The organism is Brevibacterium sp. FME37 (assembly GCF_014897485.1).
Taxonomy (GTDB): Bacteria; Actinomycetota; Actinomycetes; order Actinomycetales; family Brevibacteriaceae; genus Brevibacterium.
Map to the genome: position 1 here is coordinate 57672 of NZ_JABUYE010000001.1, position 57671 is coordinate 115342.

Here is a 57671-nt window from a genome sequence, read left to right on the forward strand (position 1 = left end):
GCCGAGACTGTGGTGTGCTGAAAACCTGATTCCTGTGCGGCGACTGCCTGCATGAGTGCCGGATCGGCGCCGAGCTCTTCTGCGATCGAGGCAACGATGAGCCGTGCCTGTGCCGGTGCCGGGTGAGTTCTCTGGAGCAGAGTGAACTTATTGAGGCGGGCGGCGGCAAGCACATTGGGGCGGATGCCCTCGACCTGTGCGCTCGTGGCGACGCGTGGAATGTCGGTCGGAGGTTTGGGAGGCGTGCGATGCCGTCGAGCCGTAGAGTCCCGGAGCAGCAGCAGTTCACCGACCTTGAGGAACGAGTCGTCGTCCATCGAGTTTGCACGACGCAGCGTTCCCGGCGAGATCTGATGTCTGGCTGCGATTCCGGGCAGCGTCTCGCCGGGCGCAACGACATGTGAAGGGTCTGTATCGGGCAGGTCGTTCTTCTCCGGCAGGGACAGCACCTGTCCCTGATGGAGGTTCTGACGCGGCGAAATACGATTGAGCTCAGCCAAAGCAGGCACGGAGACGCCGTGTTTGCTGGCAACACCGTAGAGAGTGTCGCCTTCCCTGGTTTTATAGGTGCGACCGCCGTGCGTGACCGGAACGGTCTCGCCGTTGGTTCCAGACGTCCATTGCGGCCCCGGCGCAGTCGTCGAAGACGAAGTGGGGGAGGGGGCCGCCTCGGCGGGGGTATCGTCGGTGTCGTCATGATCCGTGGGGATGGGGTCGGTGAAACCGGGAATGGGTCCAGTGGAATTCACCTTTGAAGCAGCACGGATGTCAGGAGCGGCGGTAACGGGCACCTGGGGATTCCGTCGCATTCGTGTCATCTGTCACCTGTTGACTTCATATCGGATGGGGAAGTTTCACACTCCAGAGTATCGAGTGCCCGGCCTGCACCCGAGCATTCGGCTCCGCATGGCGGGGTGTTTCGCAAATATTGCTAGGCTTGGGGATGTGAATACGGAAGAACTCGTCCAGGATTGGGCCACATTGCCAGATATCGCCGAGTCGACGGGCCTTGGCATCATGCAGGTGCGCAGGCTGTTGGAAGACGGTGCGATCTGCGGCTATAAGCACGGCAGTCCCAAAGTGATGCAGGTGCCGTCAGCCTTCTTCGTCGACGGTTCGGTGCTCACCCCTCTGAAAGGCACAATCAGCACCTTGCGGGATGCGGGTTTCGACGATCAAGAAGCCATCGACTGGCTCTTCACCCCAGATGACTCTCTGCCCGGTCGTCCCATCGATCTGCTGCGAGCCGGCAACCGCAAAGAGGTCAGGCGCCGGGCACAAGCCCTGGCATTCTGAGCCTTCGGTCCTCTGAACATTCAGCCCTCTACACCTTCAACTGAGGTTCTCAGCTCGTCCGATAGCTGAGAGCCTCAGCAAACCCCGCGAGCTGCTTCTGGGCCGTGGGGCCGATCTTTGTCCGGGTTGAGTCAGCGTCATTACTGACCGTCGCCCAGTCCCGGGCAACAGACAGAGCTTCGTCATATTTGGTTTGGATGAAGGATTCGACTGCGTCGAGGCCCCCCGACTCGATGAGCATCGACACACATTCCCCAACCTCGGCGTCGGTGAGCTTGGGATCGCCGAGGCGCGCGGCCATGATCTGAATCTGCTCCGGACTGAGATTCTTCATGCTTTCGGCAATGAGGACTGTGCGCTTGCCCTCACGGATGTCATCGCCAGCCGGTTTCCCCGTGGCAGCCGGGTCTCCGAAGATGCCGAGCACATCGTCGCGGAGTTGGAACGCTTGGCCCAGCGGGAGCCCGAACCTGGAGATTTCGGCCATTTGCTTCTCGTCTGCGCCACCCAGTGCCGCGCCGAGGAGGAGCGGCTGTTCGACGGAATACTTCGCGGACTTGAAGCTGAGGACCTCCCACGCCCTTTCGCCGATGCGTTCGTCGTCCAACGGGACCACCTCGGCAAGGACATCGAGATACTGCCCGACCATGACATCCCGCCGGAGTGTGGCCCGCAGATCCCGTGCCGAAGGCGTGATGCCCAGAACCGTCTGGGACTTCTCGAAGAGCTCTTCGCTGAGTGCGAGGCAGATGTCACCGATGACGATGGCGGCCGCGACCCCGAAAGACTCGGCTCCGCCCTGGTAACGGCGTTCGGAGTGACTGGACTCGAATTGGCGATGCAGGGCCGGTTTGCCGCGGCGTGTATCGGAATGATCGATGACGTCGTCATGGATGAGGGCGGCCGCGTGGAGAAGTTCGAGGGACCCTGCGGCTTCGGCGACACCGTCAGCCCAGTTCCCTCGAGAATGATCGTTCCCGGTCGCCAATTGGAAACCCCACCACAGCAGGACCGGACGGATCATCTTCCCACCCCGAGTGAAGTCGAGGAGGGCCTGACCGATGTCCTGAGCATCCGGGGAGATCGAGAGGAACTCGGCCGCTTTCGATTCGAGGAAGGCTTCGATCCCGGTCGAGACATCGGCCGCAATCGACTCCGGTGAATCAAGAGCATCGACACAGCCATTACGGGGCGACGTCCCGGCGGTCTCTGCAGCTTGAGTGCCAACCGAGGACGGAGTATCGGCACTCATCATGGAACGATGTTCCCGCCGACTGTCACGATTGACTTCGCCTTCGCAGAAGGATCCTTAGCGATTGTGACGACGAGCAGACCCTCATTGTCCTTGTGCCGGAAGTTCACGACCTGGGCACTCTTCGTCTTGACCTCTTTGCCATAGGTTTCGAATCCGGCCTTCTCCAATGACTTGGAGTAGAACTTGAAGATGTCCTTCGGCTCGGCCTTGGCGCTCATGACCAGACTGACTTGTTCAAGCTTGCCTGAATCGGCTCCGTTCTCGGCCTTCGCGCGGGAGCTCGACAGCACAGTCGAGTCCGGGTAGGGCTTGAGAAATTTCGGAAGGTCTTTGGCGTCGGTGGAGGTATCCCCGGAGTCCTTGCTCGGCTGTTCGCTGTTCGCGGCCTCCGAACCTTCATTCGGTGAACCTACGGCCGACGACTGCGTCTCCTCCGGGGTGGGTGTTCCTTCAGCAGCCTCGTTGGCCGGTCCCGAGCATCCTCCGAGGAAGAGGGCGGCGGCGAGGGGCAATGTCATGACAGTGGCGCGCGATACCATGACTACAGACTACCCGGACTGAGCGACGGGAGCCGAAAGGAGCCAACGCAGACACATGGGTGCTCGATGAGTCGTAAACAGCTGGCACGGTCCGGTGGCGATCTGAGCCGCCTCGGAACGGACGATACCGGTGCCACGATGCTCCACCTCGACATGGACTCATTCTTCGTGTCGGTGGAGCTTCTGAGCCGCCCGGAGTTACTGGGCCGTCCCGTCATCGTCGGTGGTCGCAGCGGGCGGGGAGTTGTGGTCTCGGCCAGCTATGAGGCGCGCGAGTTCGGTGTCCATGCGGCTATGCCCATGAGCCGGGCGATGACCCTCTGTCCCTTCGCCGAGGTGATCCCTCCTTCTCATGGCCTGTACTCCACGTATTCTCAGAAGGTCTTCGACCTGGTGGCTGAGGTGACTCCTGACTTTCAGCAGGTCAGCGTCGATGAAGCCTATATCGATGTGTCCGGAGCGGTGCGCAGATTGGGACCTCCCGTGCTGATCACCTCCGAGCTGCGATCAAGGATCGAAGCACAGACGGGACTGAGCGCATCGGTGGGCATCGCCGGCAGCCGCGTCGTTGCGAAGCTCGCGTCCACCCGCGCCAAGCCGCACGGGCAGCTGCTCGTCCCGCTGTCGGCAACTCGGGCGTTCCTCGATCCCATGCCGATCGAAGCGCTTCCGGGTGTGGGGGAGAAGACGAAGGATGGGTTCTACAAGTACGGCATTCGTCTGATCGGGGACTTGGCGGCGGTCGACGAAGCCTGGGCCGGTCGGGTCTTCGGCGCCCACGGTCATCATCTGTGGCGCAGCGCCCACGGGCTGGACACACATGGAATGGACCGGCAGGTCAAAGACCGGTCGATCAGTGCTGAGCACACCTTCAACGAAGACGTCTGGGATCTGAGTCAGCTTGAGCATGAGCTGCTGCGCTTGGCGGACAAGGTTGCGCACAGGATTCGAGCCGATGGCAAGGTCGCCACGACGCTGGGGATGAAGTACCGGCTCGCTGACTTCACGACACTGTCACGATCGATCACCCTCGATGCTCCGACCGACCTCGCCCGAGAGATCTATGAGGCGCTGCGGCCGGCCATGAGGAGCTTGCGCGAGCAGAAACCCAAGGGTGTGCGCCTGCTGGGTGTCCGCGCTGCCGGCCTGATGGACTTTGCGGTCAGCGGCAGGCAGGCGAGATTGGATGAGGCCGAACACTCGGGCAGGGAAGCTGAGGTTGCACTCGACGATGTGCGGAAGAAATTCGGAACCGCCGCGATCTCTCAGGCGTCTCTCCTCAAAGCGCGTCCTGACCACGAAAATACGGGCCCTGACCACGTTTAGGCTGTGAGGTGTCCCATAGTCTGAGGACGTAGTGAGAATCCGGGCTATGGGAGGGCCTCAAGATGTTTTTTCGGTGTTCAGAGACTATGATTGAGTCATCAGGCCAGAGTAAGGAAACGGGGGTTCGAGATGCCACTCTCCGATCACGAACAGCAGCTGCTCGATCAGTTGGAGAAGCAGCTGCGCAGTGAAGACCCACGTTTCGCACGCAATATTTCAGAAACCCAGGCAGCAGCCAATGGGCCAGGGTTCTCCGCGAAGCGATTCGTGGTGGGTATTCTGCTCACGCTGGTCGGCATCGCCGTGACGATCTTCGCCATCTATATGGTGGCGACCAGCACATGGTGGATCGCCCTCGGCGTTGTCGGATTCGGTTTTATGGTTGCCGGCATGTACTGGGCTTTCAGTCGCCCGCACCAGATCGGCGACAAGACGAAGTCCGCTCAGCCTTCGAACGGTCCTAAGACTGAAGCGAAGGGTCCGTCCGGTTTCATGGACCGGATCGAAGACCGGTGGGAGAAGCGCCAGCGCGGAGAATGATCCGCGCGGCGCTCAGGTGAGCCGCTCAGGTCTGTCCTTAACCAGGAGACCTGAAGCTCGCTCACCTTCGCATGCAGATGCCCTCCGATCTACCGCTGGGCACTCAGTCGCACACGAAATAAGCGTCCTCTTCGCAGAGGGCGCTTATTTCGTGTCCACTTACGCAATATCGCATCGACATACGCTCGACATGCGCAGACGCTCACGCATGCACCCCACAGCGTCAACGGGTCGCAAGCACGCCTCGGCCTCAACAGGACCGTGCCTGCCTACGTAGGCCGGCCACGCACCTCTCTCGGCGTAAGCAGTCGCTAGAGAATAGGTGCTGGAGCACAAATGTCTGCATCCCTTGGGGTCGGTCTCCCGATGATCTGTTGCACGCACCTGCAGAGGACAGTCCAGATGCCGCCTAATTGGGCTGGCCTTGAATGAACGCTGCCCCGGACGCGAATGGCATCCGGGGCAGCGACAGAGACGGCGCTATCAGCGTGGCGGGTTGAAGATACTGGCCGGCCAGATTCTGGCGGTAATCCGGCTCCCGGGAGAAGCGTTGTCCGCGAGATCTGTCCTGACCTCGTCGACGAGGGCACTGACCTCAGCTGGCGAGATGCTCCTCTTACTCGAACCGTAGCGTTGCGCTTCAAGGGCACCGACGAAAGCCGACAGAGCAGTGTCACGGTCAACACTGCCTGTTCCCGAAGGCGGAGCGGGACTGCGCAGGGCGGTGAAACCATCGGTGGAATCGCCTCGAGCGGCAGCCGCTGACGAGCCAAGTTCCCCGGAAGCATCGCCAGATTCATCGGGCCCGCGACTGGCTCTGCTGGCCAATACGAGTTCGTTGAATCGCAGTGTCCGACTGGGGTCGAGGCTCTGACCGTAATCGGTCGACAGTGCCCGCACCTCTGTCCAGACCTTTTCAAGCTGTTCAGGGTCCCTGGTGCGTCGGTGACGCAGGATGAGCCTCCACAGAGCGGGAATCGCTGCAAGCAGCAGGATCACCAGTAGGATCAGGCCTGCCCACAGGTACGTTCCGAGGTTCGCGTCGGCTGGTTCTGCTGCCGCACTCGTCTCAGTATCGGAACTCTCAGACTCAGCAGGCTCGGACTCCTCCGATCCGTCAGTGGGCTCTTCCGACGGTGATGAAGTCTCTTCGGAATCCTTCTCGGAGTCCTCTCCGGTGCTGCCGCTGGCCACCGTCCATTTCGGTGGGTCGCCAGCGGGACCGCCTGGAGTGGGCTCGAAGCGGACCCAGCCGGCTCCCTCGAAATACAGTTCCGGCCAGGCATGCGAATCCTGCATGGTGACCTCGTAGCCCTTGTCCTTCTCAGTGCCCTCGCCGAAGCCGACTCCGATACGGGCCGGAATCCCCATCGTCCGAGCCATGATCGTCATCGCCGATGAGAACTGAACACAGTAGCCCTTCTTATCGACGAGGAAGTCAGAGATCGCATCTCCGCTGGCTTTTTCGGGAGCATCCAGCGAATACTCGAAGTCACCGCCGCGGAAATATGCCTGGAGCAGTACGGCTGCTTCCCACTGGTTGTTCGCGTCCGCTGTGACCTTCTCCGCAGTCTCCTTCACGCTGCCAGGCAAGCTGTCCGGGACTTCGAGTTCCGTCTCGAAATCACCGGAGTTCACCGGTGCTGCGCTCCGCAGATCCTTCACGTCAGGATTGATGGAGAGATAATCCATCGAATAGTCCTGCCCACCGGACTTCTCACCATTGCCGACGACGGTCAAAGACTTCTCGTCATAGATCCAGCGCCGATCCAAACCGGTCGGCTGCTGCGGTGCGTACGGGGTCGGAAGGTATTGCTGATCGAATTTGTCAGTGACGGTGACGTCGATGCGCTCTTCGCTGTAGTTCTTCTCCCGCGGGAGTCCCTGAGGCCAGGGCAATCCCTCGTCCGCGATCGCGAATGGGTCGAGGGGGAACGGTGTCGGAGCCCATGATTGGCCGTCGAAGGAGTTGATCGAGGTCAGCCTGATCGGCTGCCCTTCGGACTCTGTGGTGGTGTAGTCGAAGAGGGGCGAATCGTCACGGTCACCGAGATCGGCACGCAGGTCGAGGAACGGGTTCGTGACAGTCAGGTCGCCCTTATCGTTTGCCGCACGGTCCGGCAGCGTCGGAACCTCAGGCAGCAGCACCGGAGCTCCGATGCCGATTGCGACCGCCACGGCACCGGCCACGGTCGCGGTCACGCCGCCGCGCCACTTCGCTGACGGGAAATATGGGCTGAGGATGAGGATGAGGAAGGCTGCCAGGATGGCGACGACGTGCCACCACTGCACCTGGACGGGAGCGAAGAAGACCGGGATCATCCACAGCACCAAGAGCAGAACACCGCTGACTTTGGGGGCTCTGAGGTCGGAGACGAGCCCGTCGATGAGGATGGTGATCAACGTGAACGCGATCGTCAGCATCGTGGTGAAGCCAGGTGTGCTGGGAGCTGGGGGAGTCGTTGCGTAGAGATCGCTGACTCCCGAGGACAGGAGGTCGATCACGGTGGTGAACGAAGCGCCGGTGGGCACGACGCCGAGCAGCAGCGTGCTCGGCGCACACAGCAAGAGAACTGCGATCACGCCCACGACGCACTGAGCGATGACAGCAGCTCCGGTGGCCCGAAGGACCGGGACGCTGCGGAAGATTGCGCCGACGACGACGATCAGGAGGATCGAAATGAGGACGGAGGGCAGCCACGCGAAGTCGGAGAAGACGGCGGAGAGTCCGATTGCGGCCAAGACCATGGCCACGAACACGGCACCGGCCTCGAGCCATGCCGGGGAGCTCCTCTCCGGGCGGTCCTGTGTATCGGGGTTCATCGCTTCACCCGCTTCGAATCGAATGCGGTCCATGATTCGGGCAGATCCTCGCTCAGTCCCACCATCGTCAAGTCAGCGATGTCGTCGAGGCTGCGGACGGTCACCGGAACGCGTCGAGAGAACTGGGCTGCCAGCTCTTTTCCGCGAGCGGCGTCGACGGCGCAGATGACGATGTGGTTGGGGTTGTCATGAGAGGGCAGTTGCATTTTGCCGGCCTCGACGAGGGCGGTGAGCAAACGCAGTCTGTCGATATCGCGCTTTCCTTTGAACCTGATCTGATGGCCGGGGGCGACGACGAAGACCTCATAGTCTGCCCGCAGGAAAGCTGTTCCAGCGGCAGCGGCAGCGGCCAGGAGGAACTCGATCTCCAACGCGTCAGGATGGCCCTCCTCTTCGCCCTTGAGGTCGACGACGATGAGTGCGTAGAGCGTCTCTTCGTCAGCTTCGTGTCGGACCATGAGTTCACCGGACTTCGCGGTGCTTGGCCAATGGACATGTCGGAGATCGTCTCCGGGGACGTATTCACGTGTATGGAAGTCCCGAGCTGTGTGGCCGGCACGTACCTTGCCGTCGTCCAACCGGGCCGGTCTGATCGCCGAGTCGGTGGGTATCCGCGCGGGAAGGATCGGAACCGAGACCGCTACAGGGTACCCGGCGATGACCTTCTTCTTCCGCGTCACCAGGCCGAAAGGACCAGAGACGGTGATCAGCACGGTTTCAACGCCGCTGAGACCACGACGGTTGGGAGTGAACGACGTCAGGACGGTCTGAGAGGCGCCGTGAGCCAGAGGAGGAACTTCTCCGACAGTGGAGTCACCGAACCCTTCGCCGGCCACGAAGCTGATGGTCGAGGACGGAATGGCTAGGCGCCCGGTGTTCGTCACCAGGGCTTCTACCTCAACCTCTTTGCCCTCATGGGCAAGCGGGTAGCGGTCTCTGGACTGAGGCAGTGCCACCGTGGGCAGTCCCGTACGCAGGGTGATCGAGACACGGCGCGTGCCCCAGGTGATCAGCAGCGCCGAGAGGATGACCAGTGCCAGAAGCAGAATCCCAGCAGGCAACAGCCCGGGGAGCGCAAACCGATAGGCGGTGATGATCAGTGCGACTCCGGCGAGGACGAAGATGATTCCTGAGGTGCTCAGACGCATGTGGTCACTGAACCGTCGAAATGGGCACTCGGGCCAGGAGCCGGCCGATCAGTTCTGCCGCCAGCTCGGAATCGTCACCATCGCGCGGGATGATCCGGTGAGCCAGGATGTAGGGAGCAAGAGCCTGAATGTCGTCCGGGGTCACGAAGGTTCGTCCCGACAGCGCGGCGCGAGCCTTAGCTGCCCGGAGGAGGTGAACGCCACCTCGCGGGGAGCAGCCGAGGAGGATGGCCTCGTCGTTGCGGCTGGCGTGGAGGATGGAGACGATGTATTCGCGCAGCTCTCGGGTTGCACTGACATGTCGGACGATTCCCCGGGCCTGATTGATCTGCTCGAGACTGGTCACCGGAGTCGCGCTGGAGAGCGGATCGTGTTCGATCTGGTTGTCGAGCAGGTCGATCTCGTCAGCAGTGGCGGGGTAGCCCAGGGAGATGCGAGTCATGAAGCGATCTCGCTGCGCCTCCGGAAGCGCGTACGTGCCTTCCATGTCGATCGGGTTCTGAGTGGCGACGACGATGAATGGCGAGGGCATCTGGTAAGTCTCACCGTCAATGGTGGCCTGACCCTCAGCCATGCACTCAAGCATCGCGGACTGAGTCTTGGGGGAGGCGCGGTTGATCTCATCGGCGATGACGATGTTGGCGAACACCGGCCCCTGCCGGAACTCGAAGTGCCTGGTCTCCTGATTGAACAGGTTCACACCGACGACGTCGGTCGGCAGCAGGTCGGGAGTGAACTGGATGCGCCTCACCGAACCATCGACGACCTTTCCCATGGCTCGTGCCAACAGAGTCTTTCCGACTCCGGGCACGTCCTCAAGGAGAACATGGCCCCCGGCGAGGAGCGCTACGAGTGACAGCCCGACTGCCTCGTCCTTGCCCTCGAGGACGGCATTCATCGCTGTGCGTGCCCGTGTGGTCAGTTGCTGAACCCATTCGATGTGCTCGGCACCGATCACGGAATTGGTCTGAGTACCTTCTTGGCTGATCGACATGCTCCCATTGTCCCCTATCCCGTCTCCTGCATCCACATAGGCATCGCCCGACCTTTTAGGCCGTTATCGATCAGCTTCCCCGCCTGCGTCCGAGCGGCCGAGTGATTCCGGCGCCCCTCCTGCAGAACCGGGCATTCAGAACCGGGTACTTAGGGGCCGAGCAGCAACGTGCCGGCCTTGCCGTGCACGCGACCCCCACATCCGACGCCACTTTGCTCCCCACCGTCTTCCACGCAGCACTCCCCACTTCACTCCCCACTTTGCTCCACCCGCGGTCTCCACTTTCCTCCCCACTTTCCTCCCCGAGTGGCCGCACACATCGGTTTTCCGCGCGAAATCAGGGACCTGGACCCCTGTTGGGTCCTGCGGTGGTCGGGCGATCAGGGCTGCGAAGCATCGGAATACGAGCCTCACAGACCATCTTCGACGCGCCGTTCGGAAATTTTCCCCACTTTCCTCCACCTATCTGACCTGGGGTTATATAGGTCAAATAGGTGTCGGACTAGTGAAGTACTAGATTGCGTGGAGGGAAGTGGAGTACTGTGGTTCCTATCGGAGCCAATTGGGTTTCGAAAGGGGTGAGACGACATGTTCTTGGGCACTCATTTGCAGAAGCTCGACGACAAAGGTCGCCTCATCCTGCCCGCAAAGTTCCGGGAGGAGCTTTCGCCCGGTCTCGTATTGACCCGTGGACAGGAGAACTGCCTCACCCTGTTCCCCACCACGGAGTTCGAAGCCGAGCACGAGCGAATCCAGAACGCGCCGAAGACGAATAAGGAAGCTCGCGATTACCAGCGTGTCTTCCTGTCGGCGGCTTTTGCGGATCAGCCGGACAAACAGGGACGCATCACGGTCCCGAACATATTGCGGCAGTACGCATCACTTGATCGGGAAGTTGCAGTGATCGGCATGGGCAACCGCGTCGAGATCTGGGATTCGCCGACATGGGATAACTACCTGGTCGGCGCTCAGCAGGCATTCGCTGAACGTGAGAACGAGGTGATCCCCGGAGTGATCTGATTCTGCTCGGGTTTGATCCTTGCCCGCCGTGTTCGAGTTTCGGGGAACTTCCCCGTTTCCGAAGCTCGGCAGTCCTGACACACTTCCCCGGTGCCAGGGCCACGGCGGACAAGGTTCTGGCTCCAGCAGTTCACCCCCCACGACGACCACCCACGAAGGACTCACCTATGAACGATCAGCATGTACCGGTGCTCCTGGAGCGCGTGGTCGAGCTCATCGGGGTCGGAGTCCAGGCCGCCAGGGACAACGGACACCCACCGATCGTCGTGGACGGAACCCTGGGAATGGGCGGGCACTCGGAAGCCATCCTCACCGCTTTCCCCGATGTCCACCTCATCGGCGTCGATCGCGACACCCAAGCCATCGACATCGCCACGAAGCGACTCGCTCCCTACTCTGACCGCATCGACATCGTCCATGCCGTCGACGACGAGATTCCAGAGATCCTTGACGACCTCGGCGTCGATCACATCAGCGCCGTCCTGCTCGACCTCGGAGTATCGTCCCTGCAGCTCGACGAGGACGAACGAGGATTCTCCTACTCCCGGCCCGCACCCTTGGACATGAGGATGGATCGAACCCAGACCCTCACCGCCGCCGAGGTGCTGGCCACCTATTCCGAAACTGAACTGCGTCGCATCCTCCGTGAGTACGGCGAAGAGAAGATGGCGGGGCGGATCGCGAAGATCATCGTCACCGACCGTGAGGAAACCCCGTGGGAGACCTCGCAGCAGCTTGCGGCGATGTTGGGGCGGGTGCTTCCTCAGACGAAGAAGAAGTCACACCCGGCGAAGCGGACTTTCCAGGCGCTGCGCATCGAGGTCAACGATGAGCTCGGTGTGCTGCGGACGGCGCTGCCAGCGGCATTGCAGGCGCTGCACATCGGGGGAGTGGCGGTCATCGAGTCGTACCAGTCCCTCGAGGACACGATCGTGAAGAAGATCTTCCGCACCGCAACCACCACCTCGGCGCCGCCGGACATGCCGGTGGTTCCTGAGGAGCTCCAACCGTGGTTGACCGAAATCATTCGCGGGGCCGAACAGGCCGACAGTGACGAAGCAGACAACAACCCTCGCGCCAAGAGCGTGCGACTGCGTGCAGTACAGAAGATCAGGGAGGCAAGATCGTGAGGAACGCTCAAGCGGCCGTCCGCCAACCCCGCGTCACCGAACGGACGCGGCGCCTCGAAGAGTCCGTCAGCAGGCCAGGTCCACCGCGGCTCAAACTGCTGAAGTTCGAGCTGCCGAAAGCCAGGGTCCCGTTCTCGATGCTGTGTGTGGCGATCCTCGTGGCCACCCTCGTCGCAGTTCTTCTGCTCAACATCTTCATCTCCCACACCTCGTATCAGATCGACCAGCTGAACTCCGAGAAGGAACAGCTGGCCGAGCAGAAGGATCGACTGGTCGAAGACAATTCGTACCGCGAATCTCCGCAGAACATCTCGATCGCGGCCGAGGAACTCGGACTGGTCCGAGACTCCTCGCCCGAGTTCCTCGATGCGAAGACCGGGAAGATCATCGATGCGCCCCCGATCGACGTCAGCGGAGAAAAGAAGCCGACAGTTGTCCCCGGCCCGCGTGCCAATACCCGCGAAGACCTCCGTCCCAATCTACGATCGGATGAGAAGCTGCCAGTAGTCGGTGGCAGCCCCAGCAAGGACATCGCGCCACCGGCTCAGGACGCTCCGAAATAAGGCGAGTCCGACAGCCGCACGCCGACCAGCAAGGACCAAGGACAGTGCAATGGGCCCACGAGCCACTCGGGTGAAGAACAAAGGCGGACGAGGCAAGCCCAACCTGCGCATGCGGATGGCACTGATCGCTGCTCTGTCCATCCTCGTTCTCCTCGTCACCTCGGGACGACTGATCTCGATCCAGGGCATGGATTCGATGAAGCTGGCCGAGAAGGCACTGTCCAACCGTCTCGTCACCAAGACCCTTCCTGCCGCACGAGGTCAGATCCTGGCCTCGGACGGCACGGTCCTCGCTGACAGCGTCTCCAGGTATCAGGTCGTCGTAGACCAGCAGAACGTGGCCCAGTACAAAGTCGACGGAAAACTCGTCGGTGCCTGGGGAGCTGCAGAAGCCCTGGCCAAACCGCTCGACACCGACCCGGGGCTGCTGTACCCGAAGCTCGTCGGTGACAAACGCTGGAACCCTGTGGCCAAGGGGCTCACCTCCGAGACCTGGCGTGCCGTGAAGAAACTGAACATCCTCGGCATCTCCGCCGAAGAATATGCCGTACGTTCCTACCCCTCAGGCGCCGTGGCCGGGAACCTGGTGGGCTTCCTCAGCTCCGACGGCCAGCCCCAGGCGGGCCTGGAGATGGCCTACGACAAGCAGCTGAGCGGACGCGACGGTCAACAGCAGTACGAACGTGGTGCCCGGGGTGAGATCATCCCTCTCGGCGAAAACAACACACGAAATGCAGTCGATGGCGAAGGTCTGCAGACGACGATCGATCCGGCGCTGCAGTACTACGCCCAGCAGGCGGCCGAAGAACAGCGGAAGAAGCACGAGGCCGAATCGGCCTCGATCGTCATCAAGGACATCAAAACCGGCAAGGTGATCACCGCCGCAGACGCACCCAGCGTGGATCCCAACTCACCGGGCAAGGTCGGCGGCACCGACCGCGGATCGCGCATCTTCACCGACGTCTTCGAGCCCGGCTCGACCGCCAAGATGGTCACAGCTGCCGCGCTGCTCGATCAGGGACTCGTCACTCCAGAACAGGAATTCACCGTTCCGGACAAATGGAAGGCACCCAACGGAGAAGAGTTCCGGGACTCGCACCCACACCCTGATGAGAAGCTCACCTTCGCGGGGATCCTGGCCCAGTCTTCGAACACCGGAACCATTCTGGCCGGAAACAAGCTCAACGAAGAGCAGCGCTACGGCTACATGAAGAAGTTCGGCTTTGGATCGACCACGGGCATCGGCTTCCCCGCCGAGACGGCCGGCATCCTCCATCCCTACAAGGAGTGGGACGGGCGCACCAAGTACACGGTGATGTTCGGTCAGGGCGTGGCCGCGAATGCCCTTCAGACCACCGACGTCATTGCGACCATCGCCAACGGCGGAGTCCACATCCCCTCGACGCTCATCGACGGAACGGTCTCACCCTCAGGCAAGACGATCCCGAGCCCGGCTGAGGAACCTCAGCGCGTCATCAGCAAGAAAGCCGCTGACCAGACCCTGTCTATGCTCGAAGGCGTCGTCGCCGAAGGCACCGGAAAGTCGGCGCAGGTCTCCGGCTACAGGGTGGCCGGAAAGACAGGCACCGCGCAGGCGCCGGCTGCGGAAGGCGGCGGCTACGACGGCTACACTGCATCGTTCGTCGGTGTCCTTCCCGCCGAGGATCCGCAGATCGCGATCTCCGTGACGTTGCAGCGGCCCCGAAACGGCTATTACGGTGGAAGCGCCGCCGCACCAGTCTTCTCCGACGTCGCCGGCTTCACCATGCGCCACCTCAAGATCCCACCGTCGACCGCAGATCCCCAGCTACCTGCTCGAGAATGGAAATAATGCGTATCTCACAGCTGCTGCCGGCAGCACCCGGAACCATCCACGGAAATCCCGACCGCGAAGTCGGGGGAGTCTCCCATGATTCGCGCACGGTAGCGCCGGAACAGCTCTATGCCGCGCTGCCTGGAGCGAACGTCCACGGCGCGAAATTCGCCCCCGACCTCATCGCACGCGGGATCACTGCGATCCTCACCGATGCGACCGGCTGGGACATGATCACCGAAAACGTCGACCCGCAGTCCCTCGCCGAGGTGACCGGGCTGATCGTGGAGCACCCGCGGTCAGTTCTGGGCTACGTTTCGGCCGCTGTGTACGGCACCTCGGGCAGCCCTCAGCTGATCGGTGTGACCGGTACCAACGGGAAGACGACGACCACCTACCTTGTGGACGGAATGCTTGAGGCTCTCGGACATCGCACAGGTGTCATCGGCACCGTGGCGACGCTGATCGCCGGCGTGACCGAGCCGAGCGTGCGCACGACTCCGGAAGCCCCTGAGCTGCATGCCCTGTTCGCGAAGATGCGCTCCGCTGATGTCGATACCTGCGCGATGGAGGTGTCCTCACATGCGCTGAGTCAGCATCGGGTCGACGGCGCCCACTTCGTTGTCTCAGGTTTCACGAACCTCTCGCAGGACCACCTCGACTTCCACAACTCGATGGACGAATACTTCGGAGTCAAGGCCGAACTGTTCACCCGAGCCTTCTCCGACACTGCTGTCATCGTCGTGGAAGACAAGTGGGGCGAGAAGATGGTGGAGGCGGCACAGGTGCCGGTGCGCACGCTGGGACGCGACGATCGCAGTGAATGGAGGATCGAGCACACTCCAGGAGAATCCGACTTCATCCTCCACCTCGGCGGAACCGGAGAAGACGGACCTGAGGATGACGGGATCGCACTGCGATCCCCGCTGCCGGGCGATTTCAACGTCACGAACACCGCACTGGCCGCAGCCATGCTGCTGGAAGCTGGAATCTCAGCCACAGATCTCAACGCCATCGGTCGGACCTTCACCGCCTCGGTCCCCGGACGCATGGAGATCATCGACGTCAGCGGCCCACGTGCCGAGGGCCAATCGCATCCCGAGCATCTGCCGCGTGCAATCGTCGACTACTCACACACTCCCGATGCGATCGAGAAGGCACTGCAGTCGCTGCACGCCGACAGTGATGAACTCGTCATCGTCTTCGGCGCCGGCGGCGATCGTGACAGGGGAAAGCGATTCGGAATGGGTCAAGCGGCCGCTCGGGGAGCCGACGTAATCGTGCTCACCGACGACAATCCGCGCACCGAGGATCCGGAATCGATCAGAGCCGCCATCAAAGAGGGCATTGAGGCGGAGATCTCAACCGGAGGCGTACGTGTGAAGAAAGTCATTGAAGTGGCCGAACGAGGCGCCGCCATCGACGAAGCCATCGCCGCTGCCGGAGCCTCCACAACCGTGCTGATCGCAGGGAAGGGACACGAAACCGGACAGTCCGCCGGTGGGACAGTAACCGACTTCGACGACCGTTCAAGGACACGCTCGGCGCTGCGAGCGCGACTTGACGGTGTACAAACAGGTAAAGTTCACAGTTGATATGAAGCGACTGAGTGCAGCCGAAATAGCAACCGCCGTCTCCGGCGAGTTGTACGGCGTAGACCCCGAGACCAAATTGTCCGCCGGAGTGGTAACCGATTCGAGAGAAGTCGGACCCGGCGATATCTACGTTGCCCGCCGAGGTGAGTCCTTCGACGGCATCGAATTCGCAGCAGCAGCCGTGGAGGCAGGCGCAGCGCTGATTATCGGCGAATCCGTTCCCACCCTCGACGATGCGACCCTGCCGACCGTCCTCGTCTCCGATGCCACCGAAGCACTTGGCCAGCTGGCCAAGTGCAACATCGAGGCACTGCGTGAGGTCGGAGAGATCACGGTCATCGCGATCACCGGTTCGGTCGGCAAAACCACTGTGAAGGACCTCGCCGCCGATCTGCTCGCCGGTGAAGCCGAGACCGTGTGGCCGCCCAACTCCTACAACAATGAGGTCGGAGTGCCGTTGACGGCACTGCGGGCGGGGGAGTCCACCCGCTTCCTGGTCCTGGAGATGGGTGCCCGTTCCATCGGCAACCTCGCTTACCTCACCAGCCTCGTTCGCCCCGACATTGCTGTCGAACTCGCTGTCGGCACCGCTCACTCGGGCGTCTTCGGCTCGATCGAGAACACAGCACGTGCCAAGGCCGAGCTCGTCGAATCCCTCACCGCGGGATCCGTCGCGATCCTCAACGCCGACGACTCTCGAGTCGCAGGGATGCGCGAGGTGCTCTCGCCCGAGGTCGACACCCTGTGGTTCTCACAGCGGGAATCACTGCCTGAATGGGTCGCGGAGGAGGACTCCGTTGTTCGCGGAACCGGAGTCACGACCGACGCTTCCGGGCACGCAGCCTTCTCACTGGACCTGCCTGGCGAGGAGCCACAGGACGTCCGACTGGCTCTGATCGGCGAACACCATGTGGGCAATGCCCTCGCCTCCGCAGCCATCGCCCACGCCTGCGGGGTGGGAGTGAAGTCCATCGTGACCACACTCTCAACCTCCTCGGCTGCGAGCCGTTGGCGCATGGAGCTCATCGACTCCCCATCCGGCGTGACCGTGCTCAACGACGCCTATAACGCGAACCCCGAATCGATGCGCGCTTCTCTGAAGACGCTGGCATCGATGGGTCGCGGCGACGAAGACAGCCGACCACGTCGGACATTCGCCGTTCTCGGCGAAATGTTGGAGCTCGGCGACGAATCGATCTCCGCCCACTCCGACATCGGCGAACTCGTCGTGCGACTGAACATCACTCGCACCATCGTCGTCGGTGAGGGAGCAAAACCCATTTTCAACGCCGCGAACCTCGAAGGTTCATGGGGTAACGAAGCGGCTTGGGTTCCGACCGCAGCCGAAGCGAAGGACCTGCTGAGTGCGGAATTGGCACCCGGGGACATCGTCTTGTTCAAGTCCTCCAGAGATGCTGGTCTGCGCTATCTCGGAGATGAAATCGCCGGTGTCTCGGGGGCCCAATGATTGCCGTACTGCTCGCCGCCTGCCTGGCACTGATCCTGTCGCTGGTCGGCACACCGCTGTTCATCCGTGTCCTGGTCAAACGAGGCTACGGCCAGTTCGTCCGTGATGACGGACCGACGTCTCACGCCACGAAGCGCGGCACACCGACCATGGGCGGCGTCGTCATCATCGGTGCTGCCATCCTCGCCTACCTGCTCGGGCACCTGTTCACCGGTTCCGTGCCCACCGCGTCCGGTCTCCTCGTTCTCTGGCTGGCCGCAGGGCTCGGCGTGGTCGGCTTCCTCGACGACTTCATCAAGATCAGGAAGCAGCGTTCCCTCGGCCTGCGACCGGTGCCCAAGCTCCTCGGTCAGGGCTTCGTCGGGATCTCCTTCGCGGTTTTGGCACTGCAGTTCCCGAACTCCTTCGGTGAGACTCCGGCGTCGACGAAGGTGTCCTTCATCCGTGACACCAACCTCGACCTGGCCTTCGGCTCCGCAGTGCTGGGTCTCATCCTGTTCGTCATCTGGGCCAACCTCATCGTCACCGCAGTCTCCAACGCGGTGAACCTGACCGACGGACTCGACGGATTGGCCGCCGGTGCTTCTGTGGTCGTCTTCGCCGCCTATGTCGTCATCGGCACATGGCAGTCGACCCAGAACTGCAACCTGATGACAGACGCGACCAACGCCTGCTATTACATGCGCGATCCCCGTGACCTCGCAATGGTCGCAGGAGCGATGGCGGCAGCCTGCTTCGGCTTCCTCTGGTTCAACACCTCGCCCGCGAAGATCTTCATGGGCGACACCGGCTCCCTGGCCATCGGCGGCGCAATCGCCGGTCTCGCGATCATGTCCCGGACCGAGCTCCTGCTCGTCGTCCTCGGCGGTCTCTTCGTCATCATCACTCTGTCCGTGATCATCCAAGTGATTTCGTTCAAGACCACCGGCAAACGTGTCTTCCGGATGGCTCCGCTCCAACATCACTTCGAACTCAAGGGGTGGGCCGAAGTCACGATCGTAGTGCGCTTCTGGATCATCGCCGCGCTCTTCGTCGTCGCCGCAATCTGTCTCTTCTACGCCGAATGGGTGTCTCGCGTTGGCTGAGAATCCTGTGACTGACTATCCCAACGCCGAGGCGATCCCGGCAGCACTCGTGGGTCCGAGCTCGTCCTTGGACGGGCTGTCGATCCTGGTCACCGGTCTCGGTGTGACAGGGTTCCCCGCAGCGGTTCATCTCGGTGAGCGGGGTGCCGACGTGATCGTCGTCGACGGTGATGATCAGGCGGATGTCAGCGAGAAGGCTCAGATCCTCGAGGTCTTCGACGTCGACATCCGCCGCGGAGCGGAGCATGTCACGCACCTGCCCGAGCAGCCGCTCGATCTGGTTGTCACGTCTCCTGGTTGGCGTCCCGATCATTCGCTGCTCGTGGCTGCCGCCGAGGCTGGCGTACCCGTCATCGGCGAGGTCGAATTGGCATGGCGGATCCGTGGCACCAACGATGCCAAATGGCTGGCCATCACCGGCACCAATGGCAAGACGACGACCACGACGATGCTCGAATCTATGCTCCTGGCCGATGGGCTCAAGGCCAAGGCCTGCGGCAACATCGGTGCACCGCTCCTCGAAGCCGTGCTCGAACCAGGACTCGAAGTGCTGGCGATCGAACTCTCGAGCTTCCAGCTGCACTGGCAGTATTCACTGAGCGCCGATGCCGCCGCTGTGCTCAACATCGCCCCCGATCATCTGGATTGGCACGGCAGCGCCGACGCCTACGAGGCCGACAAGGCCAAGATCTATCACCAGGCCAAGACCGCGTGCATCTACAACGTCGCCGACGAGGTGACCCTGCACATGGTCGAAGAGGCTGACGTAGTCGAGGGCGCCAAGGCCATCGGCTTCACCACAGGCATCCCACGGCCGGGAGAGCTGGGTGTCGTCGAGGACATGCTGGTCGACCGTGCCTTCATTACGCAGCGTTACTCCTCGGCCGCCGAGCTCGCCTCGGTCGACGACGTGGCCGCGGCCACGGGAGTTGCTGGCCGTGCACCGGCGGACCACCAAGTCTCGAATGCACTCGCCGCCGCCGCTCTGGCCCGCAGCATCGGTGTTCCTGGTCAAGCGATCTCCCAAGGCCTGAAGAACCATTCGCTCGGTGCTCACCGCATGGTCACCGTAGCTGAAAGCAATGGTGTCAGCTGGGTTGATGATTCGAAGGCGACGAACACGCACGCGGCAAACGCCTCACTCGGCAGTTTCGACTCGATAGTCTGGATCGCCGGGGGACTGCCCAAGGGGGCAGACTTCACGTCGCTGTTCGCCGATCACGGCCACCGACTCCGAGCACTCGTACTCATCGGGGCAGACGACGCTGCCTTCCGCGAAGCCATTGCCGCGACAGTTCCAGATCTCGAAGTGATTCGGATAGAACCTGCACTCGCAGTGGATTCCGGCGTCCCTCGCCGTCGCGGTGAAGCAGTGGTCGCTGCCGCAGTCGAAGCCGCTGCAGGCATTGCCCAGGCCGGAGATACCGTACTGCTGGCACCCGCAGCAGCAAGCATGGACCAGTTCCTCAATTACAACACTCGGGGTGAACTCTTCACTCAGGCTGTCCACGCTCACCTGGGGAACTGACATGGGTCGGCAGGCAAGTGCGAAATCTCAGTCACGCCGTCGTCCCAGCTCGAGCAGGTCGGCCGAGCCGGCTGTGGCCCGGGCAGGAGACACGAAGGCCGCAGCTAAGAAGGCCGCCACAAAGCCGAACCCAACAAAGCCGACCGCAGCGAAGTCGAGTGCAACAAAACCGAACACAGCGAAGCCGAGCGCAAAGTCGCCCGCCATGAAGAAGTCGCCGACCGCCAAGAAGTCGACAACCTCACACCTTGTCGGGGCGAAGGCTGTTGCCGGTAAATCAGCCGGTTCGAAGACCGCCGCTGTTAAGAACCGGACCGCAGCGAAGAAGACCAGCAGCGCGCACAAGACCGCCAGTGCGCAGAAGACCACCGGCACGGAAACAGCCTCCGGCACTCATGATCAGCCGCGAGCAGGGAGCACCCGGGCCGCGCTGTCCTGGGCGCGTCGTGAATTCGCTCGCGTCTCTGCCTACCCGCTTACGACCTACTATCTGATTCTGGTCTCAGTCCTCGCCCTGACGTCACTTGGTCTCGTCATGGTCCTCTCCGCGTCCTCGATCACCTCCTATGACGGGGGCGAAGGATCATCTTTTGCCTACTTCAATAAGCAGGCGGGCTTCGTCACGATGGGTATCGTCCTTATGCTCGCGGCCTCGTTCTTCCCGCTGCATTGGTGGCGCAAGTTGGCATGGCCCGCGCTGCTGCTCGGCGTTTTCATGCAGGCTGCTGTGTTCCTCCCGGGTGTCGGCAAGTCGACGAAGGGCAACGCCAACTGGATCCAATTCGGAGGGTTCCAGCTCCAGCCTTCAGAGTTTCTCAAGATTGCGCTGGCCGTCTGGCTGGGTGCCGTGCTGGCCAGCAAATACGGAAAGATGACCACCTTCGGGCACGCGATGATGCCGGTCGTCCCAGGCATCATCCTCGCAGTGGGTCTCGTCGTCGGCGGCAATGACCTCGGCACGGGCCTGGTGCTCATGGCCATGGCCCTGGTCTGTCTGTTCATCGGCTTCTTCCCGTGGAAGTACTTCCTCCTGCTCTTCGGCTCTCTGGGCGGTGTCGCGCTATTCTTCGTCTTAAGCTCGCAGAACCGGCTCGCACGCATCACCTCAGCGCTCACCGGCCATGCGGACCAGACCGCGTCCGACGTCACCGGCTCGGCTTGGCAGTCCAATCATGGCCTGTTCTCCTTGGCTTCTGGAGGCTGGCTCGGTGTGGGCCTCGGTGCCAGCCGTGAGAAGTGGTCGTGGCTGCCCGAGGCCCATAACGACTTCATCTTCGCCATCATCGGCGAGGAACTCGGGCTGCTCGGGTCCTTGGCTGTGATCCTGATGTTCGTGGCTCTTGCCTGCGGAATGGTCCGAGTGATCCTGCGCTCGAAATCCAGGTTCATCCAGATCGCCACGGCCGGACTCTTCGCCTGGCTGATCGGCCAAGCAGCCATCAATATCTGTGTCGTGACCGGACTTCTGCCGGTCATCGGCCTGCCCCTGCCTTTTGTGTCCTACGGCGGCTCCTCCATCATCGCGTCACTGCTCGCGGTCGGGGTGATCCTGTCCTTCGCACGCACCGAGGACGGAGCTCCTGCTGCGATCAAGGTGCACAGGGACCGTGTGAGATCTTCGTTCGCCGTACTGGCCAGAAAGAGAAAGAAGTGAGATGACGAGCATTCTTCTTGCCGGTGGAGGCACCACCGGCCATATTTCGCCCATGTTGGCAATCGGTCGAGAGCTGCGTGCACTCCATCCTGACTGGGACGTAATCGCCCTCGGAACCGCAGACGGGCTAGAAGCCGATATCGTTCCGAAGGCCGGCTTCGAACTCCTCACCATCGATAAGGTCCCAATGCCGCGTTCGATCAGTCCCGCCGCGCTGAAGTTCCCGAAACGATTCGCCGCCAACATCTCACACGTCAAAGCGATCATCGCCGAGCGCGACGTCAAGGCCGTCGTCGGAGTCGGCGGATATGTCTGCCCACCGGCCTTCATCGCAGCCAAACAGGCGAAGATCCCTCTGCTTGTCCACGAAGCCAACGCGAAGCCCGGAATGGCGAACCGCCTCGGCGCCGTCCTGACGAAACCGGGAATGGTCGGGGTCACCTTCCCCGATACGAAGCTGCGCAACTCCGAGTTGGTCGGCATGCCGATGCCCACGGAGATCTCCTCACTCGACCGCAGCGACGCCGCCCAGCGACAGGCATGGCGACAGGACCTCGGCCTCAGCGACGACAAACCAGTCCTTGTGGTGACCGGCGGATCGTCTGGAGCACAGCGCATCAACGACGCCTTCCTCGCCGCAGCACCGCTGTGCCAGGAGAACGGGGTGCAGGTGCTGCACATCACCGGTGCCGGCAAAGATGATGCTCTGCGTGAGGCAGCGGCCCAGCTGCCCGATTACCACGTCGTCGACTACGTCGACGGAATGCACAGGGCCTATGCGGTCGCGGACCTGCTCGTGGCTCGTTCCGGGGCCGCGACCGTGTCTGAAGCCACCGTCGTCGGTGTTCCCGCCCTCTACGTTCCGCTGGCCATCGGCAACGGTGAACAGCGGCTCAACGCGGCTGGCAGCGTCAGAGCCGGAGCCTCTATGCTCGTCGACAACGCGGACTTCAACGCGTCGACCGTGACAGACAAGATCCTGCCCCTGGTGACCGACCGCGCGCGCCTGGACGCCATGAGCGCAGCAGCCCTTGATCTGCAATATCCGACCACTGCCGCCAGCACCATGGCCACCATCGTCACTCGCGCTCTGAGAGGTTGAACATGAGCACAGCTGAAATCGTCCCGGCCACAGAACTGGGTGCCGTCCACTTCATTGGAATCGGCGGTTCGGGCATGTCCGGGATTGCACGGATCATGGTCATGAACGGTGTCACCGTTTCGGGCTCGGACGCGAAGGAATCGGCAGTCGTCGATGTGCTGCGGACCCTGGGCGCCAGAGTCGAGATCGGGCACTCGGCCGACAACCTCGGCGAGGCCGACACCCTTGTCATCTCCTCAGCGATCCGCAAGGACAATCCCGAACTAGTCGAAGCCGAACGCAAGGGCCTGCGGATTCTCCACCGTTCGGGTGCGCTGGCATCGCTGATGGCCGACAAACGGGCCGTGGCCGTGGCCGGCACCCATGGCAAGACCACCACGACGTCCATGACGACCGTGGCTCTGCAGGCCTGCGGGCTGGATCCCTCATTCGTGATCGGGGGAGTGCTGTCGACGACGGGCACCAACGCCCATCTGGGCACCGGTGACGTATTCGTCGCAGAAGCGGACGAATCGGACGGTTCGTTCCTGCTCTACGAACCCACGATCGGCATCCTCACCAACGTTGAAGCGGATCACCTGGACTACTACGGGACACCGGAGAAGGTGACGGAGGCGTTCGTCGAATTCTGCGCGGGCATCGGTGCCGACGGAGGAACCGTCATCGCCTGCGCCGATGACCCAGGTTCGCTCGCTGTCGCCGAACAGGCGCGGGAGCTGGGAACCTCTGTCATCCTCTACGGAACCTCCGAATCTGCCGACATCCGCCTGCGCGAACTCCGTTCGGGACTGGTCTCCGAATTCATTCTCGACGTGCCGGGACAGGCAGAGCCGCTGCCGGTGACACTGCGCCAACCAGGCACCCACAATGCACTCAACGCGACGGCCGCGATCGCCGTCGCCCACAGCCTCGGCGCCGATGTCGCCAAGGCGGCAAGCGGCCTCGGGAACTACGGAGGCACTCGGCGTCGTTTCGAAGAACGCGGAATCGCTGCCGGAGTCCGTGTCATCGACGACTACGCTCACCACCCGACGGAGCTGCGAGCGGTGCTCAGTGCTGCTCGGGGAGTCGTCACCGAAGAGGGCCGGGTCTGGGCAATCTTCCAACCGCACCTGTACTCACGCACGATGGAGTTCCGAGCCGAATTCGGTGAGGCTCTCGGACTGGCCGATGAGGTCGTCGTCCTCGACGTGTTCCCGGCCCGGGAGGATCCGGTTCCCGGTGTCACCGGTGCGCTGATCGCCGATCGAGTCCCTCATGAGAACGTGACCTTCGTCGAATCCTTCAACGAAGCGGTGCCGTATGTCGCAGCCCGTGTGCGCCCCGGCGATCTTGTGCTCACCCTCGGAGCGGGGGATGTGACGATCCTCGGCCCTGAGCTGCTCACCGCACTGGAGGCCTGAACACTGTGGTGCCCCTTCCCGAACCGCGCACCGACGACAACTCGACCGCGGACCTCACCGGGGTCATCCGTGCGCGCAGACGACAGGTATGGCGCCGGCGCCTCCAGCTCATCGGCGCGATTGCTGGGGTTCTCGTCATCGCGGCCGTGCTCTGGTTCTCACCTCTGTTGGCGCTGGACAAGGTCAACGTCAAGGGCAGCAAGCTGGTCGACCCGGACAAGATTTCGGAATCCGTGCTCGGCTCCGACGGCGGCACACCGTTGCCTCGGGTGCGTCCCGGAGCTGTGGAGAAGGCCGTCCTCGAAGAGTTCCCTCGGGCGAAGGAAGCCTCGGTGCACTATGCGGGACCTCGCAGCCTGAACATTACGATCACCGACAGGGACCCGGTTCTGGCGATCACAACGTCAGATGGGTACCAGCTCTTCGATGATGAGGCCGTCGACCTGGGCACCGTGAAGAAGGCACCCAAAGGCGTGACCGTGCTCGAAGAGTCCGCAGGTTCTCCAGACCAGAAAACTGTGTCCGCAGTGATCCGCTTCATGGCCGGACTTCGACCTTCGCTGCGCTCCGACCTGGCCTCGATTCATGCCAAGGACGAGAAGAACCTCGCCGGGGTCATTGACACCGGCGAAGCGAAGGCGAAAGTGGCCTTCGGAGACAGCACGAGCGCAAGCTTGAAGATGCGAACCGCACTGCAGCTGGCAGCCGACGGACGCACTGAAATCGACGTCTCTGTGCCCTCGGTGCCCGTGACCAACTGAAAACCCGCGAAACGAGGCGTGTTGTCTGTCATTGCCGCCGACACACCGGGGCTGAAGTTTGGCCGATGTCGGACACTCCGGCGAGAATGGTTGCAGTGGTGTTGCCCCGGACAATAGCCTCAGGGCAAAGAAGACCGTTCGAATTTGCACGCAGATGATGCGTGGATGATGCGCCGAAAGAGGAACCGACTTGGCTGAATTCCCACAATCCGGAGCGGATATCAAAGTTGCCGGTACCGGCGGCGGCGGTGTCAACGCTGTTCAGAGGATGATCGACGTCGGACTGCGCGGCGTGGAGTTCATCGCGATCAACACCGATGCGCAGGCACTTGTGCTCTCGGACGCCGATGTGAAGCTGGAGATCGGACGCGACCAGACTCGCGGACTCGGCGCCGGTGCTGATCCGGAGATCGGCCGTAAAGCCGCAGACTCCAGCGAAGAGGCGATCCGTGACGCACTCGAGGGTGCCGACATGGTCTTCGTCACCGCTGGTGAAGGCGGAGGAACAGGCACAGGCGCAGCTCCGGTCGTGGCCCGAGTAGCACGCTCGCTGGGAGCACTGACGATCGGTGTCGTCACCCGCCCGTTCACCTTCGAGGGCCGTCGCCGTTCCGCCCAGGCTGAAGCTGGCATAGCCGCACTGCGCGAAGAGGTCGACACCCTCATCGTCATCCCCAACGATCGACTGCTCTCCATCTCAGACCGCAGCGTCTCCGTCGTCGACGCGTTCCGCTCGGCCGATGAGGTTCTGCGCTCTGGTGTCCAGGGAATCACCGACCTCATCTCGGTCCCGGGTCTGATCAACCTTGACTTCGCCGACGTGAAGTCAGTGATGCAGGATGCCGGCACCGCGCTCATGGGCATCGGAGCAGCCACCGGTGATGACCGTGCCGTCCAGGCCGCAGAGTCGGCTATTGCTTCACCTCTGCTCGAAGCCAGCATCGATGGCGCCCACGGTGTGCTCTTCTGTATCCAGGGCGGCGCCGATCTCGGTCTGTTCGAAGTCAACGAAGCGGCCCGACTGGTGCAGGAAGCTGCGCACCCCGAAGCCAACATCATCTTCGGTGCAGTCATCGACGACAACATCGGCGACGAATGCCGTGTCACCGTGATCGCAGCAGGGTTCGACAATACGGTCGCCGGCCAGGATTCGGCCCCGGCCGAGTCTGCCCCAGCCTCGATCCCGATGGCGACCAGCCCCGCCGACATCGAATCCGCACCCGCGGAAGAAGCTGAGCCTGCGGCAGCAGTCGAACCTGAACCTCGCAATGAGGAGCATCAGATTCCGACCTCACTGCCCAACGAGCGCAGCACATCGAGCCTCGACAACGACCTCGATATCCCGGATTTTCTGAAATAAGATGCTGCACTCGAGATTCGTCGTTCCCGGAAGGCAGAACGCCCATGTGGCGTTCACCGACCGGCACGGCGGCTACTCGAGGGGAGACTTGTCATCGTTCAACCTGGCACGACATGTCGGGGATGACGATGAGCTCGTCGCCGCGAACCGCGCCGCTTTGGCTCAGGTTCTCGGCCTGAGCGGAGAGCGACTGAGTTTCGTGTCCCAGGTCCACGGCACCGAAGTCCGCATCATCGAATCACCGGAGCAGCTGCGCGATGAACCCGTGAGTGCAGATGCACAGGTCACGACGTGCCGCGGGCTCGGGCTGGCCATTATGGTCGCAGACTGCACGCCGATCATGCTCGCGGACCCCGAGGCAGGCGTCATCGGCGCGATTCATGCCGGACGGCCCGGAATGGCTGCGGGCATCGTGCCGGAGACAATCGCTGCGTTGCGCAACCTGGGTGCCGCTGACATCCATGCGATCATCGGACCGTCGGTGTGCCCACGATGCTATGAAGTTCCCGCCGCGCTTCGGGAAGAAGTTGCTGCAGTCGAACCTGTGGCCGCCTCGGTGTCGGTCACCGGTACCCCGGCGATCGACGTCGCAGGGGCGGTGGCGGAGCAGCTGCGCCGTGCAGGCGTGAGCATCGACCATTTCTCTCGCACCTGCACACGCGAATCCGAGGATCTGTTCTCATACCGGAGACAACAGAGCACAGGCAGATTTGCCGGTGTGGTCTGGCTCCAGGAAGAAAACCACACGACACACCCATGAGACTCACCCGCCAGGCCGGTCTGTTGAGATAGTTTGGCGGCAGGCGAGGAAGTGCCGAAGGCCGAGGAGTGGAAAAATGTCAGCAATCAAGAAGACGCTGGAATACCTGGGTTTCGTCGAAGAAGAGGACGAGCAGCCCATCGAACGTCGTGACCGTGAGGTCATCGACACCTACGAAGAGCCCGTCGACGATTACGTCGAGGACGAGGAACGGCCTTCTGCCCAAGTCACGCCGATCCATCCGTCTCCGATTCGTCCAGTCGACTCTCCGGCCCCAGGAATCTCCATGAACCGCATCAAGACAATCCACCCCCGCAGCTATAACGACGCTATGGTGATCGGTGCCGCGTTCCGTGAGGGAATACCGGTGATCATGAACCTCTCGGAGATGGACGAGAACAACTCGAAGCGTCTCGTCGACTTCTCCGCCGGCCTGATCTTCGGCCTGCACGGTTCCATCGAACGCGTCACCAACAGAGTGTTTCTTCTCACCCCTGAGAACATCGAGGTCAGCGGAGAGAGCGAGTCAGATCCGGACTCACAGGCGAGCTTCTTCAACCAGAGCTGAGCTGCTTCGCCCCTCGACTGAGTTCATTCTTATCTCATCCTCAGCTCCGACGTATATCCTGAGTAACGACAGCTAAGCACCAAAGAAAGGCACGAGGAAACACGTGGCCATCATCTTCTACATCCTCGGCACTGCGCTCAGTCTTTACGTCTATGTTCTCCTGGCGCGAGTGGTCCTCGACCTCGTGCAGGTCTTTTCGCGCGAATGGAAGCCTTCCGGCTTCTTCCTCGTGCTGGCCGAGATCGTGTACACACTGACCGATCCGCCGCTGCGTCTGCTGCGCAAGGTGATTCCTCCCTTGCGATTGGGCCAGATCTCATTGGACCTGGGATTCATCGTGTTGCTGATCGGAATTCAGATTCTCGCATCGGTGCTGTTCAACTTCTCACGGGTGACGGCCTGAACATCAGCTCCGAAAGTTGGGCGCTCGAAGCTTAGTAGTTGAACGTTAATGTTTGTTTCTGGGCGTTTGATTGGGGTCACTTTCTCCTTAAGTCCTAAAGCGGAGCGCAGCGAACTGAGCGCAGGCGAGTGGCCGAATCGGCCATCGCTGGACATAGTTCCCACTCGATAATGAGCTTGTTGCAGATATCACAATGGCCTGCGGAGGTCATTCTCAGTTGGCCGAATCGTTCCAGATGTTGTTACGCTCGATTAGGAAGCTTCGTCATTGAATACGTGACACGGCATTTCTGCAGGACAAAACTGCAGGTGTTACGCTAATGTGACGTTGAAGCCGTCTTTATGGCGGCAGCGTAATGAATGTAGATCGACCAAAGGTGACCTCATGGCGCTCACGCCTGAAGACGTAGTAAACAAGCGGTTCCAGCATGTGAAGTTCCGCGACGGGTACGACCAGGATGAAGTCGACGATTTCCTCGATGAGGTTGTCGTAGAGATCCGCCGTCTCTATCAGGAGAACGACGAACTTCGTCAGAAGCTCTCCACCGCCGAACAGCGCGTCAAGGAACTCGACGCCGGCGGGGCATCTGCTGCCGCACCCGCTCAGGACATCGACGCCACTCAGGCTATGCCTGCTGCGGTGCCGGCGCCCTCGCAGAACGAGACCCAGGCGGCGAAGAATCAGGGGCAGTCTCCCGCTGTCCCGGAAACGACAGAGCAGCCATCGGCACCTGCCGTCAAGGAAGCAGCGCCAGCTGCACAGACGCCACCTGCGAACGAATCCGCTCCTGCCGTCAACAACGCTGCACCTGCTGCTGCAGGCTCCGGTGCCGGTCTGGGCCTCGGTTCGGCCTTGGGCAGTGGCGATAGCGACGCCCACGGGCTCATCGCTCTGGCGCAGCGCGTTCACGACGAGCACGTGGCAGAAGGCGAACGCCGCCGCGACGAGCTCATCCGAAGTGCAGAGACCGAAGCCAAGGACATCGTCGGCAAGGCCGAAACGAAGCGTGATGAGACACTGTCGACCCTGGAAACCCAGAAGTCGACCCTCGAACGCTCCATCGACCAGCTGTCGAACTTCGAGCGTCAGTACCGCACACGTCTGAAGAGCTACCTCAACGATCAGCTGCGTGACCTCGAGAACTCAACGAGTCTGGCCCCGGAGACCCTGGACGGTAACTCCTTCGGTTCGCCGTCGAATCACAAACTCTGATTCGCCACAGCAGACACCCAAGGTCCGGGAACTCCATGGAGTTCCCGGACCTTGTTCGTGTCCCCGTGAGGTGGATCATGGCTGCGGGTCCAGAGCCTTCGCGTGTCACGGCAGTGAGTTAGAATGAGCCAAATGAACGATGAAGCCACTGAGACGAAACCCCGGCGGCGCAGAATGCTCGGGGCGTTGTTCGGCATAGCCGCGGTCGTGCTGGCGGTGGATCAGTTCACCAAGTTTCTCGCGGTCAGGTTCCTCGAAGGACAGGCACCGACCCCAGTCATTGGTACTCTGGCTGGATTCAACTTCTATCGGAATCCCGGAGCGGCACTCGGACTCGGCTCCGGTATGACCTGGATCTTCCCACTCATAGCGGTCGCTGTGTTCGCAGGGATCATCTTGCTGTCGAAGAAGTTGGGCTCGGTGACCTGGGCAGTCGGGCTCGGACTGCTGTTGGGTGGTCTGTTCGGCAACCTCGTGGATCGACTGTTCCGACAGCCCGGATTCCTCCACGGCGCCGTCGTCGATTTCATCGACCTCACTTTTTTCATCTGCAATGTCGCCGACATTGCGATATCCGCTGCGGCGGTCACCCTCGTGGTGGCCAGCCTCAAAGGCATTGAACTGGACGGATCGGACTCGAAGCATGCGAGCACGGTCGGAGAGGACACACATGGCTGAACGCTCGATCCTGGTACCCGAAGGCCTCGAAGGCCAACGGGTGGACTCGGCACTGTCGAAGCTGCTGGGGCTCTCCCGCACGGCAGCTGCTGACATCTGTGCAGAAGGGGGCGTGCAGCTGTCAGGACAGGTCGTCGCAAAGTCGGATCGCGTCGTGGCCGGTGCGCGCCTGGACATCATGATGCCCGAGCCGGCCAAGCCCTTGGAAGTCGTGCCCGACCCCGTCCCGGGGATGAAGATCGTCCATGATGAGGATGCGTTCGTCGTCGTCGACAAGCCAGTCGGCGTCGCCGCGCACCCCGCACAGGGGTGGAAGGGGCGGACCGTCGTCGGCGGACTCGCCGCCGCGGGCTTCACAATCGCCACCTCCGGTGCTCCTGAGCGGCAGGGAATCGTGCAGCGTCTCGACGTTGGCACTTCGGGTCTGATGGTCATCGCCAAGAGCGAGCATGCCTACAGCGTCCTCAAGCACGCGTTCAAGGAACGCACCGTGGAGAAGACCTATCACGCGCTCGTCCAAGGGCTGCCTGATCCTGTGCTCGGCACCATCGACGCACCCATCGCCCGCAACCCACGACACGATGGGCTGTATGCAGTCCACAGCGGTGGAAAGAACGCGATCACGCACTATGAGGTCCTCGAAGCACACCGCCGAGCCTCCCTCGTGGAAGTTCATCTCGAAACCGGGCGGACCCACCAGATCCGCGTGCACTTCTCCGCACTCAAACGCCCCTGCGTCGGTGACCTTCCCTACGGCGCAGATCCTGGCCTCGCCAAAGATCTCCGCCTGGAACGTCAGTGGCTGCACGCAGTCAAACTCGGATTCCACCATCCCGAGTCCAACGAATGGGTCGAATTCGAGAGCGGATACCCCGAGGACCTGAAGTACGCACTCGATCGAATTCGCACACCCTGAACGCAGCGGTTCGCACGTACTGAACTCTGCTGTGCAGGCACAGAATGCAGCTGCCTGCACAACCTGAACGCCGCCGAGATGGGTGCCGCATGGGCCCGATCATGACTTCGATCACCGCCCGTTCAACACCCGCCGAGGCGGAGGCCGGGACTCCACTGGTCGAACCCCTGATGGTCTAAGCTGGGGGCGCAACAAAGGTCATATCAGAGGGAAGGCTGCCAGTGCCGAAAGACGATTTCGTCCATCTTCACGTCCACACCGAATACTCGATGCTGGACGGAGCCGCCCGACTCACGGACCTGATGGCCGCGACGAAGGCCTCGGGAATGTCGGCCATCGCGACCACAGACCACGGCTACCTGTTCGGCGCTTTCGACTTCTGGTCGCAGGCCACCGCAGCCGGCATCAAGCCCATCATCGGCGTGGAAGCTTATGTCACCCCGGGCACGGACCGGCGCGACAAGACAAGGGTGAAATGGCGCACGGACGAGTCGCAGAAACGCGATGACCTGTCCGGCGGCGGTGCCTACACCCACATGACGTTGCTTTCACGCAACAACACCGGGATGCGCAATCTGTTCAAGGCCTCGTCCTACGCCTCCCTCGACTCAGTATTCAGCAAATGGCCGCGCATCGACCAGGAGCTGTTGGAAACCTACTCCGACGGTCTGCTCGCTACTACGGGCTGCCCCTCGGGGGAGATCCAGGTACGACTGCGACTGGGACAGTACGAAGAGGCCAAAGCTGCGGCCGGCAAATACCGTGAGATGTTCGGCAAGGACAACTACTACGTCGAACTCATGGACCATGGGCTCTCCATCGAGAAGCGTGTGACCAAGGACCTGATCCGTCTGTCAAAGGAGATGGACATTCCGTTGGTCGCCACCAACGATCTTCACTACACGCATGAATCCGATGCGAAGGCGCACGAAGCGCTGCTGGCCATCCAGTCCGGATCGAAGCTCATCGAACCGACCTATGATCAGGGCGGTTCACGCTTCGCCTTCTCCGGCTCCGGTTATTACCTCAAATCGGGTGCCGAGATGCGGGCGCTGTTCTCCGAATTCCCCGAAGCCTGTGACAACACTCTCGAGATCGCCGAGAAGTGCGAAGTCTCCTTCGACACCTCGGCGAACTATATGCCGAAGTTCCCCTGCCCGCCTGGAGAGGACGAAACCTCGTGGCTGGTCAAAGAGGTCCAGACCGGGCTCGAATATCGGTATCCGGGAGGAATTCCCGACGATGTGCGCAAGCAGGCGGACTACGAACTCGACGTCATCATCTCGATGGGCTTCCCCGGCTACTTCCTCGTCGTCGCCGATTTCATCAACTGGTCAAAGGACAACGGCATCCGTGTCGGTCCGGGACGTGGCTCGGGTGCCGGTTCCATGGTCGCCTACGCGATGCGCATCACCGATCTGGATCCGCTCAAGCACGGCCTGTTCTTCGAGCGTTTCCTCAACCCCGACCGTGTCTCCATGCCCGACTTCGATGTCGACTTCGATGATCGTCGCCGCGGCGAGGTCATCGACTATGTGACACGGAAATACGGTGACGAACGTGTCGCCATGATCGTCACCTACGGCACGATCAAGACGAAGATGGCGCTCAAGGACTCAGCACGAGTCCTCGGCAAGCCGTTCTCGATGGGGGAGCGCCTGACCAAGGCGCTGCCACCGGCCGAGATGGCCAAAGACATTCCGCTGGCCGATATCGAGAACCCCGAGTCGAAGCGCTACAACGAAGCGGGCGAATTCCGAGCGTTCGTCGACTCGGACACCGATGCCCGTGAGACCTTCGAAACCGCAAAGGGCATCGAAGGCCTGAAACGGCAGTGGGGCGTGCACGCGGCCGGCGTCATCATGTCCTCGGACCCGATCATCGACGTCATACCGATCATGCGCCGGTTCCAAGACGGTCAGGTCATCACCCAGTTCGACTACCCCACCTCTGAGGGCCTCGGACTGATCAAGATGGATTTCCTGGGGCTGCGAAACCTCACGATCATCTCCGACGCCGTGGAGAACATCAAAGCCAACCGTGACTACGATCTCGACCTCGAACACCTCGACCTCGATGACCGTGGGGCCTATGATCTGCTCTCCCGCGGTGACACCCTCGGCGTGTTCCAGCTCGACGGCGGGGGACTGCGTGCCCTGCTGCGGCTGATGAAGCCGGATAACTTCGAAGACATCTCTGCAACGATTGCGCTCTACCGTCCGGGACCGATGGGTGCCGACTCCCACACGAACTTCGCGCTGCGCAAGAACGGACTGCAGGAAGTCACACCGATCCACCCCGAGCTGGCAGAGCCGCTCGAGGACATTCTGGGCACCACCTACGGACTCATCATCTACCAGGAGCAGGTGATGGCGATCGCGCAGAAGGTCGCCGGCTACTCCCTGGGTCAAGCAGATATTCTGCGTCGTGCGATGGGTAAGAAGAAGAAGTCCGAGCTGGACAAACAGCAGGTGGGCTTCTTCGGAGGGATGAAGGAACGCGGCTACTCCGAGGCGGCAGCGCAGGCACTCTGGGACATTCTGCTGCCCTTCTCCGACTACGCGTTCAACAAGGCGCACTCGGCTGCCTATGGCCTCGTGTCCTACTGGACCGCGTTCCTCAAAGCTCATTACACGGCGGAGTACATGGCAGCCCTGCTCACCTCGGTGGGCGACAACAAGGACAAACTGGCCATCTACCTCAACGAGTGTCGGCGGTTGGGCATCACCGTGCTGCCTCCGGACGTCAACGATTCGGCTCTGCACTTCACCCCAGTCGGCCAGGACATCCGCTTCGGCATGGGTGCAGTGCGCAACGTCGGTGCCAACGTCGTCGACGGCATCGTCGAGGCACGAGGAGAGAAGGGGGCATTCACCTCGTTCACGGATTTCCTCGACAAGGTGCCCAGCCACGTGTGCAACAAGCGCACGATCGAATCGCTCATCAAGGCCGGCGGCTTCGACTCATTGGGACAGACCCGGAGATCACTCGTCGAAGTCCACGAAGAGGCAGTGGACTCGGTCATCGGCGTCAAGCGGCAAGAGGCCAATGGGCAGTTCGACCTGTTCGCCGGCCTCGGAGGTGACGATGACGAACCGAGCTTCTCCGTCGCGATTCCCGATCGTCCCGAATGGGAGAAGAAGGAGAAGCTGGCCTTCGAGCGCGACATGATCGGCCTTTATGTCTCCGACCATCCGCTCAACGGCCTCGAGGGTGTCCTCGCCGCCGAATCGGAGGCCTCCATCGCCGATGTGGTGGACCCGGAAACTCATCGCCACGACGGTTCCCAGGTGAAGATCTGCGGAATGATCACCCAGGTCGCGCGCAAGGTCTCGAAGAACTCCGGCAAACCGTATGCGATCGTATCCGTGGAGGACCTCGAAGCCGAGATCGAGGTCATGTTCTTCGGCGATACCTACGAACCCGTAGCGAGTCTGCTCGCCACCGACCTCGTCATCAGCCTGACCGGACGCATCCGCCTCTCCGATGATCGACCGACCTCGATGATGGCGATGTCGATGACGATCCCCGACGTCACCGATCCGAAGGACCGGCCGCTGAATCTGATGCTGCCGATGGAGAAGGCTACAGAGGAGATGGCTTCCAAGCTGCTGCGTGTGCTCGAATCGCATAAGGGACAGACCGATGTGCATCTTGTCCTCTCACAGCCGGGCAGACAGACAGTGATGCGGCTCGATCGTGCGATCCGCGTCGACCCGAACCCGAGCCTCTACGGAGATCTCAAGGCGCTGTTGGGATCTCGCTGCCTGACTGCCTGAAGCAATGCCTGAGAGCGGCGAAACGGAGGCAGAGGCGACCGACGAGGAGACGGGGACTAGAATGGTGCGGGTGAACATTCTGGACTTCCGCGGTGAGAACCTGAGCAAGAGATTCCTCAAGCAGCGACTGCCCCGTGCCGCTGAGACGCATGCCGATATCGAACGACGAGTAGCTGACCTGCTGAACCAGGTGCAGACAGGGGGCACTCGTGCTGTGAAGGAATTCACCGCGAGATTCGACTCGGTCGAACCCGAGTCGCTGCGTGTGCCCGTCTCCGCGCTCAAACGTGCCGAAGACGAACTGGACCCTTCCGTCAAAGCAGCCCTGATCGAATCGATCTCACGGGCTAGGAAAGTCGCCGACGACCAGCGTCCCACCGACATCACCACTGAACTGTCCTCCGGGGCGCAGGTGACCACACGGCACCTGCCGATCGAACGAGTCGGCCTGTATGTGCCCGGTGGTCTGGCCGTCTACCCATCCACCGTCGTGATGAACGTCGTGCCGGCGCAGGCAGCGGGGTCCGCCTCACTGGCCATCGCCAGTCCGCCCCAAAGCAACGGACTGCCTCACCCCACGGTGCTCGCCACAGCACACATCCTCGGCGTCGATGAGGTGTGGGCCATGGGCGGTGCCCAAGCCATCGGTGCTCTTGCCTACGGCCTGGACGATGAGGAGCAGTTGGAGCCTGTCGACCTCATCACGGGTCCGGGCAACGCCTATGTCGCCGCGGCGAAATCTCTCATGCGTTCACAGGTGGGCATCGACGCCGTCGCCGGACCCACCGAGATCATCATTCTTGCCGACGCCACAGCAGATCCGGCGTTCGTCGCCGCCGATCTCATCAGCCAGGCCGAACACGACGAACTGGCCGCCGCCGTCCTCGTCACGGACTCGACCGAGCTCTCCGAACGGGTGCAGGCCGAACTCCTGACCCAGGTTCCCGCCGCAGCTCACGACGAGCGCATCAGCATCTCCCTGGCCGGGAAGCAGTCGGCCATCGTCCTCGTCGATGATCTCGACGCCGGCATCGACGTCGTCAACGGATACGCCGGCGAACATGTCGAGGTCCACACTGCCGAGGCGAATTCGGTCGCCGCCCGCATCACCAACGGGGGAGCGGTGTTCGTCGGAGACTGGTCACCGGTGTCCCTGGGTGACTACTGCGCAGGTTCGAACCACGTCCTGCCCACGATGGGAACAGCCGCCCATGGATCCGGGCTGGGCGTTCACTCGTTCATCAAGGTCAGCCAGGTCATCGACTATGACCGGTCGGCACTGGCCGAGGTGGCCGACCACATCAAGGTGCTGGCGGACAGCGAACAGCTGCCCGCTCACGGTCGGGCCGTCGGCATCCGGTTAGAGGAGTAGATATGCGTTGCCCATTCTGTCGTGAATCAGATTCTCGAGTCGTCGATTCGCGAACGAGCGAAGATGGCGCCGCTATCCGTCGAAGGCGTCAATGCCGTCATTGCGGGCGCCGCTTCACAACCATGGAAGCGACCAGCCTGTCGGTGATCAAACGTTCCGGTGTGACCGAGGAGTTCTCCCGTCAGAAGATCATGTCGGGTGTGCGCAAGGCCTGTCAGGGGCGGCCCGTCAACGACGACGATCTGGCGAAGCTGGCCCAGAAGGTCGAGGAGGACATCCGTTCCAAAGGAATTGCTGAGATTGATGCCGACGAGGTGGGTCTGAGCATCCTCGAGCCCCTGCGTGAGCTCGACCAGGTGGCCTACCTGCGCTTCGCCAGCGTGTACCAGGGTTTCGACTCCCTCGAAGACTTTGAGACCGCAATCGATTCGCTGCGTGCGGATGCGGCTCTGAAGTCGGGAGAAGCCCGGCAGGCGACTCCCGAAGATTTCCAAGCCTGAGAAAATAGCCCCAGAAATCTGTGAGCGGAGTACTCCAGCACGCTGATTGTTGTGTAATATTGAGAGTGCGCGCTTCGGCGCGCGGCCGCTTGCGGTTCGGAGGGGAAGCCGAACCGTCAAGCGGCCCTTTAATTTCTCTGCGAAGACAGAAAAGCCTGGTGACAGGCCAGCCGTGTGGACAGAGTCAGACACAGAGTCAAATGCAGAATATGACGAAGGGCGCAGCGGAGATGACTCCGCTGCGCCCTTCGTCTGTGTCGCCCCAGGTTACACCGAGGCGGGGGAGGCTTCTGCGAATCAGCCGACGATGAGCTCGTTCAGTTCGGTCGCTGTGGCCGCCAAGATCCGCAAGCGATCCGTGGTGCGCGTCAGCGACACATAGAGCGCGCCGACACCATCCTCATGACCGTCAGGGGCGATCAGTCCTGGTTCGACGATGACGACGGAATCGAACTCAAGGCCCTTCGCCTGCTGGGCAGTGATGACCGCGATCTGATGGTCGAGGCCGAGGACCGAACGGCCGATGTCAAAGCCTGCGAGCACCTCGGCGACGGAATCGATGAGATCGACGGGCGCGATCACGGCAATCTTGCCACCCTCGACCGAATCGACCTCATTTCTGACGGTGGGCACGAGAGCATTGACCACTTCCTGAGTCGAAGTGAACGATTCCATCTGCGGGTCGGGGCCACCCTGCCGGACGGACTCAACGAGTTCGAGCTGTGGGAAATGTCTGTGCAGGTAGCGGTTGGCCAGGTCCATCACCGACTGGGGCGTCCGGTAGGACACGGTGAGTACCTGCAGAGCGTAGCGATCTCCGACGAACTCAGACAGGATGGAGTCCCAGGTCCGAGTGTTGTCCACGTGCGAGGACTGTGCCAGGTCACCCACAACGGTCGCGGACTTCGACGGAACTCGCCGGAAGAGCACCCGCCACTGCATGGGTGAGAGCTCCTGAGCCTCATCGACGACGAGGTGGCCGTACGTCCATTCGCGGTCGTCGAGCGCCCGCTCCGCCAGGGTGATCGTCGGCCCCTCTTCCTCCCACCTGGCTGCCAGCGTATCGGCATCGATGAGGGCGGAGGTGTCGGTCATATCGAGGACCGCTTCGGCGTACTCACGAGCGGACTCGTCCCGAGCTGCGGTCTGCTGGGGGCTGCTGCCGAGCAGCTCCGCGAGCTCGTCGAGGAGCGGAACGTCCTCAATGGTGAGCGCGGAGTTGGCCGGGCGGACTAGCGTCTTCTGATCCTGAGGTGAGAGCAGGTGCGCGGCAGCGGCCTGCAGCTTGTGAGGTTTGGACAGCAGGGCACGCAGCGCCGCCGCAGGACTGATCGGGAACCACGCGAGATTGAGAGCACGGCGCACGTCCACACTCGAACGCAGCTCATCCATCAGCTCCGGCAGCCTCTCACCTGCACCATCGAGACCCATCTGGCGGGCCAGGTCCTCTGCGAGGATCTTCAGCAGACCGAAGACGAAGCCGGTCCGGGCAGCATTGTGAGCATCCTCGCTGCGGCGGGCACGATCACGAGCAGCGCGCACGTCACGGCGACGCAGCCAGATGGTGTGTGAGCCGACGCGCAGCTCTTCGTCCTGGTCCGGGATCCGCTCGTAGTTGGCGATGTGATTCTTCAGCACCGCAGCCATCTCGGACCGGCCCTTGATCACTGCCACATTCGTATCATCGCTCAACTCGGTCTCGAGACCTGGGTAGAGCTGGCCCGGTGTGAGCAGAAGCGCACCGGTCTCGCCGAGGCTGGGCAGGACCTTCTCGATGTACTTGAGGAACACGGCGGAGGGTCCGACGAGGAGCACGCCCGATTTGGCGATGCGCTCCCGGTGCCGATAGAGGAGGAAGGCCGCACGGTGGAGTGCCACCGCCGTCTTGCCCGTTCCCGGTCCGCCCTGGACGACGAGCACACCCTGGAGAGGTTGGCGGATGATGGCATCCTGTTCGGCCTGAATGGTGGCGACGATATCGCCCATGCGACCTGTCCGGTGATTGGTCAGGGCAGCGATCAGCGCACCCTCGCCCTGCAGGTTCGATCGCTCAGCATCGTCGAGAGCGTCGATGTCGAGCACATCGTCCTCGAGATCTGTCACCATACGGTTCTTCGTGACCAGATGCCGCCGCCGGATGACTCCCGCCGGGTTGGCGGCAGTCGACTGGTAGAAGCGCTCCGAAGCCGGTGCGCGCCAGTCGATGAGGATCTGCTGGCGGTCGGAATCGGTGAGCCCGATCCGTCCGATGTAGCTGGGTTCCACCTCCGATCGCAGATCGAGACGGCCGAAGCACAGGCCATCCTCGGCGCTGTTGAGCCGAATCAGCTGGTCCTCATACATGGTGGCGAACGCATCCCGTTCGCTCCGGTGCTGATGATTGCCGCCGACCTCGGAGATCCTCACTGTGCCCAGTCGGGCAGTAGCCTCATCTCGCAATTCGTCGAGTCGTGCATAGAGCTCGTCAAGCTTGATCTGCTCGACGTTTATTTCTGAAGTCTCGGTCATCTCACCTTCCCAATCGGCATTCCATTATGCCGAACTTTTCTCACCGGGAGTAGTCGGAAGCAATGATTTATGGCTGGTGTGTTCCGTCACAGTCCCAGTCTCGACCGCAGACCCTGTCCGGTCAGGAAGGTCGCCATTGTCGCTGCGGTGCGCAGACTCCGATCGAGCTCGGGCTCCTGCAGCGGGGAATTGGAGGCGATGACGACCACGTTGCCACGTCTGCGGCCCTTGAGGATTCCGGGTTCGGCCGCGGCCGCGACATGGGTGAAGGCAGGCGTCAGCAGCTCCAGCTCAGCTCTGAGGACGCGGTGGTCGCCAGCATCGGGAACGTTGGCGATATAGACGCCAGAGTCTTTGAGGATGCGCGCGCAGGTGGAGAAGAACTCCGAGGTCTGCAGTGTTGGGGGTACGGAGTCATGGTCGAAGGCGTCACGGATGAGCACATCAAGAGTGTCGGGACGGAACTTTTCGGTCTCAACGGCTCCGTCTCCGGCTCGCAGCGCCAGTCCAGGGGCCCGCGGCAGATCGAACCAGGTGCGCGAGTAGTCGAGGAGAACGGGGTCGATGTCGATGGCTGTCTGCTTTGACCCCGGACGCTGGGCATGGAGTGCCCGGGCGAGTGCACAGCCAGCCGCCCCGATGTGGACTGCTCGCAGCGGGCCGGGCGCGAACTGGATCTCGATGATTCGTGACATCCAATCCAGATATTCGAAGTCCAGACGAGTCGGTTCGCTCAGAGTGATCGACGAGGACGGCACCCCATTGACATGGAGGACATAGCTGTCGACCTCTCCGTCTACTTTTTCCAGGCGCGCGGTGCCGGTCGAGATGTCAACGACTTGTGAGCCGGGTGCTGTGTATATCCGTCGTTTTGCCACCCCTCACTTGTATGCCAGTTATGCCGCGGTGGCAATTCTGCCCAACAGCACGTGGGGATATCGGTCCTCACTCGTGTGCGTTTGAGCTGTGGACACGTTTGGTGTTTCCACATGCGCACAGGGGACTCTGGTCATTCCGACAGGGGAGGGGCTGAAGTGATGACATGGAGACCACAGCGAAGACAGCAGAAGACATCATCGGAATCGTGCCCCATACCCTCGGCTATATTCCACGCGAGAGCCTTGTGGCCGTGATCGTGGAGGAGAATGAACACGGCGGCCAAGGATGCGCTACGACGATGCGGGTCGACTTCGACCTGGAGACGGCCGCCCATCTCGTAGCCCAAGGCGGGCGGTGGTACAGCGATCTCATCGCTGGAGCGTGCGCGGCGTCGGGGGTGCTCCTCGTCCTCTACGACTCGGAATACCCGCGCGGCATCCCAGACGAGTCGGTGACCGGATCCGGGACACCCGATGATGAGTACCCCCGTGTTCATCGGGAACTCGTCCGGGCCGCGATCGACGAGATCGCACTGTCGTTGGGGGACCGCGGTATCGCTACGCTCAGCGCTTGGTGGGTCGGCGAGGACCGTTTCGGCCGCATCGACGACCATGCTCAGAACAGCACTCTGCTCGAGGCCGCTTCGACCTCGGCCTGCGCAACAGAACTCGTCGCGGCGGGATCCTCTCCTGTCGCGTCACCGCAAGAACTAGTGGTCAAGCCCGTGTCGTCAGAAGAATTCACGGTCAGTCGCAGCGGTCACCTCGAAACGTGTCCGAGCATCGCCGATGGGTTCGACGTTTTGTCCACGCTCTACCCGAGCCTGGCTCGGCTGAGAGAAGGGGAGGAGAGTATCGACCGGAGTGCTGTCGTCCAGTTGATGACGTTGCGGACGGTGATGGCAGTCGATGCGATCTTGGCCGAAAAATGGTCTCGGGACGCACTCGAAATGATCCTCAGCTTTGATCACCCGAACTTCGCGCCGGCCGAGATCGAAAGGTGTGGGCCGGGGCAGCTGTATCTGCGCGCACAGCGGTATGCGCTGTCCCCGCAGGCCGCTCAGGACATGGTGGGACTCTCCCCGCGCGCTCCTCGACCCCGCGATGTTCAGTTGGGCATCGAGTTCCTCAAAGCCTATATAGCGATGGGGCATCCCGACGTCCGGGCCACTGCATATGCTGTGGTTGCATGGTTCGAATGGTCTTTGGGAGGCTCGACCATGGCAGAGCACTACGCGCGGGCAGGGCTGGAGCTTGATGCTGAGCATGGGATGGCCACGTTGATCTTGAACGCGGTCGAACAGGGGTATCTCCCACGGTGGCTGATGTCAGCACGCCGTGGCCCCGGATGAGGCCTGCGGGCACGCGGCGGCTCTTCGCAACCACTTCGGCGAGCGATCGATGAATCACCGTCCCGGGGTCAATTCGCAAAGCCGGGAATATCGTGCGAAAATTGGGTGTTGACCCTGTCATAGCATCATGGGAGAACTATGTGTTCCCCTCGGGCCAGATACCTGGACCTCTTGACATGGGTCTTAGTAATGTCCTGGTGCATTCGAGAAGTTTCAACGCTCGCGAAAGGTGAACACGTGCCGAGAGTCGACAAGGAATCCACGACGGTGACGGAAAAGTCGGAGGGAACGGCCGCCAAGACCTCCACCGCTGGATCCAAGACCACTGCGGCGTCGAAGGGAGCCAAGAAGACGACGAAGACATCGGCTTCAGCGATCGCTGCAGAAACCGGGACCAAGCAGACCACCGCGGCCCGAAAGACGACGACCGCCAAATCAACTGCGACGAAATCGACCGCAGCTAAGGTGGCGAAGACTGCCGGGGCTAAGAAGCCTGCTGCGAAGACAACCAAGGCTGCGGGCGCTAAGAAGAAGTCCGATGACGTGCTCGAGGCCGGCGAGACAGTCGAGCCGGCAACCGACACCCTCGGCACCGAGCAGAGCCCCGCTGAGGCGACTGAGACGAAGAACTCCGAGGAGAAGGAGAAGAACGCCGCTGTCACAGAGGCTGGCGGTTTCATCGTCTCCGATGCCGACGAAGAGGATGCTCCTGCGCAGCAGGTCGTGTCTGCGGGAGCCACCGCGGACCCGGTCAAGGACTACCTCAAGCAGATCGGCAAGGTCGCCCTGCTCAACGCGGCCGAAGAGGTTGACCTGGCCAAGCGCATCGAAGCCGGCATGTACGCCGAGCACCTGCTCGACGCTGGCGGCATCACCGAACCGCGTGAGTCCATGGACTACAAGTGGATCATCCACGACGGTCGCATCGCCAAGAACCACCTGCTCGAGGCGAACCTGCGTCTCGTCGTCTCATTGGCCAAGCGCTACACCGGACGTGGAATGCTCTTCCTGGACTTGATTCAGGAAGGCAACCTGGGCCTCATCCGTGCAGTCGAGAAGTTCGACTACACGAAGGGCTTCAAGTTCTCGACCTACGCCACGTGGTGGATCCGTCAGGCCATCACCCGTGCCATGGCCGACCAGGCTCGCACCATTCGCATTCCCGTGCACATGGTCGAGGTCATCAACAAGCTCGCTCGTGTCCAGCGTCAGATGCTTCAGGATCTCGGCCGTGAGCCGAGTCCGGAAGAGCTCGCCAAGGAACTCGACATGACGCCAGAGCGTGTCGTCGAGGTTCAGAAATACGGTCGCGAGCCCATTTCACTGCACACACCTCTGGGTGAAGACGGTGATTCTGAGTTCGGTGACCTCATCGAGGACTCTGAAGCAGTCGTGCCTTCTGACTCGGTCAGCTTCACTCTGCTGCAGGAACAACTTCACTCCGTTCTCGACACCCTGTCGGAACGTGAAGCCGGTGTTGTGTCGATGCGCTTCGGCCTCAACGATGGCCAGCCGAAGACTCTCGATGAGATCGGCAAGGTCTACGGAGTCACTCGCGAGCGTATCCGCCAGATAGAGTCGAAGACCATGGCAAAGCTGCGGCACCCTTCGCGCTCACAGGTTCTGCGGGACTACCTCGACTGACACAGATGCCTCCTGCCGCGGCTTCGGCCCAACGGCATGAGCTCGGTGACCACGATCGCCTGCGGACGCGAACTCTCGCGACCGCAGGCGATCTGGTTATCTGCAGAACCTCGCCCCCTGTGTCCATTCAGCACCGGTCGAGGACCAGCAGACGACGTCGATGAGGCTCAACAGGCGACGTCGATTCAGTACCAGTCAGTACCAGTCGACGATGCCCTGGAGTAGAGCGTTCGCGTATTTCTTCTGACCAGACTTCGATTCCATGGTCTTGGCCTCGTCGGCATTGCGCATCTCACCGCACTCGACGATCACAGCAGGGACAGAAGCGTTGTTGAGTCCAGCCAAGTCGGGGCGCCGACTGATCGCGTCTTTTCCGTAGGCACTGTTGGGCGTGAACGGACCGGACATGGCTTCACTCATGGAATCGGCGAGGCGGTTCGAGTCGTCTTCGACAGCATCCGAACTGCCGGGCTTGGCGACGATGACATGGAACCCCTTGGTCGAGGCAGTTTCGGTTCCGTTGGCGTGGATGCTGACCATGAGATCGGCGTCATCGGCGAACGTGCCGCGCTCGTCGACGCACGGGCCCACACCGTCGTTGTCATCGCGGCTCATGACCACCTTCGCCCCCGCATCCTTGAGTTCCTGTTTCAGCTGCTGGGCAACTGCCCAGTTGAAATCGGCCTCGGGGTAGTCGGTGCTCGTTGCGGTACCAGTCGTGTTGCAGGCTTTGGTTCCGCCGCGCCCATCCGGTACCGGGCTGGCGATCTCGCTCGGGTGAGAGGCATTGCCTCCGTTGTGGCCAGGGTCGATAGCCACGGTCCGCCCACTCAGGTCGACCGCCGGCTCCGTTGTCGGGATCTTCTGCCCATCAGCGTCCGGAGAGGCCTCAGAGCCTGTAGATGATTCTGAATCCGTCGAGGGCTCAGTGTCTGTCGAGTTTGATGTTCCTTCGGACGGCGTGGAACCGGCAGATTCGTCTGGCGGGTTCGTATCGCAACCGGTGAGGCCCGGCAAGACGAGGACCGCACATATGAGGGAGAATACTAGGCTGCGACGAGGAGACATAGGGCCATTGTTCCAGCAATGAAGCAATGGATAGGAGCTTTCGGCAGAATCGACACGAGACACGGCACGCAATGGCTGATGCAAATCGGCCTGAGGGATTAGAATTTAATCGAACGAGAGGAAACGTGTGGAAGAGGAAAGTTACGGCGCGAGGCATCTGTCCGTGTTGTCGGGTCTCGAAGCGGTTCGCAAGCGTCCAGGCATGTACATCGGGACCACTGATTCCCGAGGGCTGATGCACTGCCTGTGGGAGATCATCGACAATGCCGTCGACGAAGCTCTGGGCGGCTTCGGAAAGTCCATCCTCATCGAACTCGAACCAGATGGTTCGGTGGCTGTCTCCGACCGCGGACGAGGCATCCCCGTAGACATCGAACCCAAGACCGGGCTGACCGGCGTCGAGGTGGTCCTGACCAAACTCCACGCAGGCGGCAAATTCGGCGGCAGTTCGTATGCCGCGTCGGGTGGCCTGCACGGTGTCGGTGCCTCCGTCGTCAACGCACTCTCTGCCCGGCTCGATGTCGAAGTCACACGTGGTTCGAAGGTTCACAAGATGTCCTTCCGCCGTGGTGTACCGGGACGCTTCGACGATTCCTCCGGCCAGCCCAGCCCTGACAATCCCTTCGAGGAGTTCCACGAGCCGACCGGGCTCGACGTCGTCCGCAAGGCGAAGAAGGTCGTCACAGGCACCCGTGTCCAGTACTGGGCAGACCCGCAGATCTTCCTGGCCAAGGCCCAGTTCGACTACCAGCATCTCGTCGAGCGCGCACGCCAGACGGCGTTCCTCGTCCCTGGACTCGAGCTGCGCATCGAAGACCGCCGTGGAGTTGCCCGTGATGAGACGGGCGAGGTCATCGCTGAACGCCTTGAGGTCTTCCGCTTCGACGGCGGCATCACTGAGTTTGTCGACCATCTGTCGATCGACCCACCGATGACGGATACCTGGCGGCTGCACGACACCGGAAAGTTCAGTGAGACAGTCCCGGTGCTCGACTCAACGGGGCACCTGGTCTCGAAGGAAGTCGAACGCGAAGTCGGCGTTGACATCGCTCTGAGATGGGGGACCGGCTACGACACGAAGGTGAAGTCCTTCGTCAACGTCGTGGCCACACCCCAAGGCGGGACACACCTGGCAGGCTTCGAGCAGGCCAGTCTCAAGGCCATGCGCAAAGCAGTTGAAGCCAATGCACGCAAACTGAAACTGGGCAAAGATAAGCTGGAGAAGGACGATGTCCTGGCCGGTCTGACCGCTGTGGTCACGGTGCAGCTGTCCGAGCCGCAGTTCGAGGGACAGACCAAGGAGGTCCTGGGCACGGCTGCGGTCAAACAGATCGTGGCAAAAACGGTCGAGAAGCAGCTGGGCGATATCCTGTCCTCGAGCAGGCGCGCAGAGAAGCAGCAGGCTGCCGTGCTCATGGAGAAGGTCGTCGCGGAGCTGAAGTCGCGCATTTCGGCACGTACTCACAAAGAGAACCAGCGTCGGAAGACGGCTCTTGAGGCATCGTCGCTGCCAGCCAAACTCTACGACTGCCGCGATAACGGGGTGGAGAACACAGAGCTCTTCATCGTCGAGGGTGACTCTGCGATGGGAACGGCGAAAGCCGCGCGCAACTCCGATCATCAGGCCCTGTTTCCGATCCGCGGCAAGATCCTCAATGTGCAGAAGGCATCGCTTTCGGACATGTTGGCCAACGTCGAGTGTGCAGCACTCATCCAGGTGATCGGGGCCGGTTCCGGCCGCAGTTTCGACATTGATGCGGCCCGCTACGGGCGTGTCATCATCATGACCGACGCTGACGTCGACGGCGCTCACATCCGGACCCTGCTGCTGACCCTGTTCTTCCGCTACATGAAACCACTGGTCGAACAGGGGCGAGTCTTCGCTGCTGTTCCGCCCCTGCACCGCGTGGAGGTCGTCACTAAGCGAGGCACGCCCAACGACGTCGTATACACGTACAGCGAGGCAGAGCTCCACGCACTGCTGAAGAAGCTGGAGAAGTCGAAGAAGACGTACAAAGAACCCATCCAGCGCTATAAGGGACTCGGCGAGATGGATGCCGACCAGCTGGCCGAGACGACCATGGATCCGAGCATGCGCACACTGCGCCGGGTCACGATGGCCGACGCCGAGGCGGCAGAGAACACCTTCGAACTGCTCATGGGTTCCTCGGTCGGTCCGCGCAAGGAATTCATCGTCTCGGGAGCCGCGGTTCTCGACGCCGAACGCATCGACAGCTGAGCCATCCCTCGACAGCTGCAGCATACGCACCGATTAGCAGAGCCGAAGTGTTCGGCTAGTCGGTGCGTTCTGTCAGCTCAGATCCCGGAAGCGATCGGAGCGAAGAGCAGAAGGCTGGGGACGAGCAGCAGCCCCAATGCTACGAGGCTCGACGTCACGCGCACCGGTATCCGCGCTGGGTCCAGGGGCCGGGAGAGACGGTCGATCCGCTGGGCCGAGAGGTCGCTGCGGTGCTCCGGGCTGATGCCTGCGGCTTCACGCACCGCCTGGGCCAGAATCGCGGGGTCGACGTGTTCGCGCGCTTGGTCATCGGCCATGAGCTCAATCTGACCATTGATGGAGTTGAGGCCGATCGCGGTGGCGGCGAAGAACGGCAGAGCACGGTGCCACGCGGCAAAGGGAATCACCAGGACGTCGTGGCGGAAATCCAGGTGGGCTCTCTCATGGGCGATGACGGCTGTGCGCTCGTCCTCGCTGAGGACTTCGAGTAGGCCGGTGGAGAGAACTGCAGTGCCCTTGCGTGGACCCTGGGGCAGGCAATAGGCGACGGCCTCGTCGGTGGAGATGATGCGCGTATCTGGGTAAGTCGCGGATGGTTCGCTGAGCAGGTGCAGGATCTCATCATGGCGAATGCGAGTCTTGCGAGCTGAATAGAACGTCAGAGCAAGGCAACCCAGCAGCCGGCCGATGAGTGCTACGGCGATGATGAGGAAGATCCAGGCGAAGACTGTCAGGTGGGCGTGTGACTCTCCTCTGGCCAGCTGCCAGAGCCCCTCAGGCAGGCTGTGCGAGTTGGGAGCAACAGCGAACGCCAGCGCCGTGCCGATGAGCGAGAGGCCACCGGAGAGGCCGACGGCCTGCCACAGGATGACCTTCGAGATGGGGTCTCCGCGAAAACGGGATAGCGCGGCCGGAACCGGCCACGCTAAGAGAAATGCAAGTACAGCGAGGACGGATCCCACTATGCTCATGCTCGGGAACGACCTGCCTCAGGAATTGGTCGAGTGATTGCGTCCCAGCAGGTTGCGCAGAGCCTTCGTATCGGCCTCCGACACGGTGCCGAGGAATCGTGCAAGAACCGCCTGGCGATCCGGAGCCTGTGAGAGCACCTCGGTCATCAGCTCTGCGACATGGTCTTCTCGCGTTGATACTGCGAGGTAGCGATGTGGCCGGATGCTGCGATCGCGGGTGACGAAGCCCTTCTTCTCCAGGCGAGTGAGGACGGTGTGAACAGTGGTCAGGGCGAGGTCGCGTGCTGCCAGCACGTCGCGAAGCTCGGCCGCGCTCAACCCATCATCATGTACCCAGATGGCGTCCATGACGCTGCGTTCGAGTTCGCCCAGTGTTCCCACGGTGTCCTTGTCCTTTGAGGGGATGTTTTTTCTTGCGAGTTCAGTCTAACTCTACAAGCCGTCGAATTCTATGTGAGATCGACCGTAATCAACTTCGTGTCTGCCGCTGGACCAGATTTTGGCGGGACCAGGGCCGTGCGAGCATCCTCGCAGAGTAGGGTGAGCGCAAGCGGGCAATGATGCGCGTTCTGGGACGGCAGATCTTAGATGGCAGAATCTTGCCTTAATGCCTTCTACGCATTGTAGAATTCTACGTGTTGTAGAAATTAGATCCTCCACGAACGGAGTACCCATGGACCTGGATCCGGTTCTCATCGGGCGCTGGCAATTCGGCATCACCACCGTCTATCACTTCTGGATGGTCCCACTCACCCTCGGTCTCGGCATGCTGGTCGCGATCCTGCAGACCATGTACCACCGCACGGGCAACGAGATGTACCTGCGCAGCACCAAGTTCTTCGGGAAGCTCTTCCTCATCAACTTCATCATGGGAGTGGCGACCGGACTGGTCCAAGAGTTCCAGTTCGGAATGGCATGGAGTGAGTACTCCCGTTTCGTCGGAGACGTGTTCGGTGCGCCCCTAGCGCTGGAGGCACTGCTCGCGTTCTTCTTGGAGTCGACATTCATCGGACTCTGGATCTTCGGCTGGGGCAGGCTCCCACGCGCAATCCATCTGGGCAGTCTCTGGTGCGCCGTCATCGGGTCATGGATCTCCGCCTACTTCATCATTGTCGCGAACTCCTGGATGCAGCACCCCGTCGGTGTCGAATTGGTCGACGGCAAAGCGGTGATGACCGATGTCTGGGCGGTGATGACGAACAATACGGCGATCGCCGCCTACACTCACACGCTATGTGGGGCTCTTGCCGTGGGTGGCAGCTTCCTGCTCGGAATCTCCTGGTACCACCTGTACCGTCGACGCAAGGACGGCATCGACACAATCGGTCCCGACGGGAAGGTCGTCGTCGGCTCCGCACCAGATTTGCCCGGCAGAGACGCCATCGACCACCAGGTCTGGATTCGGTCTCTGCGCATCGGTGCAATCGTCGGCCTTGTCGCTTTCGTCGGAGTGGCGATCACCGGCGACATCCAGTCCAAACTCATGTTCGAACAGCAGCCCATGAAGATGGCTTCAGCAGAGGCTGCCTGTCACGACGGCACCGAGTTCTCGGTGCTCACGATCGGAGACCCCTCCTCGAACGACTGCGATGGAGTCGAGAACGTGTTCGAGATTCCCGGACTGCTGTCCTTCCTCGCCAAGGGCGACTTCAACACCCCGGTCCACGGTGTGACGACGCTGCTTCCCGACTATCAGCAGAAGTACGGCACCCACCTGCCCGAGGATGAGCGCTATGGAGAGCACTCCGGGGAGAAGATCGACTACCAGCCCATCATGATCGTCACCTACTGGGGATTCAGGATGATGATCGGCTTCGGCATGGTCGCCGCGGGAGTCAGTGCCCTGGCACTGTGGCTGACTCGCAAGGGTACTGTTCCAGCCTCACCTTGGCTGATGCGCGGGGCGCTCCTGTCCATCACCGCGCCGTTCATAGCGAACTCAGCGGGCTGGATCTTCACCGAGATGGGACGTCAACCCTTTGTCGTCGCGCCGAATCCCGCACAGCTCGACGGCGTGTATATGTTCACTCAGGCAGCCCTGTCGCCCCAACTCACACCGGCGATGCTGCTGTTCTCACTGATCAGCCTCAGCCTTGTCTACGGCATTCTCATGGTAGTCGAACTGCGGCTGCTCATCGTCTATATCAGGGGAGGGGTCGCCTCGGCGATGCCTGAGGTCACGAAGACCAACCACACCCCGCGGATCACGAACGACGAAGACGACGTCCTGTCGTTCGCGTACTGAGGAGAAGACACGATGGAAATTCTTGCCACGATCTGGTTCGTCCTCATCATCGTGCTGTGGACGGGATACCTGTTCCTCGACGGCTTCGACCTCGGTGTCGGAATGCTCATGCCGCTGCTGAGCCGGACCGAACGACAGAAGCGAGTGCTGCTCAACACCATCGGGCCGACCTGGGACGGCAACGAAGTGTGGCTGATCACCGCAGCTGGGGCGACCTTCGCTGCCTTCCCGCACTGGTATGCCTCCCTGTTCAGCGCCCTCTACATACCGCTGACACTCTGCCTGCTGGCGTTGATCTTCCGTGCCGTGTCCATCGAATACCGCGGCAAGGGGCACAGCCAGGCGTGGAAGTCCTTCTGGACCTGGGCGATGGCAGTGGGCTCGGCTGGAATCGCCTTCTTCGTCGGGGCCATGCTCGCCATCACCTCCACCGGGCTGCCGCTCAACGACAATGGTGACCTCATCGGAGGGGCCTTCGCCTGGGCGGGCTGGCCCGCAGTCTTCGGAGGCCTGGGCGGGATCGGCTTCGCCCTCGTCCACGGCCTGATCTTCCTCGGTCTGAAGACGCGAGGCGACATGCGCGAGAAGGCTCAGCGGTGGGCTCGGAGGCTGCTGCTGCCCGGCTCCATCGGCTTCCTCATCTGGTTCGGTCTCTCCATCACTCATCGCACGTGGCTGGCCGCCGTGGTTCTCGCTGCGGTCGTCGCCCTGGTGGCGGCGTACTTTGCGGTCCGATCCGGGGCGGAGAAGGCGGCCTTCGTCCTGCACGGAATCTACCTCGCAGCTGGACTCTTCGCCGTATTCGCCGGTGCCTATCCCAACGTGCTGCCCTCGACACTGGACTCGGCAAACTCCCTGACCATCGCCTCGGCGTCCTCGGAGGACTACACACTCACTGTGATGCTTGTGGTGACCGTGATCTGTCTGCCGATCATCATCGGCTACCAGATCTTCAGCTATCGCATGTTCCTAGGCCGCATCGCCGAAACGCACATCCCCGAAGCTCACCGCGTGCCGGTGGCGATCAGGTCATGAATTCTCCCCTGCGGATCCTGCTCGACCTGCCGGGCGGACAGCGCGGATTCTGTCTCTCCCTGTTCAGCGCATTGGCGCGTGCCGTGGGCATCGTGCTCATCGCCGAGGCTCTGGTGCGCTCGATCGTCGGGCCGAGCCCGATTGCGGTCTGGGCGGTGCTGGGGCTTCTGGGAGCGGCACTGCGGGGTGCGAGCCTGTGGGCGGATCACAGTCTGGGGACGTCACTGGCGGCTGTGAACAAGCGGCGGCTGCGGTTCTCGATTCTGCGGTCGCTGCTGACCAGGCGTGGGCAGCCGCGCATGAACACTGCCGTCACAGTCACACGCGGCATCGACGACCTCGACGACTACTTCACGACCGTGGTGCCCGCGCTGAGTGCCGCAGCGGTGGTCCCGGTGACGCTGCTCGTTCGTATCGTGTTCACGGATGTCCTTTCCGCCGTCATCATCGCACTGTGCCTGCCGTTGGTGCCGGTCTTCATGATCCTCATCGGCCGATTCACCGAGGCCTCGACCGCAGCCAGTTCAACTGCACTTGAGCGACTGTCCGATCACCTCGCAGAGCTGGCCGAGGGGCTGCCCGTGCTCATCGGACTCGGCCGTTCAAGGGACCACGCACGCACCCTGCGCGAACTGGGGGAGAATTACCACAGCGCCAACCTCGCCGCACTGCGCATTGCATTCCTCTCAAGTCTTGCCCTTGAACTCATCGCCACGATCTCCGTCGCCCTGGTCGCCGTCGTCATCGGTCTGCGCCTCGTCTCCGGAAGCATGGACTTGAGCTCCGGCCTCTTCATCCTGCTCCTAGCGCCAGAGTGCTTCACCCCGCTGCGCGAGCTCGGCGCCGGCTACCACGCCAGTGAGAACGGTCGCGAGGCACAGGCTCGTGCCCTTGCACTCGTCGCAGACAGCGACAGCGACAACGTAGCCGAGGACGGGTTCGGGCATGACGATGAATCCAACGACGATGAGACCAGCGACGATTTCCTCGATGCCCAGCACCGCGTCGTCTACCCGAACGGCACAACAATCGAGTGGACCGGAACCTTCTCGACCACTCCCGGCATTACGGCGATCCGAGGTGTCTCAGGGGCAGGCAAATCGACGATTCTGGCCGCTCTGTCCGGCAATCTGCCCGCTCAGGCCAGAACAACACTGGCATCGCGTCAGGTCGCATTCGTCTCGCAGGCTCCCCGTTTTTTCGGTGCGACGATCGGAGCCGAACTCGACGTCTACGGTCTCCCGTTTGCCCAACAGGGTACCGCTCTGCGTGGCGCTCGTCTGCCCGAGGACCCGGCACTATCGACGTCTGCGCTGAGTCCCGGACAGCTCCGCCGACTCGCATTCGTCCGGGTACGCCACCTCATTGACGGCGACTCCGAGGCACTCGTCCTCGACGAACCGACCGCTCACCTCGACGATGCCAATGCTGAGATCATCATCGACATGATCGCCGAGGCGGCCAAGCGCGTGCGTGTCATCCTGGCCAGCCATGATGACCGGGTCACTGCACTCGCCCAGGACGAGATCAGCCCCCGGAAGGTCAACATGGGCGCGACCGCCGCACCAGCAGTGGCTTCGCACTCAGCGACGACTCCGAAGCCGGCGACACTGACCGACCCAACAACACTGACCGACGCTTCACAGACCGCGGCGAACGTGGGCGAGGAGCCCGGTTGGTCAAAGAGGGAACAGAGGTCGACGCTTCGTCGCCGGTGGTCGCTCCTGCGGTCGAGTATGCCGCTCTTCACCCCGAACATGATTGTTGCTCTGCTCGCATCGTGTGGCTCCAGCCTGGCAGCGATAGCGCTGACTGCGGTCTCCGCCTGGCTCATCGTCGAAGCGTCCTACCAACCTCCGATAATGATCCTCTTGGTCGCCATCGTCGGTGTGCGGTTCTTCGGGCTGAGCCGATCAGTGCTGCTCTATCTCAGCCGACTCAAGCTGCACTCGGTGATCTTCGCATCGCTGGGCAGACTGCGGTCTCGACTCTGGGAGCACTTCGAAGCAGTCGGAATGGGGGATCGGAAACTGCTGACCTCCGATGCCGCGCTGCGCACCATGGTCGCCGACGCCGATGATGTGCGGGATCTGATTCCGCGGACTCTGTTCCCACCTGTCGCTTCATCGCTGGTCTTCCTCGCGGTGCTCATCATCGCCTGGGCACTCGACCCGGCGACCCTGCCGGTGTTCCTGACACTCGGCATCCTCAACCTGGTCGTGCTGCCGGCCGCCATTATCAGGAGTGAAAGCAGCCTGGCCCGGCGCGTCCGAACTATCCGCAACGGGATCCTCTCAGTCCTGACACGGGCGCTGAACGCCACAGCGGACCTGCGGACGAACCGTGCTGACAAGAGGGTTCTGACAGCACTGGGTCGCGAAGAGCAGGAGCTCTACCGTGTTCAGCGCCGCTCCTCACACCACTTCGGCATTGCGCAGCTCTGGGTGCAGCTGAGCACGGTGGGCGCCGCTGTGCTCATTGCGATGACCTCCTCAGCGCCGACCGAGATCCGAGCCGTCGTTGTTCTCATCGCACTCGGTTCTGTCGATGTCTTCACGCAGTCGCTGCAGGCCTTCCGTGCGCTGCCGACGCTTGGTGCTGTCCTTGACCGGATCCCCGCTTTGGCGCCTACCAGGGCAGAGTCCTCGACGGACAAACATCGGGACAAAATCACCAGGGCAGACGGGTTCACCGTGCTTGAGCTCGACGATATGAGTGTCGGATGGGATGCTGGTCCGGTCGTCGACCATGTGGACCTGCGAGCAGCGAGGGGCCGATGGACTGTCCTGCACGGTGACAGTGGTACCGGAAAGTCGACGACGCTGAGTGTGCTCCTGCGCTTCCTGGACCCGTGGTCAGGTTCATATAGCGCCGAGGACGACGCGGGTCGGGAGACGGATGTCCTCGGATTGTCACCGGCAGACCTCGCAGGCGCAATCGCCTGGTGCCCGCAGGAGGCACATATCTTCCGGTCAACAGTGAGGGGCAATCTGGCGATCGCGCGCAGAGACGCACCCAGCACCGAGGAGATGTGCGCGGCACTGACCAGCGCGGGATTGGCCGAATGGGCCGACCCAGCTGGCCTCGAACTCTGGGTCGGCGATCACGGGGCAGAGATCTCAGGAGGACAACGTCAGCGTCTGGCCGTGGCCAGGACACTCCTGAGCGGGGCGAAAGTCCTCGTCCTCGACGAACCGACTGCACACCTTGACGATATGATGGCACACCGACTGGTGAATGACCTGCGAAAGAACCTGGACTCACACACCGTTGTGATGGTCACTCATGACGCCAGCCTGATCACAGACGACGACCGCCTGGTCGAGCTGGGTGGCGAACTCAGTCGCGCTTCGAGCCGAACATGATCTCGTCCCAGCTGGGGATCGATGCACGACTGTTCTTCTTCGACTTCGCTTTGGACTCAGCAGTGTCTTTGAACTGATTCGACTCCTCGCTGACACCAGGCTCATTGAGCAGAGACAGCTGATTGTCGTCATCGAACCTGCCGACCTCCTGAGTCGGCTCCTGAGGCTCATCCGGATCGACGGATGTGGGATCTTCGAACGCGAAGACCTCGTCATCGGAGGCGTCTTCCGGACGTCCCGGCGCGGTGTGCGCGCCCTGCGGGTGAGTCTCAGGGTCCTCAGTGACAGCGCGAAGCTTGCCACGTGGCTCTTCCTCGTCCTCATAGCGGCGACGCTTGCGCAGATTCTCCAAGATCCGTCCGGTCTCCGCCTGATGATCACGAGCGGCAGGCGATGTCTCAGCAGGAGCTGGAGGAGCGGAGGGCGTGTCGATCTCCTCGGTGATCTTCTGACGTTCGGCACCGGTCCCGTAATTCGGAATGGGTCCTGTATCTGTCGGTCCCGAATCGGCTAGCCATTTCGCTTCGTCGTCGATGGGAGTCAGCGACCGGCGGTAGTAGTTCCATCCAGCCGTGCGAGTGCGATCCGCGGCGGTGAAGCTGAGCTGAATGTACCAGTTGCCATCCTGCTGCTTCCACGCATCCCAATCCATGGTCTCGATGTCGACGTCGCGCATCGCCAGACGGGTCTGGCACAGTTCCACCAGGGGAGTCGGGTCGCCATTGGGGTCATGGTCGGAATAGATCGGGTGCTGGCTGGCCGTGTACGCCGTGTGAGCGCGTTCGGCCAGAGCCGGGCGTTCATAGGTGCGGACCTGCTCGGCATCGGCGCCGGTGGAGGCGATGACCTCCTCGGCGCTCATCCCGCCACGGATCATGGCTTGGATATCACGGGGGCGCACGGGGGTCTCGGGCTTGACGCTGGTGCGGTCCTTGCGGACAGCGGCGTACAGGGCCTCGTCGAGAGCCAATCGGTACTGCAGTCCGTTCTCGTCGTTCAGCAGCAGATGAGTGCCGTCGGCGTCGACTCCGTTCAAGATCAGTTCACGCATGCCTTAAGCTCCTTTATCGCGTCTCCCTGCATCGTGTCACGTCCGGGCACACGAGCAGGGCAGATTTGCGCGCGAGTCGCGAAATCACGGCTCTCATCGGCGCTTGGCTGGCCGGTTCGGTCGGTGAACACTCTGCTCGAGAGCTTGAGCCGGTCTGCTTGAGGTCCTGAATCGGTCTGCTTGAGGGACTGGGCAGGTCTGATCCGTGAGTGGAACTGACTCACAGGGCGGACAACAGGCACGGACCCTCTACAGGCTGTAAAATCTGTAACTGTGAATAACACTGAACCCATTGACTCTCTCGTCCTCATGTCATTCGGGGGACCGGAGGCTCCAGAAGAAGTCGTCCCTTTCCTCAAGAACGTCACCGCCGGTCGCGGAATACCGGAGGAGCGACTCGAAGAAGTAGGTGAGCACTATTACGGATTCGGCGGAAAGTCGCCCATCAATGATCAGAACAAGGCGCTTCTGCAGGCTCTGCGAGAAGAGCTTGATCGTCGCGGCATCGACACCCCGCTCATCTGGGGCAACCGCAACTGGGCACCCTATCTGACCGACGAGGTGCGTGCCGAGTCGCAGGCCGGACGAACTCGATTCCTGTCCATCGACACCTCGGCGTACTCGTCGTATTCTTCGTGCCGTCAGTACCGCGAAGACTTTGCCAAGACCATCGAGGAGCTGTCTGCCGAGGGCACGACCGTCACGATCGATAAGATCCGGCAGTTCTACAACCACCCCGGATATGCCGACGCGTGTGCGCTCCTGCTCAAAGAGGGGCTCGACGACTTCTCGAAGCAGGTCGGTGCTCTTGACGCGAAGCAGCATCGGATCCTCTTCGTCACACATTCGATCCCAAATGTCATGCAGGACGCCTCCGCGGTGGAGACCAGCGGCTATCGCGCACAGCACGAAGAGCTCATGGCCCACCTCATGGATGGGCTGCCAGCGTCCCAAGTGCTTCCCGCCGAGTTGGTGTACTGCTCTCGTTCGGGGGCGCCGGAGGTGCCGTGGCTCGAGCCGGACGTCAACGATCGGATGACGGAACTCGCCGCCGACGGTGTCACCGGGGTGGTCCTCGTTCCGATCGGGTTCATCTCCGATCACATGGAGGTCGTGTTCGATCTCGATACCGAGGCGAAGGAGACGGCTGCCGAACTCGGCTTCGCCTTCACCCGTGTTGCCACCGTCGGAACGCATCCGCTGTTCGTATCGGGACTCGTTGACCTGGTCGAGGAGAGAATCGCACAGCTTCGCAACGAACAGCCTCCGGCTCCGACCATTCCCGGCTCTGCTGCGCTAGTGCCGGGCAGCGGCGCGTGCAGCATCGAGTGCTGTCGCGGACGCATCGAACGGGCGACCGAGCCGAACTGGACAGTCTGAACCAAACGCCCTCCGAGGGTTCCTGGAGATACGAAAATCCCTCCCCTGCCAGTTGTGCAGGGAAGGGATTTTCGGTGTCAGTCTGCCCGGTGAGTCAGGACTCTTCCGGTGCGGGAATGACGGGAATCGCTCCGGTCTCTGCTGTGATGACCGCGGCGATCGGACCAGTGTCCACATCGTTGCGATCGGCAAGTTCCAAGAGATTCTGCAGGTCGTCGATCAGGGTCTCGACGAGGTAGTCGTCCCCATTGGACCGAGCTTCATGAATGCGATGACGGACATCGTCGATCCTGGTATCGAGTTGATTTGCGAATTCACTCATCGTGTATTCGTCCTTCCTCGGGCCGTCTCCCACGCATGGGGCGATCCCAGTTTCATTCACCGACTACATGCTATCGGCGCTATTCGACTTATGCATTCTCGCAGAGCTTTTCGAGAGTCGTATGTGCAGCCCGTCGCATACCGACTCGCCGGTGACGAGAATCACAATGAACATGGACGATCTGATCTTGCCAACAGCACCCATACAGTGCACAATGCTGGGGACACGTTTGGCGAGAGGGGCTGAAAAACCTCTTGAGCACACCCGACAGAGAGCGATGAGCCATATGGCAACGGATTACGACGCACCTCGTAAGCAAGACGATGAAATCAAAAGCGATTCGATTGAACAGCTGAAGGCTTCACGCTCGCAGGCGCAGGCAAGCAAGATTGACGAAGACGAGACTGCAGTTGCGGAAGGGTTCGAACTCCCCGGTGCGGACCTGTCGAACGAAGAGCTCTCCGTTCGAGTGCTGCCCAAGCAGAATGACGAGTTCACCTGTATGGAATGCTTCTTGGTTCGCCATCGCTCACAGCTGGCGAGCGAAGAAGGCGGAGTCCCCATCTGCACGGACTGTGCTGGCTGAATCGGCTGTCGGAAGATACAAGAACGCGCCCTTGTCGGGGCGCGTTTCTGTGTCTCGGATGGGTTCTGGTTCGGGTGGGTCAGCGTGAGTTCCGGTGCGTCAGCGTGATCGAAGCAAGTGCTGTGAGGTGGTGAGGCTCAGGGCTTGTGAAGCTCAGGGGTTGAGCGCTGCGGCGAGCTCCATCGGCCGTTTGCTCGAAACCAGCCAGTAGGGCGTCGGGTCGGTCTCATCGTGAATGTCGATCCGCACCGCAGACTTGGCCCAAGGGCGCAGCATGAGGAAGGCTCGAGCGTCGAGGCCCGTACCTCGCGCGGTCCGTGCACCTTCGGCGTCGTAGCCGGTGGCATCAACTACAAAACGGCGATCGATATGTGCGTCACCGACGAAGAGCTGCTGTTCGGTGACGATGATCGAGATCCCGAGTGAACGCAGCCAC

General features: G+C 61.8%; 48 protein-coding genes (2 of these 48 cut by a window edge). 33 read left to right on the top strand and 15 right to left on the bottom strand.

Going from position 1 to position 57671, the window contains the following annotated elements; translation table 11 throughout:
- Positions 1-809 carry the 5' portion of a LysM peptidoglycan-binding domain-containing protein gene (locus tag INT29_RS00255; RefSeq protein ID WP_101570461.1) on the bottom strand. The gene continues 280 nt to the left of window position 1, outside the view, so the window shows 809 of its 1089 coding nt (coding positions 1-809); its start codon is at positions 807-809; its stop codon lies off the left edge, out of view.
- 136 nt (positions 810-945) lie between these two features.
- Between INT29_RS00255 and INT29_RS00260 the strand changes: the two genes are divergently transcribed.
- Positions 946-1296 (top strand): Rv2175c family DNA-binding protein, encoded by a 351-nt coding sequence (locus tag INT29_RS00260; protein ID WP_101570460.1) that lies wholly within the window; start codon positions 946-948, stop codon positions 1294-1296.
- A 49-nt stretch (positions 1297-1345) separates the two neighbouring features.
- Here INT29_RS00260 and INT29_RS00265 read toward each other — a convergent pair whose 3' ends face one another.
- Both INT29_RS00265 and INT29_RS00270 read right to left on the bottom strand, forming a co-directional pair.
- Complete coding sequence (locus INT29_RS00265) at positions 1346-2551, bottom strand: polyprenyl synthetase family protein (protein ID WP_101570459.1); 1206 nt, start codon at positions 2549-2551, stop codon at positions 1346-1348.
- Positions 2548-3090, bottom strand: coding sequence for a hypothetical protein (locus INT29_RS00270; RefSeq protein ID WP_226841491.1), 543 nt, complete (start codon positions 3088-3090; stop codon positions 2548-2550). The genes INT29_RS00265 and INT29_RS00270 overlap by 4 nt, the downstream gene beginning before the upstream one ends.
- 66 nt (positions 3091-3156) lie before the next feature.
- Between INT29_RS00270 and dinB the strand changes: the two genes are divergently transcribed.
- Both dinB and INT29_RS00280 read left to right on the top strand, forming a co-directional pair.
- Positions 3157-4416 carry a DNA polymerase IV gene (gene dinB, locus INT29_RS00275; RefSeq protein ID WP_101570457.1) on the top strand — a complete coding sequence of 420 codons (1260 nt, stop codon included), beginning with the start codon at positions 3157-3159 and terminating at the stop codon, positions 4414-4416.
- Between the two features lie 129 nt (positions 4417-4545).
- Positions 4546-4956, top strand: a complete 411-nt coding sequence (locus INT29_RS00280; protein WP_193070402.1) for a DUF3040 domain-containing protein — start codon at positions 4546-4548, stop codon at positions 4954-4956.
- A gap of 483 nt (positions 4957-5439) precedes the next feature.
- Here INT29_RS00280 and INT29_RS00285 read toward each other — a convergent pair whose 3' ends face one another.
- Genes INT29_RS00285 through INT29_RS00295 form a run of 3 tightly spaced genes read right to left on the bottom strand, consistent with a single transcriptional unit; the run spans position 5440 to position 9921 of the window.
- On the bottom strand, positions 5440-7812 hold the full coding sequence (locus INT29_RS00285) for a transglutaminaseTgpA domain-containing protein (RefSeq protein WP_101570455.1): 2373 nt from the start codon (positions 7810-7812) through the stop codon (positions 5440-5442).
- Complete coding sequence (locus INT29_RS00290) at positions 7776-8927, bottom strand: DUF58 domain-containing protein (RefSeq protein ID WP_101570454.1); 1152 nt, start codon at positions 8925-8927, stop codon at positions 7776-7778. The genes INT29_RS00285 and INT29_RS00290 overlap by 37 nt, the downstream gene beginning before the upstream one ends.
- Positions 8928-8931: 4 nt before the next feature.
- Positions 8932-9921 carry an AAA family ATPase gene (locus INT29_RS00295; protein ID WP_101570453.1) on the bottom strand — a complete coding sequence of 330 codons (990 nt, stop codon included), beginning with the start codon at positions 9919-9921 and terminating at the stop codon, positions 8932-8934.
- Between the two features lie 588 nt (positions 9922-10509).
- Here INT29_RS00295 and mraZ point away from each other — a divergent pair.
- The 8 genes from mraZ to murD all read left to right on the top strand — a co-directional run bounded on the left by mraZ (position 10510) and on the right by murD (position 20123).
- Positions 10510-10941 carry a division/cell wall cluster transcriptional repressor MraZ gene (gene mraZ / locus INT29_RS00300; protein ID WP_009883133.1) on the top strand — a complete coding sequence of 144 codons (432 nt, stop codon included), beginning with the start codon at positions 10510-10512 and terminating at the stop codon, positions 10939-10941.
- Positions 10942-11108: 167 nt separating this feature from the next.
- The gene (gene rsmH, locus INT29_RS00305) at positions 11109-12071 is read left to right on the top strand and encodes a 16S rRNA (cytosine(1402)-N(4))-methyltransferase RsmH (RefSeq protein ID WP_101570452.1); all 963 of its coding nucleotides are present in this window, start codon (positions 11109-11111) and stop codon (positions 12069-12071) included.
- Positions 12068-12634 (top strand): hypothetical protein, encoded by a 567-nt coding sequence (locus tag INT29_RS00310; protein ID WP_101570451.1) that lies wholly within the window; start codon positions 12068-12070, stop codon positions 12632-12634. The genes rsmH and INT29_RS00310 overlap by 4 nt, the downstream gene beginning before the upstream one ends.
- Before the next feature lie 49 nt (positions 12635-12683).
- On the top strand, positions 12684-14465 hold the full coding sequence (locus tag INT29_RS00315) for a peptidoglycan D,D-transpeptidase FtsI family protein (protein ID WP_193070403.1): 1782 nt from the start codon (positions 12684-12686) through the stop codon (positions 14463-14465).
- On the top strand, positions 14465-16042 hold the full coding sequence (locus INT29_RS00320; RefSeq protein WP_101570449.1) for a UDP-N-acetylmuramoyl-L-alanyl-D-glutamate--2,6-diaminopimelate ligase: 1578 nt from the start codon (positions 14465-14467) through the stop codon (positions 16040-16042). Before INT29_RS00315 ends, INT29_RS00320 begins: the two co-directional genes overlap by 1 nt.
- A 1-nt stretch (position 16043) precedes the next feature.
- Positions 16044-17510 carry a UDP-N-acetylmuramoyl-tripeptide--D-alanyl-D-alanine ligase gene (locus INT29_RS00325; RefSeq protein WP_101570448.1) on the top strand — a complete coding sequence of 489 codons (1467 nt, stop codon included), beginning with the start codon at positions 16044-16046 and terminating at the stop codon, positions 17508-17510.
- Complete coding sequence (gene mraY / locus INT29_RS00330; RefSeq protein ID WP_101570447.1) at positions 17507-18595, top strand: phospho-N-acetylmuramoyl-pentapeptide-transferase; 1089 nt, start codon at positions 17507-17509, stop codon at positions 18593-18595. Before INT29_RS00325 ends, mraY begins: the two co-directional genes overlap by 4 nt.
- Positions 18596-18602: 7 nt before the next feature.
- Positions 18603-20123, top strand: coding sequence for a UDP-N-acetylmuramoyl-L-alanine--D-glutamate ligase (murD, locus tag INT29_RS00335; RefSeq protein ID WP_319020807.1), 1521 nt, complete (start codon positions 18603-18605; stop codon positions 20121-20123).
- Between the two features lie 27 nt (positions 20124-20150).
- On the opposite strand, the gene INT29_RS19940 is transcribed toward murD, so the two are convergent.
- On the bottom strand, positions 20151-20351 hold the full coding sequence (locus tag INT29_RS19940; protein ID WP_226841559.1) for a hypothetical protein: 201 nt from the start codon (positions 20349-20351) through the stop codon (positions 20151-20153).
- Between INT29_RS19940 and ftsW the strand changes: the two genes are divergently transcribed.
- The 14 genes from ftsW to nrdR all read left to right on the top strand — a co-directional run bounded on the left by ftsW (position 20329) and on the right by nrdR (position 36591).
- Positions 20329-21777: a putative lipid II flippase FtsW gene (ftsW, locus tag INT29_RS00340; protein ID WP_226841520.1), complete on the top strand. Its 1449-nt coding sequence runs from the start codon at positions 20329-20331 to the stop codon at positions 21775-21777. The two genes, INT29_RS19940 and ftsW, sit on opposite strands and share 23 nt — an antisense overlap.
- Position 21778: 1 nt before the next feature.
- The gene (locus tag INT29_RS00345) at positions 21779-22879 is read left to right on the top strand and encodes a UDP-N-acetylglucosamine--N-acetylmuramyl-(pentapeptide) pyrophosphoryl-undecaprenol N-acetylglucosamine transferase (RefSeq protein WP_193070406.1); all 1101 of its coding nucleotides are present in this window, start codon (positions 21779-21781) and stop codon (positions 22877-22879) included.
- Positions 22880-22881: 2 nt separating this feature from the next.
- Positions 22882-24282 (top strand): UDP-N-acetylmuramate--L-alanine ligase, encoded by a 1401-nt coding sequence (gene murC, locus INT29_RS00350; RefSeq protein ID WP_193070407.1) that lies wholly within the window; start codon positions 22882-22884, stop codon positions 24280-24282.
- A gap of 8 nt (positions 24283-24290) precedes the next feature.
- Positions 24291-25043, top strand: coding sequence for a cell division protein FtsQ/DivIB (locus INT29_RS00355; RefSeq protein WP_319020808.1), 753 nt, complete (start codon positions 24291-24293; stop codon positions 25041-25043).
- Between the two features lie 190 nt (positions 25044-25233).
- Positions 25234-26403, top strand: a complete 1170-nt coding sequence (ftsZ, locus tag INT29_RS00360) for a cell division protein FtsZ (RefSeq protein ID WP_193070409.1) — start codon at positions 25234-25236, stop codon at positions 26401-26403.
- 1 nt (position 26404) lies between these two features.
- Positions 26405-27163, top strand: coding sequence for a peptidoglycan editing factor PgeF (pgeF, locus tag INT29_RS00365; RefSeq protein WP_193070410.1), 759 nt, complete (start codon positions 26405-26407; stop codon positions 27161-27163).
- 76 nt (positions 27164-27239) lie between these two features.
- Entirely contained in the window at positions 27240-27731 is a 492-nt protein-coding gene (locus INT29_RS00370; RefSeq protein WP_193070411.1) for a cell division protein SepF, read from the top strand.
- A gap of 103 nt (positions 27732-27834) precedes the next feature.
- Complete coding sequence (locus INT29_RS00375; protein WP_101570438.1) at positions 27835-28134, top strand: YggT family protein; 300 nt, start codon at positions 27835-27837, stop codon at positions 28132-28134.
- Positions 28135-28518: 384 nt separating this feature from the next.
- Positions 28519-29346, top strand: a complete 828-nt coding sequence (locus tag INT29_RS00380; protein ID WP_193070412.1) for a DivIVA domain-containing protein — start codon at positions 28519-28521, stop codon at positions 29344-29346.
- A 132-nt stretch (positions 29347-29478) separates the two neighbouring features.
- Entirely contained in the window at positions 29479-30024 is a 546-nt protein-coding gene (locus tag INT29_RS00385) for a signal peptidase II (RefSeq protein ID WP_101570436.1), read from the top strand.
- Positions 30017-30940 (top strand): RluA family pseudouridine synthase, encoded by a 924-nt coding sequence (locus tag INT29_RS00390; RefSeq protein ID WP_101570435.1) that lies wholly within the window; start codon positions 30017-30019, stop codon positions 30938-30940. Before INT29_RS00385 ends, INT29_RS00390 begins: the two co-directional genes overlap by 8 nt.
- Before the next feature lie 269 nt (positions 30941-31209).
- Positions 31210-34719 carry a DNA polymerase III subunit alpha gene (gene dnaE, locus INT29_RS00395; protein ID WP_374701018.1) on the top strand — a complete coding sequence of 1170 codons (3510 nt, stop codon included), beginning with the start codon at positions 31210-31212 and terminating at the stop codon, positions 34717-34719.
- Positions 34720-34780: 61 nt separating this feature from the next.
- Complete coding sequence (gene hisD, locus INT29_RS00400) at positions 34781-36091, top strand: histidinol dehydrogenase (RefSeq protein ID WP_193070582.1); 1311 nt, start codon at positions 34781-34783, stop codon at positions 36089-36091.
- 2 nt (positions 36092-36093) lie between these two features.
- A complete protein-coding gene (nrdR, locus tag INT29_RS00405) occupies positions 36094-36591 on the top strand; it encodes a transcriptional regulator NrdR (protein WP_101570432.1) in 498 nt (165 codons plus the stop codon).
- A 297-nt stretch (positions 36592-36888) separates the two neighbouring features.
- On the opposite strand, the gene INT29_RS00410 is transcribed toward nrdR, so the two are convergent.
- The gene (locus INT29_RS00410) at positions 36889-39099 is read right to left on the bottom strand and encodes a HelD family protein (RefSeq protein ID WP_101570431.1); all 2211 of its coding nucleotides are present in this window, start codon (positions 39097-39099) and stop codon (positions 36889-36891) included.
- Positions 39100-39185: 86 nt separating this feature from the next.
- Entirely contained in the window at positions 39186-39977 is a 792-nt protein-coding gene (locus INT29_RS00415; protein WP_193070413.1) for a spermidine synthase, read from the bottom strand.
- 164 nt (positions 39978-40141) lie between these two features.
- Between INT29_RS00415 and INT29_RS00420 the strand changes: the two genes are divergently transcribed.
- Together INT29_RS00420 and INT29_RS00425 are read left to right on the top strand one after the other, a co-directional pair.
- Positions 40142-41329, top strand: a complete 1188-nt coding sequence (locus INT29_RS00420) for a DUF4192 family protein (protein WP_193070414.1) — start codon at positions 40142-40144, stop codon at positions 41327-41329.
- Positions 41330-41566: 237 nt separating this feature from the next.
- On the top strand, positions 41567-42973 hold the full coding sequence (locus INT29_RS00425) for an RNA polymerase sigma factor (RefSeq protein WP_193070415.1): 1407 nt from the start codon (positions 41567-41569) through the stop codon (positions 42971-42973).
- Between the two features lie 195 nt (positions 42974-43168).
- Here INT29_RS00425 and INT29_RS00430 read toward each other — a convergent pair whose 3' ends face one another.
- Complete coding sequence (locus INT29_RS00430; RefSeq protein ID WP_257930072.1) at positions 43169-43792, bottom strand: N-acetylmuramoyl-L-alanine amidase; 624 nt, start codon at positions 43790-43792, stop codon at positions 43169-43171.
- A 376-nt stretch (positions 43793-44168) separates the two neighbouring features.
- On the opposite strand from INT29_RS00430, the gene INT29_RS00435 reads away from it, so the two are divergent.
- Entirely contained in the window at positions 44169-46280 is a 2112-nt protein-coding gene (locus tag INT29_RS00435) for a DNA gyrase/topoisomerase IV subunit B (protein ID WP_193070416.1), read from the top strand.
- Between the two features lie 77 nt (positions 46281-46357).
- On the opposite strand, the gene INT29_RS00440 is transcribed toward INT29_RS00435, so the two are convergent.
- Positions 46358-47251: a M56 family metallopeptidase gene (locus tag INT29_RS00440; protein WP_101570425.1), complete on the bottom strand. Its 894-nt coding sequence runs from the start codon at positions 47249-47251 to the stop codon at positions 46358-46360.
- 18 nt (positions 47252-47269) lie between these two features.
- Positions 47270-47632 carry a BlaI/MecI/CopY family transcriptional regulator gene (locus INT29_RS00445; protein WP_009884389.1) on the bottom strand — a complete coding sequence of 121 codons (363 nt, stop codon included), beginning with the start codon at positions 47630-47632 and terminating at the stop codon, positions 47270-47272.
- 292 nt (positions 47633-47924) lie between these two features.
- On the opposite strand from INT29_RS00445, the gene INT29_RS00450 reads away from it, so the two are divergent.
- The 3 genes from INT29_RS00450 to cydC are packed head-to-tail and all read left to right on the top strand — an operon-like array spanning position 47925 to position 53896.
- Positions 47925-49496 carry a cytochrome ubiquinol oxidase subunit I gene (locus INT29_RS00450; protein WP_101570424.1) on the top strand — a complete coding sequence of 524 codons (1572 nt, stop codon included), beginning with the start codon at positions 47925-47927 and terminating at the stop codon, positions 49494-49496.
- A 12-nt stretch (positions 49497-49508) separates the two neighbouring features.
- Positions 49509-50531 carry a cytochrome d ubiquinol oxidase subunit II gene (cydB, locus tag INT29_RS00455; protein ID WP_193070417.1) on the top strand — a complete coding sequence of 341 codons (1023 nt, stop codon included), beginning with the start codon at positions 49509-49511 and terminating at the stop codon, positions 50529-50531.
- A complete protein-coding gene (gene cydC, locus INT29_RS00460; RefSeq protein WP_193070418.1) occupies positions 50528-53896 on the top strand; it encodes a thiol reductant ABC exporter subunit CydC in 3369 nt (1122 codons plus the stop codon). Before cydB ends, cydC begins: the two co-directional genes overlap by 4 nt.
- Here the strand turns inward: cydC and sepH are convergent.
- Entirely contained in the window at positions 53871-54947 is a 1077-nt protein-coding gene (gene sepH / locus INT29_RS00465; protein WP_101570421.1) for a septation protein SepH, read from the bottom strand. The two genes, cydC and sepH, sit on opposite strands and share 26 nt — an antisense overlap.
- Positions 54948-55220: 273 nt before the next feature.
- On the opposite strand from sepH, the gene INT29_RS00470 reads away from it, so the two are divergent.
- Positions 55221-56327, top strand: a complete 1107-nt coding sequence (locus INT29_RS00470) for a ferrochelatase (protein WP_101570420.1) — start codon at positions 55221-55223, stop codon at positions 56325-56327.
- A gap of 94 nt (positions 56328-56421) precedes the next feature.
- On the opposite strand, the gene INT29_RS00475 is transcribed toward INT29_RS00470, so the two are convergent.
- Complete coding sequence (locus INT29_RS00475; RefSeq protein WP_101570481.1) at positions 56422-56649, bottom strand: hypothetical protein; 228 nt, start codon at positions 56647-56649, stop codon at positions 56422-56424.
- Positions 56650-56935: 286 nt separating this feature from the next.
- On the opposite strand from INT29_RS00475, the gene INT29_RS00480 reads away from it, so the two are divergent.
- On the top strand, positions 56936-57235 hold the full coding sequence (locus tag INT29_RS00480) for a DUF4193 domain-containing protein (RefSeq protein ID WP_092107696.1): 300 nt from the start codon (positions 56936-56938) through the stop codon (positions 57233-57235).
- 153 nt (positions 57236-57388) lie between these two features.
- On the opposite strand, the gene INT29_RS00485 is transcribed toward INT29_RS00480, so the two are convergent.
- Positions 57389-57671 carry the 3' portion of a DUF3093 domain-containing protein gene (locus INT29_RS00485; protein WP_193070419.1) on the bottom strand. 173 nt of this gene lie beyond the right edge of the window, so only the last 283 of its 456 coding nucleotides appear in the window; its start codon lies beyond the right edge, outside the window — the gene reads right to left on this strand; the stop codon is at positions 57389-57391.

Coding starts and splice junctions, on each gene's coding strand:
- INT29_RS00265 (WP_101570459.1), bottom strand. CDS start 2,551: ATGATGAGTGCCGATACTCCGTCCTCGGTTGGCACTCAAGCTGCAGAG.
- INT29_RS00270 (WP_226841491.1), bottom strand. CDS start 3,090: ATGGTATCGCGCGCCACTGTCATGACATTGCCCCTCGCCGCCGCCCTC.
- dinB (WP_101570457.1), top strand. CDS start 3,157: ATGAGTCGTAAACAGCTGGCACGGTCCGGTGGCGATCTGAGCCGCCTC.
- INT29_RS00280 (WP_193070402.1), top strand. CDS start 4,546: ATGCCACTCTCCGATCACGAACAGCAGCTGCTCGATCAGTTGGAGAAG.
- INT29_RS00285 (WP_101570455.1), bottom strand. CDS start 7,812: ATGGACCGCATTCGATTCGAAGCGGGTGAAGCGATGAACCCCGATACA.
- INT29_RS00290 (WP_101570454.1), bottom strand. CDS start 8,927: ATGCGTCTGAGCACCTCAGGAATCATCTTCGTCCTCGCCGGAGTCGCA.
- INT29_RS00295 (WP_101570453.1), bottom strand. CDS start 9,921: ATGTCGATCAGCCAAGAAGGTACTCAGACCAATTCCGTGATCGGTGCC.
- mraZ (WP_009883133.1), top strand. CDS start 10,510: ATGTTCTTGGGCACTCATTTGCAGAAGCTCGACGACAAAGGTCGCCTC.
- rsmH (WP_101570452.1), top strand. CDS start 11,109: ATGAACGATCAGCATGTACCGGTGCTCCTGGAGCGCGTGGTCGAGCTC.
- INT29_RS00315 (WP_193070403.1), top strand. CDS start 12,684: ATGGGCCCACGAGCCACTCGGGTGAAGAACAAAGGCGGACGAGGCAAG.
- INT29_RS00320 (WP_101570449.1), top strand. CDS start 14,465: ATGCGTATCTCACAGCTGCTGCCGGCAGCACCCGGAACCATCCACGGA.
- INT29_RS00325 (WP_101570448.1), top strand. CDS start 16,044: ATGAAGCGACTGAGTGCAGCCGAAATAGCAACCGCCGTCTCCGGCGAG.
- mraY (WP_101570447.1), top strand. CDS start 17,507: ATGATTGCCGTACTGCTCGCCGCCTGCCTGGCACTGATCCTGTCGCTG.
- ftsW (WP_226841520.1), top strand. CDS start 20,329: ATGAAGAAGTCGCCGACCGCCAAGAAGTCGACAACCTCACACCTTGTC.
- INT29_RS00345 (WP_193070406.1), top strand. CDS start 21,779: ATGACGAGCATTCTTCTTGCCGGTGGAGGCACCACCGGCCATATTTCG.
- murC (WP_193070407.1), top strand. CDS start 22,882: ATGAGCACAGCTGAAATCGTCCCGGCCACAGAACTGGGTGCCGTCCAC.
- pgeF (WP_193070410.1), top strand. CDS start 26,405: ATGCTGCACTCGAGATTCGTCGTTCCCGGAAGGCAGAACGCCCATGTG.
- INT29_RS00370 (WP_193070411.1), top strand. CDS start 27,240: ATGTCAGCAATCAAGAAGACGCTGGAATACCTGGGTTTCGTCGAAGAA.
- INT29_RS00380 (WP_193070412.1), top strand. CDS start 28,519: ATGGCGCTCACGCCTGAAGACGTAGTAAACAAGCGGTTCCAGCATGTG.
- INT29_RS00385 (WP_101570436.1), top strand. CDS start 29,479: ATGAACGATGAAGCCACTGAGACGAAACCCCGGCGGCGCAGAATGCTC.
- INT29_RS00390 (WP_101570435.1), top strand. CDS start 30,017: ATGGCTGAACGCTCGATCCTGGTACCCGAAGGCCTCGAAGGCCAACGG.
- dnaE (WP_374701018.1), top strand. CDS start 31,210: ATGCTGGACGGAGCCGCCCGACTCACGGACCTGATGGCCGCGACGAAG.
- hisD (WP_193070582.1), top strand. CDS start 34,781: ATGGTGCGGGTGAACATTCTGGACTTCCGCGGTGAGAACCTGAGCAAG.
- nrdR (WP_101570432.1), top strand. CDS start 36,094: ATGCGTTGCCCATTCTGTCGTGAATCAGATTCTCGAGTCGTCGATTCG.
- INT29_RS00410 (WP_101570431.1), bottom strand. CDS start 39,099: ATGACCGAGACTTCAGAAATAAACGTCGAGCAGATCAAGCTTGACGAG.
- INT29_RS00420 (WP_193070414.1), top strand. CDS start 40,142: ATGGAGACCACAGCGAAGACAGCAGAAGACATCATCGGAATCGTGCCC.
- INT29_RS00440 (WP_101570425.1), bottom strand. CDS start 47,251: ATGAGCATAGTGGGATCCGTCCTCGCTGTACTTGCATTTCTCTTAGCG.
- INT29_RS00450 (WP_101570424.1), top strand. CDS start 47,925: ATGGACCTGGATCCGGTTCTCATCGGGCGCTGGCAATTCGGCATCACC.
- cydB (WP_193070417.1), top strand. CDS start 49,509: ATGGAAATTCTTGCCACGATCTGGTTCGTCCTCATCATCGTGCTGTGG.
- cydC (WP_193070418.1), top strand. CDS start 50,528: ATGAATTCTCCCCTGCGGATCCTGCTCGACCTGCCGGGCGGACAGCGC.
- sepH (WP_101570421.1), bottom strand. CDS start 54,947: ATGCGTGAACTGATCTTGAACGGAGTCGACGCCGACGGCACTCATCTG.
- INT29_RS00475 (WP_101570481.1), bottom strand. CDS start 56,649: ATGAGTGAATTCGCAAATCAACTCGATACCAGGATCGACGATGTCCGT.
- INT29_RS00480 (WP_092107696.1), top strand. CDS start 56,936: ATGGCAACGGATTACGACGCACCTCGTAAGCAAGACGATGAAATCAAA.